The 57,671-nt window shown below is 64.7% G+C and carries 47 protein-coding genes and 2 pseudogenes (2 of these 49 cut by a window edge); 12 read left to right on the forward strand and 37 right to left on the reverse strand.

What is annotated here, in order from left to right; genetic code table 11:
* The 3 genes from acuI to DN412_RS11930 form a co-directional block, all read right to left on the reverse strand.
* Positions 1–427 carry the start of an acrylyl-CoA reductase (NADPH) gene (acuI, locus tag DN412_RS11920; protein ID WP_115015451.1) on the reverse strand. The gene continues 560 nt to the left of window position 1, outside the view, so only the first 427 of its 987 coding nucleotides appear in the window; it begins with the start codon at positions 425–427; the stop codon falls past the left edge of the window.
* Positions 428–484: 57 nt separating this feature from the next.
* A complete protein-coding gene (locus tag DN412_RS11925) occupies positions 485–1,273 on the reverse strand; it encodes an SDR family NAD(P)-dependent oxidoreductase (protein ID WP_115015453.1) in 789 nt (262 codons plus the stop codon).
* Positions 1,274–1,358: 85 nt separating this feature from the next.
* Positions 1,359–2,450, reverse strand: coding sequence for an alkene reductase (locus DN412_RS11930; protein ID WP_115015681.1), 1,092 nt, complete (start codon positions 2,448–2,450; stop codon positions 1,359–1,361).
* 294 nt (positions 2,451–2,744) lie between these two features.
* Between DN412_RS11930 and DN412_RS11940 the strand changes: the two genes are divergently transcribed.
* Positions 2,745–3,314 carry a TetR/AcrR family transcriptional regulator gene (locus DN412_RS11940; RefSeq protein ID WP_115015458.1) on the forward strand — a complete coding sequence of 190 codons (570 nt, stop codon included), beginning with the start codon at positions 2,745–2,747 and terminating at the stop codon, positions 3,312–3,314.
* Between the two features lie 132 nt (positions 3,315–3,446).
* Complete coding sequence (locus DN412_RS11945; RefSeq protein ID WP_115015461.1) at positions 3,447–4,007, forward strand: PaaI family thioesterase; 561 nt, start codon at positions 3,447–3,449, stop codon at positions 4,005–4,007.
* Positions 4,008–4,158: 151 nt separating this feature from the next.
* On the opposite strand, the gene DN412_RS45845 is transcribed toward DN412_RS11945, so the two are convergent.
* A complete protein-coding gene (locus DN412_RS45845) occupies positions 4,159–4,470 on the reverse strand; it encodes a hypothetical protein (protein WP_425267409.1) in 312 nt (103 codons plus the stop codon).
* Here DN412_RS45845 and DN412_RS45655 point away from each other — a divergent pair.
* Together DN412_RS45655 and DN412_RS45660 are read left to right on the forward strand one after the other, a co-directional pair.
* Positions 4,369–4,709 (forward strand): annotated as a pseudogene (locus tag DN412_RS45655) (thiolase family protein); the annotation flags it as partial. The gene DN412_RS45845 and the pseudogene DN412_RS45655 sit on opposite strands and share 102 nt — an antisense overlap.
* Before the next feature lie 117 nt (positions 4,710–4,826).
* Positions 4,827–5,300: a hypothetical protein gene (locus DN412_RS45660; protein ID WP_341868065.1), complete on the forward strand. Its 474-nt coding sequence runs from the start codon at positions 4,827–4,829 to the stop codon at positions 5,298–5,300.
* A gap of 468 nt (positions 5,301–5,768) precedes the next feature.
* Here the strand turns inward: DN412_RS45660 and DN412_RS11955 are convergent, their stop codons facing one another.
* The 8 genes from DN412_RS11955 to DN412_RS11990 are packed head-to-tail and all read right to left on the reverse strand — an operon-like array spanning position 5,769 to position 15,477.
* Positions 5,769–6,824 (reverse strand): alcohol dehydrogenase, encoded by a 1,056-nt coding sequence (locus DN412_RS11955; protein ID WP_115015463.1) that lies wholly within the window; start codon positions 6,822–6,824, stop codon positions 5,769–5,771.
* Between the two features lie 5 nt (positions 6,825–6,829).
* The gene (locus DN412_RS11960; protein ID WP_115015466.1) at positions 6,830–7,816 is read right to left on the reverse strand and encodes a Bug family tripartite tricarboxylate transporter substrate binding protein; all 987 of its coding nucleotides are present in this window, start codon (positions 7,814–7,816) and stop codon (positions 6,830–6,832) included.
* A gap of 42 nt (positions 7,817–7,858) precedes the next feature.
* On the reverse strand, positions 7,859–8,575 hold the full coding sequence (locus DN412_RS11965) for an SDR family NAD(P)-dependent oxidoreductase (protein WP_244222636.1): 717 nt from the start codon (positions 8,573–8,575) through the stop codon (positions 7,859–7,861).
* Positions 8,572–10,011, reverse strand: coding sequence for an NAD-dependent succinate-semialdehyde dehydrogenase (locus tag DN412_RS11970; protein ID WP_115015471.1), 1,440 nt, complete (start codon positions 10,009–10,011; stop codon positions 8,572–8,574). Before DN412_RS11970 ends, DN412_RS11965 begins: the two co-directional genes overlap by 4 nt.
* Entirely contained in the window at positions 10,012–11,709 is a 1,698-nt protein-coding gene (locus tag DN412_RS11975) for an N-acyl-D-amino-acid deacylase family protein (protein ID WP_115015473.1), read from the reverse strand.
* A 60-nt stretch (positions 11,710–11,769) separates the two neighbouring features.
* Positions 11,770–12,570 carry a 2-(1,2-epoxy-1,2-dihydrophenyl)acetyl-CoA isomerase PaaG gene (gene paaG / locus DN412_RS11980; protein ID WP_115015476.1) on the reverse strand — a complete coding sequence of 267 codons (801 nt, stop codon included), beginning with the start codon at positions 12,568–12,570 and terminating at the stop codon, positions 11,770–11,772.
* Positions 12,557–14,686 carry an acetate--CoA ligase family protein gene (locus DN412_RS11985; RefSeq protein WP_115015477.1) on the reverse strand — a complete coding sequence of 710 codons (2,130 nt, stop codon included), beginning with the start codon at positions 14,684–14,686 and terminating at the stop codon, positions 12,557–12,559. The genes paaG and DN412_RS11985 overlap by 14 nt, the downstream gene beginning before the upstream one ends.
* A complete protein-coding gene (locus DN412_RS11990) occupies positions 14,683–15,477 on the reverse strand; it encodes a citryl-CoA lyase (protein WP_244222637.1) in 795 nt (264 codons plus the stop codon). The genes DN412_RS11985 and DN412_RS11990 overlap by 4 nt, the downstream gene beginning before the upstream one ends.
* Here DN412_RS11990 and DN412_RS43770 point away from each other — a divergent pair.
* The gene (locus DN412_RS43770; protein WP_167471087.1) at positions 15,476–15,649 is read left to right on the forward strand and encodes a hypothetical protein; all 174 of its coding nucleotides are present in this window, start codon (positions 15,476–15,478) and stop codon (positions 15,647–15,649) included. The two genes, DN412_RS11990 and DN412_RS43770, sit on opposite strands and share 2 nt — an antisense overlap.
* Positions 15,649–16,434, forward strand: a complete 786-nt coding sequence (locus tag DN412_RS45850; RefSeq protein ID WP_115015483.1) for an IclR family transcriptional regulator — start codon at positions 15,649–15,651, stop codon at positions 16,432–16,434. Before DN412_RS43770 ends, DN412_RS45850 begins: the two co-directional genes overlap by 1 nt.
* 524 nt (positions 16,435–16,958) lie before the next feature.
* On the opposite strand, the gene DN412_RS44480 is transcribed toward DN412_RS45850, so the two are convergent.
* The 15 genes and pseudogenes from DN412_RS44480 to DN412_RS12065 all read right to left on the reverse strand — a co-directional run bounded on the left by DN412_RS44480 (position 16,959) and on the right by DN412_RS12065 (position 33,651).
* Positions 16,959–18,002, reverse strand: coding sequence for a transposase (locus DN412_RS44480; RefSeq protein WP_244222638.1), 1,044 nt, complete (start codon positions 18,000–18,002; stop codon positions 16,959–16,961).
* 425 nt (positions 18,003–18,427) lie between these two features.
* Positions 18,428–18,631 (reverse strand): annotated as a pseudogene (locus DN412_RS44485) (ISL3 family transposase); the annotation flags it as partial.
* Between the two features lie 81 nt (positions 18,632–18,712).
* A complete protein-coding gene (locus DN412_RS12005; RefSeq protein WP_133303045.1) occupies positions 18,713–18,910 on the reverse strand; it encodes a hypothetical protein in 198 nt (65 codons plus the stop codon).
* A 32-nt stretch (positions 18,911–18,942) separates the two neighbouring features.
* Positions 18,943–20,046 (reverse strand): CaiB/BaiF CoA transferase family protein, encoded by a 1,104-nt coding sequence (locus DN412_RS12010; RefSeq protein ID WP_115015683.1) that lies wholly within the window; start codon positions 20,044–20,046, stop codon positions 18,943–18,945.
* A gap of 72 nt (positions 20,047–20,118) precedes the next feature.
* Positions 20,119–20,259, reverse strand: coding sequence for an acyl-CoA dehydrogenase family protein (locus DN412_RS12015; RefSeq protein ID WP_115015488.1), 141 nt, complete (start codon positions 20,257–20,259; stop codon positions 20,119–20,121).
* 57 nt (positions 20,260–20,316) lie between these two features.
* Positions 20,317–21,873: a long-chain-fatty-acid--CoA ligase gene (locus tag DN412_RS12020; protein WP_115015686.1), complete on the reverse strand. Its 1,557-nt coding sequence runs from the start codon at positions 21,871–21,873 to the stop codon at positions 20,317–20,319.
* A gap of 91 nt (positions 21,874–21,964) precedes the next feature.
* Positions 21,965–22,750 (reverse strand): enoyl-CoA hydratase/isomerase family protein, encoded by a 786-nt coding sequence (locus DN412_RS12025; RefSeq protein WP_115015495.1) that lies wholly within the window; start codon positions 22,748–22,750, stop codon positions 21,965–21,967.
* 20 nt (positions 22,751–22,770) lie between these two features.
* The gene (locus DN412_RS12030) at positions 22,771–23,550 is read right to left on the reverse strand and encodes an SDR family NAD(P)-dependent oxidoreductase (protein WP_244222639.1); all 780 of its coding nucleotides are present in this window, start codon (positions 23,548–23,550) and stop codon (positions 22,771–22,773) included.
* Positions 23,551–23,563: 13 nt separating this feature from the next.
* Positions 23,564–24,814, reverse strand: a complete 1,251-nt coding sequence (locus DN412_RS12035) for a 3-hydroxyacyl-CoA dehydrogenase NAD-binding domain-containing protein (RefSeq protein WP_115015502.1) — start codon at positions 24,812–24,814, stop codon at positions 23,564–23,566.
* An 11-nt stretch (positions 24,815–24,825) separates the two neighbouring features.
* Complete coding sequence (locus tag DN412_RS12040; protein WP_115015506.1) at positions 24,826–26,001, reverse strand: acyl-CoA dehydrogenase family protein; 1,176 nt, start codon at positions 25,999–26,001, stop codon at positions 24,826–24,828.
* A gap of 63 nt (positions 26,002–26,064) precedes the next feature.
* Positions 26,065–27,222, reverse strand: a complete 1,158-nt coding sequence (locus DN412_RS12045) for an acyl-CoA dehydrogenase family protein (RefSeq protein WP_039013898.1) — start codon at positions 27,220–27,222, stop codon at positions 26,065–26,067.
* Positions 27,223–27,240: 18 nt separating this feature from the next.
* Positions 27,241–29,397 (reverse strand): 3-hydroxyacyl-CoA dehydrogenase NAD-binding domain-containing protein, encoded by a 2,157-nt coding sequence (locus DN412_RS12050; RefSeq protein WP_115015509.1) that lies wholly within the window; start codon positions 29,395–29,397, stop codon positions 27,241–27,243.
* A gap of 9 nt (positions 29,398–29,406) precedes the next feature.
* Entirely contained in the window at positions 29,407–30,612 is a 1,206-nt protein-coding gene (locus tag DN412_RS12055; RefSeq protein WP_115015512.1) for an acetyl-CoA C-acetyltransferase, read from the reverse strand.
* Between the two features lie 71 nt (positions 30,613–30,683).
* Positions 30,684–32,462 carry an acyl-CoA dehydrogenase gene (locus tag DN412_RS12060; RefSeq protein ID WP_115015516.1) on the reverse strand — a complete coding sequence of 593 codons (1,779 nt, stop codon included), beginning with the start codon at positions 32,460–32,462 and terminating at the stop codon, positions 30,684–30,686.
* A gap of 115 nt (positions 32,463–32,577) precedes the next feature.
* On the reverse strand, positions 32,578–33,651 hold the full coding sequence (locus tag DN412_RS12065) for a phosphotransferase (protein ID WP_039013902.1): 1,074 nt from the start codon (positions 33,649–33,651) through the stop codon (positions 32,578–32,580).
* Positions 33,652–33,880: 229 nt separating this feature from the next.
* On the opposite strand from DN412_RS12065, the gene DN412_RS12070 reads away from it, so the two are divergent.
* Positions 33,881–36,559, forward strand: coding sequence for a winged helix-turn-helix domain-containing protein (locus DN412_RS12070; protein ID WP_161563996.1), 2,679 nt, complete (start codon positions 33,881–33,883; stop codon positions 36,557–36,559).
* Positions 36,560–36,618: 59 nt separating this feature from the next.
* On the opposite strand, the gene DN412_RS12075 is transcribed toward DN412_RS12070, so the two are convergent.
* The 4 genes from DN412_RS12075 to DN412_RS12090 are packed head-to-tail and all read right to left on the reverse strand — an operon-like array spanning position 36,619 to position 41,434.
* Positions 36,619–37,815, reverse strand: coding sequence for an aromatic ring-hydroxylating oxygenase subunit alpha (locus DN412_RS12075; protein ID WP_115015523.1), 1,197 nt, complete (start codon positions 37,813–37,815; stop codon positions 36,619–36,621).
* Positions 37,816–37,826: 11 nt separating this feature from the next.
* The gene (locus DN412_RS12080; RefSeq protein WP_133303046.1) at positions 37,827–38,690 is read right to left on the reverse strand and encodes an enoyl-CoA hydratase/isomerase family protein; all 864 of its coding nucleotides are present in this window, start codon (positions 38,688–38,690) and stop codon (positions 37,827–37,829) included.
* Between the two features lie 11 nt (positions 38,691–38,701).
* On the reverse strand, positions 38,702–40,195 hold the full coding sequence (locus tag DN412_RS12085; protein ID WP_115015531.1) for a class I adenylate-forming enzyme family protein: 1,494 nt from the start codon (positions 40,193–40,195) through the stop codon (positions 38,702–38,704).
* A 36-nt stretch (positions 40,196–40,231) separates the two neighbouring features.
* Positions 40,232–41,434, reverse strand: a complete 1,203-nt coding sequence (locus tag DN412_RS12090; RefSeq protein WP_115015534.1) for an aromatic ring-hydroxylating oxygenase subunit alpha — start codon at positions 41,432–41,434, stop codon at positions 40,232–40,234.
* 296 nt (positions 41,435–41,730) lie between these two features.
* Here DN412_RS12090 and DN412_RS12095 point away from each other — a divergent pair, with 296 nt between their 5' ends.
* The 5 genes from DN412_RS12095 to DN412_RS12115 all read left to right on the forward strand — a co-directional run bounded on the left by DN412_RS12095 (position 41,731) and on the right by DN412_RS12115 (position 47,862).
* Positions 41,731–42,900 (forward strand): aromatic ring-hydroxylating oxygenase subunit alpha, encoded by a 1,170-nt coding sequence (locus DN412_RS12095; RefSeq protein ID WP_161563997.1) that lies wholly within the window; start codon positions 41,731–41,733, stop codon positions 42,898–42,900.
* Between the two features lie 44 nt (positions 42,901–42,944).
* On the forward strand, positions 42,945–44,165 hold the full coding sequence (locus tag DN412_RS12100) for a CaiB/BaiF CoA transferase family protein (RefSeq protein WP_115015541.1): 1,221 nt from the start codon (positions 42,945–42,947) through the stop codon (positions 44,163–44,165).
* Between the two features lie 65 nt (positions 44,166–44,230).
* Positions 44,231–45,769 carry a class I adenylate-forming enzyme family protein gene (locus DN412_RS12105; protein WP_115015544.1) on the forward strand — a complete coding sequence of 513 codons (1,539 nt, stop codon included), beginning with the start codon at positions 44,231–44,233 and terminating at the stop codon, positions 45,767–45,769.
* Positions 45,770–45,793: 24 nt separating this feature from the next.
* A complete protein-coding gene (locus DN412_RS12110) occupies positions 45,794–46,561 on the forward strand; it encodes a glucose 1-dehydrogenase (RefSeq protein ID WP_115015548.1) in 768 nt (255 codons plus the stop codon).
* Positions 46,546–47,862, forward strand: a complete 1,317-nt coding sequence (locus DN412_RS12115; protein ID WP_133303047.1) for an aromatic ring-hydroxylating oxygenase subunit alpha — start codon at positions 46,546–46,548, stop codon at positions 47,860–47,862. The genes DN412_RS12110 and DN412_RS12115 overlap by 16 nt, the downstream gene beginning before the upstream one ends.
* Before the next feature lie 61 nt (positions 47,863–47,923).
* Here the strand turns inward: DN412_RS12115 and DN412_RS12120 are convergent, their stop codons facing one another.
* The 6 genes from DN412_RS12120 to DN412_RS12145 form a co-directional block, all read right to left on the reverse strand.
* The gene (locus DN412_RS12120) at positions 47,924–48,244 is read right to left on the reverse strand and encodes a 2Fe-2S iron-sulfur cluster-binding protein (protein ID WP_039013908.1); all 321 of its coding nucleotides are present in this window, start codon (positions 48,242–48,244) and stop codon (positions 47,924–47,926) included.
* A gap of 51 nt (positions 48,245–48,295) precedes the next feature.
* Positions 48,296–49,516 (reverse strand): NAD(P)/FAD-dependent oxidoreductase, encoded by a 1,221-nt coding sequence (locus tag DN412_RS12125; protein WP_115015554.1) that lies wholly within the window; start codon positions 49,514–49,516, stop codon positions 48,296–48,298.
* Between the two features lie 41 nt (positions 49,517–49,557).
* A complete protein-coding gene (locus DN412_RS12130; protein WP_115015560.1) occupies positions 49,558–51,888 on the reverse strand; it encodes an enoyl-CoA hydratase-related protein in 2,331 nt (776 codons plus the stop codon).
* Positions 51,875–54,016 carry an acetate--CoA ligase family protein gene (locus DN412_RS12135; RefSeq protein ID WP_115015564.1) on the reverse strand — a complete coding sequence of 714 codons (2,142 nt, stop codon included), beginning with the start codon at positions 54,014–54,016 and terminating at the stop codon, positions 51,875–51,877. Before DN412_RS12135 ends, DN412_RS12130 begins: the two co-directional genes overlap by 14 nt.
* A 63-nt stretch (positions 54,017–54,079) precedes the next feature.
* Complete coding sequence (locus tag DN412_RS12140; protein ID WP_244222640.1) at positions 54,080–56,503, reverse strand: efflux RND transporter permease subunit; 2,424 nt, start codon at positions 56,501–56,503, stop codon at positions 54,080–54,082.
* Between the two features lie 41 nt (positions 56,504–56,544).
* On the reverse strand, positions 56,545–57,671 hold the 3' portion of the coding sequence (locus DN412_RS12145) for a WD40/YVTN/BNR-like repeat-containing protein (protein ID WP_115015573.1). It continues 7 nt past the right edge of the window; only the last 1,127 of its 1,134 coding nucleotides appear in the window; its start codon lies beyond the right edge, outside the window — the gene reads right to left on this strand; its stop codon occupies positions 56,545–56,547.

Genomic DNA, 57,671 nt, shown 5'->3' on the forward strand with positions numbered 1-57,671 from the left:
CGTGTTCCAGCGCCAGCACTGACAACATCGCGGTGTATCCGGCCGTACCGATGCCCATGGCGTCCTTGGTGGAGAAGGCCTCCGGGATCTTGACCAGCCATTCGCCACTCACGCGCGCCTTTTGCGCAAACCCGCCGTGGTGGGTCTGGCTCAGTCCCCAGCCGTTGGCGACCACGCGGTCACCAACGGCGATCCCGGGATAGGTGGAGGCTTCCACGATGCCGGCGAAATCGATCCCCGGGATCAGCGGAAACTGGCGAATGACCGGTCCGCGGCCGGTGACCGCCATCGCGTCCTTGTAGTTCACCGTCGAGTACTCGACCGCGACGGTGACGTTGCCCGGCATCAAATCCTCTTCATTGAAGTCGACCAAGCTGGTCGAGATCGAATCACCTGTCTTGGTGGCTAGCAGTGCTTTGAATGTCATGGGTTAAGCCTCGTTTTCGAGAATGAGCGGCAAGCGATACCGCAGGATCAGCTACCGTCAAGGCGCTGTCCGATAGCGCTCTGCGGCATGCGTCTGCCTGATCTCCGAAAGCAGGTCTTGCCGCGAGGCTTCGAGGGTGTACCAGCGTGCAGCGTCGTGCAGTGGCGGGATTGTCACGGGCTCGCGGCGATCGAAGCCGACCAGCGCCGCATCGACCAACTCGCCCACTTCCATCACCTCGGGTAGCGTATTGAGGTCTATGCCGGCACGCTCCCAGATCTCCGTGCGGGTGGCCGCAGGAAGCACAGCTTGGACATAGACGCCCTTGGGCGAAAGCTCCAGGCTCAACCCCTGAGAGAGGAACAGCACGAAGGCCTTGGTCGCGCCGTAGACCGACATGCCGTATTCCGGCGCCAGGCCCACCACGGAGCCGATATTGACGATCGCGCCTTCACCGGCCGTTGCAAGCCGCGGAGCGACCGCGCTGGCGAGCCGGACCAGCGCGGTGGTGTTGAGCGCGACGAGCCGCGCGACGTCGTCGGTCGTCTGCTCGATGAAGCTGCCGGCTTTGCTTGCTCCGGCGTTGTTGATGAGGATCCCGATGCGGGCGTCATCGCGCAGACGCGTCTCGACGTCGGCCAGCTCGCTGGATTGTGTGAGGTCGGCCTGGAGGATATCGATGGCGATGCCATGGGCTTGGCGCAGACGAGCCGCCAGGGTTTCCAGTCGCGCCTGGTCGCGGGCGACCAGCAAGAGGTCATGGCCGCGCTGTGCGAAGCGCTCGGCGTAGGTGGCGCCGATGCCGGAGGAGGCGCCTGTGATGAGGACAGTGGAACGGGTGGTCATGTGTTGTTCTCTTGAATCGTTGAAGCCATGTCGGAAAGCACGATGCGCAGCGGGGCCGCGGCTGTGCGTGGCCCCGCCAGACTGATCAGGCGCTGGCTTCGGCGAGGGTCGAGTAGTCGATGTATCCCGCGGCACCGCCGCCGTAGAGCGTGGCCGGATTGAACGCCGCCAGGGGCGCGCCAGTCTTCAGCCGCTCTACCAGGTCGGGATTGCCGATGAACTGACGCCCGAAGGCAAACAGATCGGCCTTGCCCTCGGCGAGCCGGGAGGTGGCCAGTTCCAGGTCGTAGCCGTTGTTGGCGATGTAGGTTCGCTTGAAGCGCCGGCGCAGGGAGGCGTAGTCGAACGGAGCCACGTCGCGCGGGCCGCCGGTCGCACCTTCCACGACATGGATGTACACGATGCCCAAAGCGTCGAGCTGGTCGACGAGGTAGTCGAACTGCGGCTGCGGATCGCTGCTCGAAATGCCGTTGGCCGGCGAGACCGGCGAGATGCGGATGCCGGTGCGATCTGCGCCGATCTCCTCCACCACGGCCTGCGTCACCTCCAGTAGCAGCCGCGCGCGATTCTCGATGGAACCGCCATAGGCATCCGTGCGAACGTTGGCACCATCCTTGATGAACTGGTCCAGCAGGTAGCCATTGGCACCATGGATTTCGACGCCATCGAATCCCGCGGCGATGGCGTTGGCCGCGGCCTGGCGGAAATCGTTGACGATCCCCCGCAGTTCGTCGAGTTCAAGCGCCCGCGGCTCGGACACATCCACAAAGCTGTTGTTGACGAAGGTCTTGGTTTCAGCGCGGATGGCCGAAGGCGCGACAGGCGCGGCGCCGTTGGCCTGCAGGTCGACGTGCGAGATGCGCCCGACGTGCCATAGCTGCAGGAAGATACGCCCGCCCTTGGCATGGACGGACTCGGTGACCTTGCGCCAGCCGTCGATCTGCGCCTGCGTGTAGATGCCGGGCGTATCCTGGTATCCCTGTCCCTGCCGCGAAATCTGCGTGGCCTCGGAGATCAGCAGGCCGGCCGACGCGCGCTGGCTGTAGTAGGTGGCGGCGAGCTCGCTGGGCACGAAGCCGACGCCAGCGCGGTTGCGCGTCAGCGGGGCCAGGACGACCCGGTTGGAGAGCGTCAGGGAACCGAGGGTGTAGGGCTCAAACAGAGTCTTGTCGGTCATGTCTTCTTTCTTCCACATTATTTGATGATCGTTGTTGCAGTGCACGGCAGTGCACTACTCCTCCAGGGACTGGATGGTATGCGGCGATAGGCGAATCGGTCGCCATCAACTTCAATGCAACGGGTCGATGCTGTCACATCGGTATCGCTCATGACCCAAGTCCTCACAAAAAGTTGGCGAATCCTTATGATGATGGTCGTAATCAATAACGTCAAGCTCTTTGATGATGACTGACATCAATGTATGCTAGCGGCCTGACGGTTTGTTGGTGCTAAACAAGAGAGGCATGTGGATATGAGGGTCACCAAGGCGCAGGTACAGGCGAATCGGGCGCACATCGTCGAGACCGCCTCCATTCTGTTTCGTGAGCGTGGCTATGACGGCGTGGGCGTGGCAGAGCTGATGGCAGCTGCCGGCTTCACCCATGGCGGGTTCTACAAGCATTTCGGGTCCAAGGCAGACCTGATGGCTGAAGCGGCCGCACAGGGGCTCTCACACTCAGCGGCGCAGACAGTTGGCGTAGACGTTGCCGAGTTCGTCAAACGCTACGTTTCCCGGGATCACCGAGACGCCCGCGGCGACGGCTGCACGATGGCCGCCTTGTGTGGGGATGCTGCGCGTCAGCCAGAGGCGATCAAGGCCACGTTCGCGGCCGGGATCGAAAGCCTGCTGGCGGCCCTTGATCGCGAAGGCACCACGCTGGGCGGTCTGAACCAGCGCGAGGTGCGCGCAAAGATGATCGACATGCTTGCCCATGCGATTGGCGCGGTCGTGTTGTCGCGGGCCTGTCCGGACGACTCCCCGCTGGCGGACGAGATCCTGAAAGTATCCCGCCGGGCAATCCTCGCATCACTGGCTCCGTAAGCGGCTCGGGTCAACTAATGTTGCGTTTCGGTCAGTCTCGAACTCAAGCGCGAGCTCGCGCCCTGAACAGCCTGGATACAGCCGTGATGGGAGCGAAGCTCTGCAATCATTGTTCTGGAAAAGGAGTCGTCAATGGAGGTCGATCAAGTTGTTGCCCGGTGGGCAGCTGAAGAGGAAGCAATTCGTGCTCGTTTGAGGGCGCCCGATGCTGAGCCCCGGGAACAGATCGCCGGCCGATCTGGCATGGAGGTGTTCGAAGCGATCTTTGCCGGAGAACTGCCGCCCGCCCCTATTGGCGACACACTCGACTTTGTGCCGATCCACATGGAGCCCGGCGTCGCCGTCTTTCAAGGCCGACCCCAGCGCAGGCACTACAACCCTCTAGGCATCGTCCACGGCGGCTGGTTCGCCACGTTGCTCGACTCGGCTGTGGGTTGCGCAGTGCATTCGACCTTACCCGCCGGTAAGGCTTACACCACGCTGGAGCTGAAAGTCAACATGGTGCGCGCCTTGACCGACGGGGTACGGCTGGTGCGCGCCGAGGGCAAAGTGATTCACGCGGGTCGCCAAGTCGCCACGGCCGAGGGGCGGCTCGTCGGCCCCGACGGCAAGCTGTATGCACATGCGACCACGACGTGCCTGATCTTCGATCAGCCTGCAACCACTTTGGGAAATTCTCAAGGCCAAGCCTGACATCGTGCTCTGCACCCCGGTCCGGACACCGATCGGCTCCTATGGCAGCGCGGTGAAGGACCCTCCGGCGCCCGACCTCGGCGCGGCGGCAATCCGCGAAACTCTGCGACGCTCCGCTGGCCGGCGACATCATCGATACCGTCGCGCTGGGCTAGGTGATCCAGGCAGGGGCCAGGATGAACCCAGCGCGACAGGCAGCCATCGGCAGCGGGCTGCCGGTGCAGGTGCCAGCGCTGACCGTGAACCGGGTGTGCGGATCGGGCCCGTAAGCAATTGCCAGTGCCTCACTCGAAATCGCGGCGGATACGCCTCGGTCGCGGTCGCCGGCGGCACGGAGAACATGGACCAGGCGCCCTATCTGGTGCGGGTGGGCGCTAGGTACCCGCATGGGCGCCGCGCCGATGCTCGACAGCATGCTGCGGGACAGCCTGATGCGTTCAGCGGCCAGCACTCGGGCTGGCATACCGAGGATCTCGTCCGCCAGTACGGCATTACGCGGGAGGACCAGGATCGCTGGGCCGCGCGCTCTCACCAGCGCTTCAGTGCCGCGCAGGCCGCGGGCAGTTCGACGAGAAAATCGTCGCGATCGAACTCGCCAGCCGCAAGAGGCCAGTGAGCTTTGCCAAGGACGAAGCCAATCGGCCCGACACGAAGGCCGAAGCGCTCGCCAAACTCAAGCCAGTGTTTCGCAAGGGCGGCACGATCACGGCCGGTAACGCGCCCGGGCTCAACAGCGACGCGGCAGCGGTGATCGTAGCAGAACGGGGTTTCGCGGAAAAGCTCGGGCTGCAGCCATGGGCGCGACTGATTTCCCATGGCGTGGCGCCCGTCGAGCCGGGCCTCTTCGGCCTCGGCCCGGTGCTGGCCGTCCAACTAGCGCTGGAACGCGCAAACTGGATGCGCTCGGACGTCGAGCGCATCGAGATCAACGAGGCGTTCGACGCGATCACGCCGGCCTGCCTGCGCCGACTCGAACTGCCTGAAGACATCGTCAACGTCGAGGGCGCTCCATCGCTCACGGCCATGCCATCGGGAACAGTGAACCTGGATTCTCCAGACGATAAATGGGGCCATCGCGATTTCCTTGGTCCTCTGACTTCGCAAGCCGCGCGCCTGCTTCCGATGCAGGCGCAGCCTCTCAAGAGGTCGCTGCGCCCGCTGCCAGTCAGAGAGATTCTTCCTGCGTGGCGAACGGCGCGATTTGCGGATGCCCCTGAGCATAGCGCTGGAACGCGCCGGAACCGACGAGGTAGCCGGTTTCGGCACGGTATGCACTATTGCCTTAGGCCTTGACGATGGGTTTGTGCGATTGAACGCCAAGCTTCAGCCAGTCGATGGAGGGCTCTCCAAACGAGGAGGCCTGCTGGGGTAGGATGCCTTTGCGGGTGGAGAAAGGCCGTCGTCAATGCACTGCTTGATCGCGGCCAGCGTCCCGAGGTCCAACTCATCGGCGTAATCCACGCCAAAGTGCTGCAGCCATTTTTGAACAGGGCTGCGCGCTCGCTGTCGGTGCCGGCGCCGTTCTTCTCTCGCGGCAGAGAGTCCCGGGGTTGAATCGTATCGGGCATATTGCTCTTCACTCCTCGTTCAAAACACCTTCGATATCAGCGCTGCCCAACGTTCTCAAACGCGGCGCCGTCCCGACGCCATCGCTGCTTGTTCCCTGAGCTTCAGAGCGTGTGTCCAATGCCCAAGAGGACGCCGGTTTCAGAGACCTTCGTGCCGAATCCGGCCGTACCGGTTCCCAGTCATGCCGGCCGACTACGTTTCGGACACCAAGACAGCTCTGCCCGTAATTCCCCCACGACGAAGACGACCAAGGACGTCGTTCACAGCACAACAGTCAAACTTAGATACCTGCGGCAGCACAATCATTCCGTCCTGCGCAAGTTGAACCAGGGCGCGGAGTTCCCTCAGATTTCCGACATAGCTGCCTTGGATGCACGCCGCCTTAATCGGAATGAGCGGCAAAGGCCATTCTGCGCTGCCCCCAAATAATCCGACGATAACGATTCGTCCGCGCTTACCCAAGCAATCGAGTGAAACGCGGGCGCTCTCCGTACTGCCGACGCAGTCAATGACCAACTGGGCCGGCCCGCCAAGTGCCCGTGTGATGTCCTGAACAGTGGAATCGGCACGGCCGTTGACGGCGGCGATCGCTCCCGCGGCACGCGCGGCCTGCAGCTTGCCTTCGTCAACGTCCACCACAACTGCGCCGCGCGCGTCCAAGCTCTTCAGCAAGGCGATGGCCATCAGGCCCAAGCCCCCCGCTCCTAGTACGAGCACGGGAGAGTCCTTAATAGCGTCGCCCAGCTTCGCGATCGCGCTGAAAGCCGTCAGACCAGAACAGGCCAGCGGCGCAATCGATGGAGCATCCAGGTTGCCAATGTCGATGAGGTAGCGAGGATGAGGAACGAGAATGTGATCTGCATATCCGCCATTACGATGCACTCCGAGGAATCGCGGTTGAGCGCAAAGGTTCTCGTCGCCTTCGAGGCAGACAGGGCAATCTCCACAGCCGATCCAGGGGTACACAAGGTAGTTTCCTGACAATTGGAGCTTGGCATCTGGGCCAGCAGCTACTGGCGTGCCAACAGTCTCGTGGCCGGGAGTGAGGGGCAATTGCATGCCCCGATCTTTGAAGTCCAACAACCTTCCAGCTCCAAGGTCGAAACCTCCATCCTGGACGTGGAGGTCGGTATGGCACACGCCTGCTGCGACAACGCGGAGCAATACCTCGGAGCCAACGGGCTTCGGCAACTGCTTGGCGATAAGCGCGAGCGGCTTCCGAAACGAGACGAGCTGATGGGCATTCATCTCGATCAATCCAGACGGATGTTGCCCTCACGCGCCATGCGAGTCCAATGATCGCCGTCGGCACGCATGGACTTTGCGAACGCATCAGGACCTACGCTCGTGGGAATCATGCCGAGCGACTCGATGCGGGACGCGACCTCAGGGATGCGCATAATCCGCGTGAGTTCTGCAACATACTTTCGAACGATGTCTTGAGGGGTGTTTGCCGGCAGAAACACTCCGAACCAGCCCACAGACTCGAATCCCTCGAAGCCGAGTTCCTTAAACGTCGGAACATCAGGAAGCGACTTCAGCCGGCGATCGCCGGTAACCGCTAGGACGCGCAGGGCCCCGCTGCTGACAAACGGCTGGGCCGATCCGATGTCAACGATACCCGAAGTGATCTGGTCTCCAAGTAGGGCCTGAATTTCCGGTGCGCTGCCCTTGAACGGAACGTGTACAAGTTCCATCCCCGCGCGCCGGCTAATCACCGTCCCTTGCATGTGGGCAGACGTCCCGTTGCCATTGCTGCCAAAGCTGTACTTGCCCTGTGCCTCCTTTGCTTTCGCGACAAACTCCTGAAAAGTCTTCACCTTTAGAGAAGTGGGAATGGCAAACAGATTCGGAGACTTGGCGACCTGCATTACCGGTTGAAGGTCACGGTACACGTCGTAAGGCAGTTTGCTATAGAGTGCAGGCGCCTGAACCATGAACGTATAGCCCATCAATGCCGTGTATCCGTCAGGACTGGCTTTTGATCCCGCCTCGATTCCGATGATCCCACTCGCGCCAGCGCGGTTCTCAACTACGATGGGCTGCTTCCAGGACTCAGCCATGTACTTCGAGAGCAGGCGCGCGAGGGTATCGGCTGCACCGCCTGCAGAAGCCGGCACGATCATTCGGATAGGCTTGTTTGGAAAAACCTCAGCAAAAGCTGCAGTCGGGGCAGAATAGGCCACAGCCAACATGGCGGCATTGGCCACGTGCTTCATGAGATTCAGCTTCTTTATCATTTTGTCTCCTAACGTATCTTTGTTGGGGCCATCCGAATGACGTCAAACTGTCCCGGTCACAGGCAACGAAACACCATGAATAGGACTCGCGGCATCTGATGCAAGAAAAAGCATGACTGCCGCAAGCGCCTGTGGATGAACCCACCGGGCTGGGTCGGCGCCGGGCATTGCCTTCCGGTTCTCCGGCGTATCCAGGATGCTGGGCAACACGCAGTTGACATTGATGTTGCTGTCGCGTAACTCGGCAGACATGGCCTCTGTCAAGCGGATCACTGCGGACTTCGCCGCCGTGTAAGGCCCCATACCTGCGATGCCTCGAAGCGCGCTCGATGCGCCAACGTTCACAATGCTGCCTCGCTTACGTTCCAGCATTAAGGGAACGACCGCATGTGAAGCCTCCATCATTGTCCGAACATTGAGGCTGAAGAGATGTTCCCATTCAGCACGGTCCGTTTCATGAACGAGGGGCCCACAACTGAATCCACCTGCCGCATTGCAAAGAACGTCAATCTGGCCGTACCGTTCCAGGCAGGCGTCGATCACTGCCTGAACCTGTCCCCTGTCCGTCAGGTCGGCGGCCCACGCAGCATGCGACCTACTATCGTCCCCGTAGGCCTCCTCGAGCTTCATGACATCTACGTCCAGCAGCGCGAGGCTGTAACCCGCTGCTGCAAACGTTTCAGCAATCGCCCGACCGAGGTTCCCGGCAGCACCGGTAATCACCGCCACCCGCGGCATCGTTGCTTCTCTTGTGCTCATGCTTGCACCACTAGCTTCTTGACCAGGTACGAATCGAGTCCTTCGATTCCACCTTCGGAGCCGGACCCACTTTCTTTGACACCACCGAATGGCGTTTCCGGCGTCGAGACTGAAAACGTGTTGATGCCTAGCATGCCGACCTCGAGTACGTCGCTGAGATCATTTGCGCGCCGCAAGGACTCCGTAAAGGCGTACCCCGCGAGGCCATAGGGCAATGCGTTGGCCCGATGCACCACCTCATCGAAATCCCGGAACGAAGTAATGCCGGCGATAGGTCCGAACGGCTCTTCGCTCATCAACCGTGCCTCATCTGGCAGATGACCAACCACTGTGGGGGCAAAGAAGTTCCCTGCCCCCGCGCCAGCATTGCCACCAGTCACGATGGTTGCATCACGCTCACGTGCATCCTCTACAAAGCTGTGCATTGCCGTCGTTCGCCGAGGATTCGCGAGCGGCCCCATCTGAGAGGACGGCAGCAGCCCGTTGCCTACAGCAATTTCGCCTGTCAAGGCAGCAAATCTACGGAGAAACGGGGCGTAGATCTTGTCATGGACAAAGAAGCGAGTCGGCGAGATGCAAACCTGGCCAGCATTCCGGAACTTCGCGGCCACGCACGCCTGAACGGTTCGCTCCACGTCGCAGTCGGCGAACACGATGACAGGTGCATGTCCCCCCAGCTCCATCGTCACGCGCTTCGTGCCATCTGCCGCGAGCTTTGTGAGCTCCTTTCCGATGGCAGTTGAGCCGGTGAAAGACACCTTGCGGATCGTCGGTGAGCTAATGAGATGGCGAGAGACTTCCGCAGGCGCCCCAAATACAAGATTGAGCACACCAGGTGGCAGTCCCGCATCATGCAGCGCCTTGACCAACTCCACACAGGTACCAGGCGTTTCCTCAGCAGCCTTGATGATAATCGAACAACCGGCTGCCAACGCACCCCCGATCTTGCGGGCAGGCGTTACCGCTGGAACGTTCCACGGAGTGAAGGCTGCAACAGGGCCTACCGGCTCCTGCAATACCGTAAAACGAATACCGGGCGTGCGAGATGGAACTACACGCCCATAGGCGCGCATTCCCTCCTCGGCATACCAGTCGAGAATGTCGGCGGAAAGCATGACTTCAATGCGTGATTCCGCAATGATCTTTCCCTGCTCCAGTGTCAGAACTTCGGCGATAGTCTCGCTCCGTTCCCTCAGGAGGTTCGCGGCCCTTCGCAGGATGTTGCTTCGCGCGTGCGCCGTCATACGGCGCCAAACCATAAAGCCGCGAGAAGCCGAGTCAAGGGCAGCATCCAGGTCGTCGGCGGTCGCCAAAGGAAGAATAGCCAACTCTTCGTCTGTCGCGGGGTTATACACCGGCTGGCCTGACCGCTCTTCCGCAGTCACCCATCGACCATCGATGTACAGCCCCAAAGCGGTATAGCGTGGGGCTTCCATTTAGGCGCCCCAGGAATCAAAGTTCCGGATGACTTCACCGGCACGTTCACTTCCCTTTACTACGCCCGACGCGTCAGCAACCTTGCTGCCGTTCACCCATACGCCAGCCACACCAATCGAGTCCGTATGCAGCCGTGAGTTTCCACCGGGCAAATCGGCGACTTTGTAGCGGGCGCTGCGGCCTACAGTCTTTGGATCGAACAGCAGCAAATCGGCGAAGTAGCCCTCACGAACCAACCCGCGCTTTGGGATGCGGAAGATCTTGGCAGGCTTCTCTGTGAGTTCATGGATTGCCTTTGTCAGCGGCAAGACCTTCTTGTCTCGCGACCAGTAACCCATGAAATGCAAGCCGAACCCGGCGTCACAGATGAAGGTCAGGTGGGCTCCAGCATCCGACAGCGCTACAGAGGCGGATGGATGCACGACGAGCTTTGCGATAGCGTCTTCATCAGAGTTCAGCAGCATGGCTGTGAACTCCGTCTTCAGTTCCTCGGCGAGTCCCAGATCCAACAGCCATTCCAACGGATGGACACCCGCTGCAGCGGCAAGCTCTGCGACGTTGTGGTGTTCGTATCGCTGGTGCTTAGGGTCTTGTACCTTCAGCACCTCGATCTTGTGCCATTCGCCGTTGAACAGTCGGCGCACGCCCGCTGGAGGATCTTCGATTTCATTGCGCACCGCCTCGCGGAATTTCGGGTCGCTGAGCAGCGTCTTGAGCTCGGCGCCTTGCAGCTTCATCGCAGGTTTCCAGGCCATGATGCCCTCGAACGGATAGGCACCGGCCAGCGTAAAGTCGTACGTGATGGGTGTGCAAGCAACCTGCCCCCACATGTCTCGTCCGCGAGTTCTGGCCTCACTAATCTGGGCCAGATCATCAAAGACTAGGTTAGGCAGCGTAGAGTTGTGGAGCAGCGCCGCAATCATCATCGGCGCCCCGGTGTCGGCGGAGACGCTTTCCAGAAACGGGACATCGGCGAATCCACCTTTAGTGATCATGAACACGCCGCGACCATCTTCGGCCATTGCCTCAATCAACGTCTTGAACTCATGCTTGTCGGCCATCCGAGAGGGCATCGGGATACCACCCCAACCGTGGTGCTGAGGGGAGTACGAGGTCGAGAATCCCACCGCACCAGACTTCATGGCGTCGCGAACGATCTCGGCCATGCGGTCCACCTCCTCAGGCGTGGCCTCGCGCTTGGAGGCATCGTCGCCCAGCACGTAGTTGCGAAGTGCAGAGTGACCAACGAACGCGCCCACGTTAATGGCAGTGCCGCGCTCCTCAATCATCCGCAGATAGCCAGGAAAGTCTTCGAAATCCCATTGAACGCCACTCTTCAGCACATCTAAAGACATGCCCTCGACCTGCGTCAGATTCTTCATCAGCAGCTCGCGGTCGTTAGGGCGGCACGGCGCGATCGTGAAGCCACAGTTGCCGATCAGTACCGTGGTCACGCCCAGTGCCGACGACGGTTTCAGCATTGGATCCCACGTGATCTGCGCATCGTAGTGGGTGTGCGAGTCGATGATCCCCGGCATGAGCGCCATGCCGGTACCGTCCACTTCTTCTTTGGCACTGCCGCAGATATCCTGGCCGACGGCGGCAATCTTTCCGTCTTTGACGGCTACATCCATGCGCTCCCGCGGAGCCTCACCGGAACCATCGTAGAGCGATACGTTGCGGATGATCAGATCCATTGCTGTCCCCTATTTGTAGTGAGTTGAATAGCTGGCGTTAGCCGGCGACATGTTGAAGTGCTAGTTGCCCTGGAACGACGGCGCGCGCTTTTCGAGGAACGCGGAGACGCCCTCTCGGTAGTCTCGGGTCTGCCCAAGCTCCCGCATGGAATCTCGTTCCAGATCCAGTTGCTCATTCAGGTCATTTGACAGGCTTACGTGAATGACGCGCTTGATATGCGCGTGCGCGAGCGGCGGCCCGTCCTTCAGTTGATCAACCACGGCGGCTACGGCGCTGGCGAACGCGGCATCTGGAACAGCCTTCCAGATGAGCCCCCAGCTCTGGGCCTGGACTGCAGAGAGCCGGTCCCCAAGCAGAGACAAGCCCATCGCACGAGCCTCACCGACCAGTCGTGGCAAGAGGTACGTTCCCCCCGTGTCGGGAAGTAGATTTAGTTTCACAAAGGGCTGGAGGAAGAATGCTGATTCGGCCGCCATAACGATGTCGCAGGCAAGAGCCATGTTTGCTCCGGCACCGGCAGCCACGCCGTTGACTGCGGCGATAACGGGAATTGGTAGCGCTCGCAGTCTGCGGACGAGAGGACCGTAGAGGCGATCCACGGTGTGACCTAGATCTACTTCACCATCCCCGGACATTTGCCCCTCGGACAAATCTTGTCCTGCGCAGAACGCCCGACCGGCGCCTGTAAGCACCAGTACTTTGGCGTTGCTCCGGCCTTCCTCGAGATAAGTAAGGACGTCCGCGAGATCTGCATGCATCGCCTCCGTGAAGCTGTTCAGTCGAGCGGGCCGATTAAGCGTTACCCGTGCACATCTGTCGGTGACCTCAAACAGGAGATTGTCGTAGTCAGTTTTTGTCATTGCGACCCTCGGTACTGTTCATTACGACAAGTGCGTCCGCAGCAAATGCACCTTCTCCCCTAGCCAGGACCAGAACAGGATTGAGTTCAATGCTCTGCAGGTTTGGCCCTACGGCAACGGCCAGGGAAGAGAGTTGGACGAGAGTCGATGCCAGCGCATCGATGTCGCGAGGCGGCTTTCCTCGCGCCCCCTCAAGCAGCGGAATGCCCCGTATGCTTCGCACCATCTCCACAGCCGTCGGATAATCGACCGGACACCGATGCAGCACGACGTCCGTCATCACTTCGACGAGGATGCCGCCCAATCCGAACATCAGTACCGGCCCGAACAACGGATCACGATGAACGCCGACGATGCATTCCATGGCGTCATTAACTTGGCGAGCCACGAGCACGCCATCGATATGAGCGCCGGGCGCGAAGGAAGCCGCCCGCTCGATCAGCAAGTCGACCCCAGCGCGAACGTCGTCGCTGTCTTCGATGTTGAGGAGAACCCCACCAATTTCCGACTTGTGCGCGATATCCGGGGACAGAATCTTCAGAACGACGGGATAGCCCATGCGCTCGGCTGCTGCCACAGCGGACTCCGTGTCGACGGCGACCTCCTCAAGCACGCACTTGACGCCCGCATCCGTCAGCCACCGCTTCGCCTCGGCCTCATTGAGCGTGGCACGCGGTAGCGCGGGCGACGTTCCATGTGCTTTGCCTGTCTTGAGCAGTGGTTTGGCAAACGCATCGCCAAACTTGCCCATCGCCTCTATAGCGACGACAGCCCGCGTCGGGTCACTGAACACGGTGATTCCCGCTGCTTCATATCTATCCGTACACTCGCTCGAGCCGATTACCGACATCGCGAAGAGACGATCGGGGTAGCGCTCCTGAACCTGAGAAAGCTGGCGCAGCAATTCCGGGGCGACCGAAGCCGTACCGCCGGCCTGGGTAAAGAAGTTCAGAATGGACTTGTAGCCGCCTTGTCCAACAATCGCTTCCGCGAACTTGCCAACTACCGGCAGGTCGTTCAGCACTTGTGCTGTGCAGTCCACCGGGTTCCGTACCGAGGCGAAGGGAATCAACGCTTTGAGCTGCCGTTGCGCAGACGTGGGCATCTCTGGCAAAGGCAGCCCAAGATCTTCGCAAGTATCACTAATGAGAACGCCAGCGCCACCGCTAATAGAGAGTACGCCCAAGGTATTGCTCGCCGGATAGATACGGCGCGTTGCAAGGTGCGCGATGTCGAGGAACTCTTCTGCCGACCTCGCACGAACCACGCCGTATTCGGCCAAGACCGCATTAAGGACGGAGTCGTCCCCAGCGATGGCCGAAGTGTGAGACTGCGCGGCGGAGCTGCCCACAGCGCTACGCCCGGTCTTCATCAGGACCACAGGCTTTCGTGCCGCGTGGGCGGCTTCAAGCGCGGCAAGAAAGGACGCAGCGTCTCTCAAGCCCTCGGCGTAAACCGCGATGACGTCAGTCTCCGGGTCTTGCACGAGCCATTGCATCGCCTCACCCAGCGTCACGTCGCTTTCGTTGCCCGTCGTAATGCATACGGGCACGCCGATACGACGCTCACGGGCCGAAGTAAAAATGTGCGCTGCGAACGCACCAGATTGGCTAGCGATGCCAATCCTCCCTGCCAGTGGCCATCCACTTTCGAAAGATGTGGAGAAGGTGGGGTAATAACCAATGCGCTCGTTATAGAGCCCCATGGTATTGGGGCCCAGCAGCCGCATGCCATGACTCTTTGCAAGCGCGAGAAGGTCCTGCTGAGCGCGCATGCCCTCTGGGCCTACTTCCGCAAAGCCTGAGCTGAATACCACGGCGGAACGGACGCGGCGCTTGCCGAGCGTATCAATTACGCTCGGGACGTGCGCCGCCGGCACGGCGACAATGGCCGTGTCAGGGGCGTAGGGCAGAGCCTCCACGCTCTCGTAGGCCGTCAGGCCTTGAACAGTGCTGCGTCCGGGATTGACGGGAAGTATATCGCCTGAGAACCCCCGCTGCCGCATGTAGGCAACGGGCCTGCCCCCAATCCTCCGAGGATCGTCCGAAGCGCCAATGACTGCAACGGAGGATGCCGCTACAAGGCCATCAAGCGCCATGTTGGTGACGGCAGTCATGCTACTGCATCCTCGTTCGCACGACGCACCGGACCATCGTATTCGATCTGGTCCAGGGTGATCTGGCGCCAGCCCGGCTCACGGACCGATTCTTCGAACGCATGCGCGAACAGTCCGGCAGTACGCGGCACCACGATGAACGAGCGAGCCAGTCGCCAATCGAATCCGAGATCCGAGATAATTGCGCCAATTGCGGCATCAATATTAACTAGCAGCGGGCGACCCGTCTTTGCGACCAGCGCGCTCTCCAGAGCACGTGTCATTTTGATGTGGTTACCGGCGAGGCCATACTCCTCCGCCAGCCCGAAGAGCACCTTGCCTCGAGGGTCACCCGACGGATGCTGCGGGTGACCGAATCCGTCCAGCCGCTTGTGCGTACGGACGAACTTCTGCGCTACTTCATCGTAGTCCCGGCCGGACTGCTCTGCTTCGAGCACCAGCTCCTGGATATAGCGAGAGAATTCCTGCCCGGCACCGCCATGTACGTCGCCAAACATCATCGCGCCGGCTGCCACCGAGCATTGGATGGGCACGCCTGCGGCCTGCACGAACCGAGTAACCGTAGACGAGGGCGAGATGCCGTGTTCCGCGGAACAGATGAAGATAGCATTGATGATCTTCGATTCATTGCCCTTCGGGAGCTCGCCCTTGTAAAGCAGATAGACCAGGGCGCCAAAGTCGATTTTTCCGACCAAGTCCTTCAGGACGTCGTAGCCACGAATCATCATGCCCTCATCGGTGGCCTCTGCGATGGCGGTGCGCCAGTACTTCATCTTGGTGGGCTCGGTCATGTCAGTCTCCTTGCTGGTCAGCGTTAGTTTGCAACTCGGTGGGATGCTCGGCATCACGGAGAGAACAGTACAACTGCCTATTGCAGGCGCCGACGCCCACGTACACAATGTGGACGTTTTTCCGAAGCTGCCCTCGGCCTACAAGGGCATTCCAATGGTGAAAAGTGCCTGATGAGTGACTCAAAAGACGACTCTGGGAGGGGTACGCAGAGCCTGGATCGAGCGATCGGATTACTGAAGGAGGTGGCGGCGCATAGTCGCCGCGGACTGAGAATTACCGACTTGGTGATGACGAGCGGTATGGAGCGACCAACCGCTCACCGAATGCTCCAATCGTTGGTAAAGCATGGGTTGATAAGCCGGCTCAAGGGCTCCAAGCGATATGTGCTGGGAGACTACTGCCGCGAACTCGCCGCAGCGTTCGCAGATCGCTCTGATCTTCGGTCCATCTGCGAGCCCGTGCTTCGGGGCATTTCTGAAGAGACAGGGAATAGCTCGTTCCTCATCGTGCGCATGGGGATGGACTCTCTATGTGTCGCGCGATCGATCGGAAGTTATCCAATTCAGGTGTTGGCCATGAAGGTTGGCAACCGACAGCCTCTTGGTGTCGGCGCCGGAGGCTTGGCGATCCTTGCAACCTTACCCAAGGACGAACGAGAGGAGTGCATCAGAAAGAACGCGCATCGTTTGTCCGGCTATGGCGCGCTCACGGTTTCAACGCTGCAGGCGATCACCCTCGCGACCATAAAGAGAGGCCACGCGGTTATCGGACACTACAGCGTCCCTGGAGTCATTGCAGTCGGCGTTGCATTGCGCAATAGCAGTGGCGCCGTTGTTGGCGCTATCACCACCGCATCTTTGGACAGCCGCATGTCTCGCGCAGAGCAACAGCGTTCGTTGCTTTGCGTTGAGCGGCATGTGCAGGCCGTACAGCAGCAGCTCGATACGCTTTCGTGAAGAGAAGTAATCGTGAGTCTTCCGCAATTTGTGTGACCGCCATGAGCAAAGGCTTCGGTGATGTCGTAGCGTGGGACGATCGTTGTTCTCCGCCGCTGTTGAAGATCGTCATTCGTGCGAGCCACGCTCAATATTCATGCGACCGTAGCATTTTTACGCTCAGCATTCGTGCGACTGTATCTTTCCTATGCGAAACAAGGTCCCGGTGGGGCGTTGCGTGCGCTCTTCGAAGCAGTTGATTAAAATTACCAAGGTAATAGAGATTCCAGTACCGTGAACTGTAGTAATCGCTCGCAGTACGTTTTCGTAGTAATGTTGGGTCTTCCGCAATTTGTGTGACGACGGCGAACTGGCGTGGAGGCTCCTGTCGCGTGGAACGGCCGTCGTCTCCATCGCCCCCACCACCATTCTTCTGCTTTTTCGTGAACCAGGGCGAGCCTCGTCGGCCTCGCCCTGGCCCCACGAGCTCATTCCTCTGCGATGGCGAACGGTCTAGCGGGTCCAGTAGGACAAGGCGGGCCGATTCAGCTTGGCTTCAAGACCCGCAGCCGCAGAAGCTCGATGTTCGCGCGCCCATACATCTGACGCTTGAGGAACTTGAGCCGGTTGACGTGACCCTCGGTCTGGCCATTGCTCCATGGCAGCTTGAAGGCCGCACGCACAGCCGGTAAGTCGGCGCGCAGGCTTTGCGCGAACCTGCGCATTTCCGCAGCGTCGCAGCGCGACAGACGCTTCAACCATCGATCGAACTGCCGCGGACTTCGCCGGTGCATAAGCCCGAGAAACTCGCGCGCGAGGCTGCGGACCTCGCCCACCACGGGCTCGATCTTGCACAGCGCCTGCACGAAGCGCTCGTGGTCCGCGTTCCTGGGCTCCGCGACCGCGAGCTTCCTCCATCCTATAAGCCATCCGAACACGCGCCGGGCCGACGGGCACGGCATCGTGCGCACGGGTGCCTGGAAAAGAGGCTTCTTGCCCTGCGGAAAAAGGAGGCGAATCACGCAATTCCGAACGGCGGCGCGACTGCCCGTGTATCCTCGCTGCTTGAGTTCCCGCCAGATCAGTTCAGGAAAGCGACAGCCCTGTGCGATTCGTTCCTCGATATCGCTGAGATAAGGATCTAAAGGCGTCGGACCCCGCGCCCTGGGTGCGCGCTCGGGGAATGCCCCCGCGGTGATGAAGTTGCGCACGGTTCGATGGTCGATTGAGAGCTCTTGCCCGATTCCTTTCATCGTGCCGCCTTGGGCGTGTAGCGCCATAACCCGCTCGTACAGCTCCACCCGCGAGGCGCGTCGCTGATCGCTCAGACGCTGCCATGACCACAGTGAGTTGCGGCTCAGCTCCCGCTGCCGGCCCAGGGTCACGCCACGGACCTCGACTTGCTGCGCGGCTTGGCGCAGTTGCGGTCCGAGTCGGCACAGCAGTCTCTCGACGTTGTCGCGCAGGTTGCAAAGTAGATGCCAGCGATCCGAGACTTGCGTGGCTGCCGGCAGCGCGATGTCGACCGCCTCGGAGTAGGCCCCGGCCCGGTCCCTGGCGACGATCTCGATCGATGGGTGCGCACGCATCCACGCGCACGCATCCACGCGGCCACCGCAGTTCCTTCCCTGCCAGCGAACACTTCGATTGGCTCACGTCGCTCCAGGTCGACGATGATCGTTCCATATTGGTGACCGCGCGCGATCGCCCAGTCATCGATGCCGACGACCCGCGGTCGTGGTTTGCGCTTGCGCTCAGGAGCTCTGCGCAATTCCCGCAGCACGGTGTCGGCACTGGTGCGCAAGCCCAAGGCCTCAGCAAGCCGGGCGGCAGCCTCACCACCGAGGGCGTGGCCCAGCGCGTGCAACGCCCGAGCCTGCGATCGCGTACGACGTTGATACCGCCCGGCCAGGGCGTGGACGTTCTCGGCAAACGTACGACGGGGGCAATTGGCGTTCGTACACTTGAAGCGACGCACTTCAATAGCGAGAACGACCCGCTGCTCGAGCATTGGACGTTCTTCCAGCTTGCGCACATAGCGGCCGTGGATTCGGTGACTCCAACTATGGCAGGCAGGACAAGGTGCCGCGCGAACCGTACTGCAGGCTTCGACAGTGATGGTCTCCCCGCACGCGTCGCTAGAGACAAAGCGCTTACCCACACGAGCGAGAATACGATCGATCCCACCGAGAACTTGGCTCATGGTAACAACGAACATGGGGCCAAATCGGCCTGAAATCAAGCCCTCGACGCGGCCGTCACACAAAGTGCGGGAGACCCAGAATTGCTTCGTTCTACGTCATCGCTCCCTGATTTCTTGAGCCTCCTCGCGCAACAGCCAGTCAGGAACCCTTTCGGCAACGGGATATTTTCCGCCCACCGCAAAATCCACTTCTGCGATGAGCTCGCAGTCTTCGCCCAGGCGAATCGTCAGAACAGGGAATATCCGGGGCGCAGGTGGCAACTCGACCTTGCGGACAGACAGTACATCGCCCATGCCGAAGTACATAATCAGCCCGGCAACCCCGCTTAGGCTCGCTTCCAGACCTGTCCGGCTTGCAGTGCGGCCAGCACCGAATCAGTATGCTCGCCCCTCAGGGGCACCGGCCCTGGCTCGCACAATTGGCCGTCGAAGCGCGGCGCAGGCGACGCCTGCAACTCGCCGTCACGCTCGAAGTAGACGCCGCGCGCGAGGTTATGCGGATGCCTAGCCGCCTCTTGGGGGCTCAACACCGGACCGAAACAGGCGTCAGTCCCTTCAAGCACTCTGCACCATTCGGCACGCGTACGGCCAGCGAAGATATCGGCAAAGTGGCGGCGCATCTCCGGCCAGCGCTCCCGGTCCCACTGGCGGGCAAACTGCGGTACGTCTTCCAGGCCGAGTTTTTCGAGCAGCAACGCATAAAACTGCGGTTCGATGGCACCCACCGTGATGAACTGGCCATCCGCGCAGCGATAAGTCGCGTAGAAATGCGAACTGTCGTGCACGTTCTCGCCGCGCGCGCCAACCACCAGGCCCGCCTTGCGGGTAGACAGGAGCAGCGACATCAGGTGCGCGGAACCGTCCACGATCGCCGCGTCCACCACCGTGCCCCGCCCGGTTTCGCGGGCCTTAAGGATGCCGGCCAGGATCCCCACCGCCAGGTAAAGCGCGCCGCCACCTATATCGCCAATGGCGGTGATGGCCGCGGACGGCGGTTCGGCGGGGGAGCCATTGTAGTAAAGCGCACCGGACAGGGAAATGTAGTTGTTGTCATGGCCCGCCGACTGGGCCATCGGTCCAGACTGGCCCCAGCCGGTCATGCGCCCATAGACCAGGCGGGGGTTGCATGCCAGCAGTTCGTCCGGACCCAGCCGCAAGCGCTCCATTACGCCGGGCCGCATGCCTTCGATCAGCACATCGGCATCCTCCACCAGTTTCAAGACCAGCTCCCGACCCACGTCGGTCTTCAGGTCTGCTACCACTGAGCGCTTGCCGCGGTTAAGTACGAAGCCTTCGGCGGGCTTGTCGCTGCTTGCGGCATCGCCTCGCTCGACGGCGATCACATCGGCGCCGAGATCGGCCAGATGCATGGCGCAGAACGGACCAGGTCCAATCCCACAGATTTCCACAACCCTGATACCTGAGAGCATGATGATTTCAGTCTCCATTTCCTGTTATTCCGGACCTACGGGCCAGCTAGCGCCCGTTCTTCCGCTTTCTCACTATGAGCGCACGATCAGCTCCCGACGGATTTCATTAGCGCCACCGTAGATGCGTTGCACGCGCGCGCCGACATATGCTCGCAATGGGTGTTCCAGCAAGTATCCGTATCCGCCAAGAATCCGCACGCACCTGTCGATCACCTCTCACTGCCGCTTGGATTGAAGCCTAGCCAACCATGCTGCCGTCAGCGTTGATCCTCAGCCTATTTGCCTCGCGCGTCCTTCCCAGAACGGCTTCCGCAATTCGATCTTGAGGACCTTCCCGGTTCCGGAAAGCGGCAGTGCGTCGCGAAACTCAATACTCCATGGACTCTTGTAGCCCGCGATCTCGATCTTGCAGTGCGCTATAAGTTCTGTCTCGCTGACGGACTCGCCCGGCTTACACACGACCACTGCGTGGACCGACTCGCCCCACTTCTCGTTCGGGATGCCAATCACGGCACAGGCTGCCACTGCAGGATGCTTCGCCAGCGTATTCTCCACCTCGGCCGAATAGACGTTTTCACCACCGGTGACGATCATGTCCTTGACGCGATCGACGATGTAGAGGAAGCCGTCATCGTCCATCCATGCTGCGTCGCCGGTATGCATCCAGCCATCGCGCACGGCGATGGCGGATTGCTCGGAATTGTTCCAGTAACCGGCCATGACGGTCGGGCCGCGCACGGTCACCTCTCCCACGGTGCCGCGTGGCACCTCCCTCCCGTCGCCGTCGACGATACGCACCTCCGCCACCGGCACCGGCAGACCCGCTGAACGTAGCTTGCCGGCCTCACGCCCGTGCCCGGCGTGGCACCACGCTGGCAGGCAACTGACCACAGGCGACAGTTCCGTCATGCCGTACAACTGCGCGAAACGCGCCTGGGGCATGGCCGCGAGGGCCCGGTCGAGCAGCGGGCTGTCGATCGGCGCCGCACCATAGAGCACCAGCGACAGGCTCGACAGGTCGTGCGCACCGAACTCCGGAGCGTCGAGCAGACGCTGGATCATGGTCGGCACGAGGAAGATCTCGCTGCCCCGCTCTTCCGAGATGGCTCGAAGCACCGCCGCCTCATCGAAGCCCGGCAGGATGACCTGCTTGCACAGCCGCAACATCAGTTGCAACGTGAGGCCGATGCCGCCCACGTGGAACATCGGCGCTGCCTGGATGCCGACCGCGCGCTCGGGGCGGGTGGCGGCCGCCACGGCGGCGAGCGCGTCGATCGCAAGGTTGGCGTGGGTCAGCATCACGCCCTTCGGCGTGCCCGTGGTGCCGCCGGTATACAGGATCGCCGCCAGGTCAGCGCCGCCCCGCTGTGCGTCTCTGACCGGGTCCGTCTCGGCGAGCAGCCACTCGTAGCCAAGCATGCCGGACGGCACTGGACCGTCGCCCACATGGATCAGCGTTTGCAGCGACTTCGATTGCGCGCGCAGATCCCTGGCGATCCTCGCGAAGGCATCGTCGACCAGGAGGATGCGAGTGCCGCAATCGTCCAGCGACCACGCCATCTCGCGCGCCGTCCAGCGGACGTTGACGGGGTTCACCACGCCCCCGCCCCACCACGCGCCATACAGGTACTCGACATAGCGATCAGAATTCTGCGCGAGCATGCCGACGCGGTCGCCGGGACGCATGCCGAGGCGCTGCAACGCGCCGGCCAGTCGCGCAACGCGGTCGCAAAGAATCGCGAACGTGGAACGCCGTTGCCCCGAGACCAGCGCCTCCGCCTGCGGGCACTGGCGCACGGCCTTGTGCAGGGGCTGGGTCAGGGACATGCCGATGCCGGCTGGCTCAATCCGGGAAGCCATATGTGTCGATCCTTTGATCCGCTTTGAAGTCACATCGCGTGGCAGGCGCCGAGCCTGCTCACCGTCCCAGGAATACGGCCGGCCGCCGCTCCGCAAAGGCGGCGCATCCCTCGCGGAAATCGGCGGAGGCGGCGAGCAAGGACTGCGTATCCGCCTCCCACGCGAGCATGGTGTCAAGCGACATCGGTACGCGCGAGAGCACTGCCTTGGTGGTGGCAATCGTAGCCGGGGGCGCCTTGGCCAGCCGCAAGGCCCGTTCCCGCGCCTGTTCCAGGACCTGCCCCGCTTCGGTCAGTACGTCGACCAGTCCGAGTGCCCTGGCCTGTGTGGCGGGGATCGGATCGCACAGCATCAGGATTTCACGGGCCGCGCCCATACTCACACGCTGAGGCAGCGACCACAGCAGTCCATAGTCCGGCGTCAGCCCGAGACGGCCGAAGGCTGCGCAGAAGGTGGCATTGGCGTCGGCGAACACGAAGTCCGACGCCATCGCGAGCGAAAAGCCCGCCCCAAACGCAGCACCCTGCACGGCAGCCACCACGGGCAGGCGGCCGCCGATCATTGTGCGCACCACCTGCTGGCCGATCTGCATGTTGCGGCGCATAACGAGGCCCGAGACATCCAGTCCGCCCACGTCGCCGCCGGAGCAGAAATGCGCGCCGCCGGTGAGCAGCACGGCGCGGCAGGCGTCGTTGTCCTGCAGGGCGGCCAGCGCACGGGCGAGTCCTTCGTAGAGTTCGGGTGTCAGCGCGTTGCGCTTTGACGGCACGTGCATGGTCAGCGTGGCCACGCCATCGGCCAGTTCAACCTTCAGGGCGGGGGAGTCCAGTTCCTCGATCAGCATGTTTTGTTCTCCTGTCACCGTCAGAGGCCGCTCACCAGATGCCCGCCATCGACGGCCAGCACCGCCCCCGTCATGTAGGCCCCGGCCTTCGATGCGAGGAGCCAGAGCGGACCGAGCAGGTCGTCCGGCGTGCCGAAGCGGCGTTGCGGCACGCGGCCCATCAGCTTCTGGCCGGCATCGCTGGCGAGGAACGCCTCGTTCAACTCGGTGCTGATGTAGCCGGGCGCCAGCGCATTCACGCGGATGCGGTGCTTCGCCAGCTCCAGCGCCAGAGATCGCGTCAGATGGATCAGCCCGGCTTTCGAGGCACAGTACGGCGCCACACCGCCCGCCACCCGTACCCCGGTGATCGACGCGACATTGACGATGGAACCCGGCCTTCCGGCGGCGACCATGCGGCGCGCAGCCTCCGTCGCCACGAGCCAGGCACCCTTCAGGTTGGTGTCGATCGCCGCGTCCCAAGTGTGCTCGTCGTGCTCCAGCAGCGGACGGGTCACCGCGACACCCGCGTTGTTCACGATCAGATCGACGGTGCCGATCTCCGACTCCATCGCGTCGAACGCTTCGCGCACGCTGTCCGCATGCGTGACGTCCATTTCGACAGCCAGTGCCCGTCCGCCGGCATCCCCGATCTTGCCGACCAGGGCCGTCAGCCGGTCGAGACGCCGCGCCCCGACCGCGACCGTCGCCCCGCGAGCCGCGAGGAACCGGGCGAAATGCCGCCCGAGTCCGCTTGAAGCGCCGGTTACCAGCGCCACTCGCCCTTGCAGCGAGAACTGTTCGTCGAATTCCCTGCTCACCCTTGTCTCCCCGTTATTCGAAGTAGCGGCCATTTCGTTCGGCCAGTAAGACCATGCCAGCGGTCGGCCTGTACAAGTCGCCCAAGTCCGCCAGGCGCTCGCAAGCCGCCAGCACCTCCCGGGCACCGAGCGCGTCGGCGTGGTGCAGTGCACCGCCAATCTGGCGCGGGAAGCCGAGCCCGAGGACCAGGCTCATGTCAATGTCCGCAGCGGACGCCGCAACCCCTGACTCAAGGCAATGTGCCGCCTCAATTACCATCGGCAGCATCATTCGGGCGACAATTTCCTCCGCGTCCATGGCGCGGGTCCCACCGGGCTGGATCATGGCAAGGAGCGCATGGGTGTCGTCCGCTGGCGACTTCACCGGCCTGCCCTTGTCATCCCGGACATAACGGTAGAAGCCGACCCCGCTCTTCTGCCCCAGCCGGCCAGCTCGCGCCATCAACGCGACCGCATGCTCGCCGTCAATCTTCAGGCGCGACGCGTAGCCTTTGCCGATGACGTCGATGACATGCGACGCCGTGTCCATCCCCACTACGTCCTGCAGATATGCCGGCCCCATTGGCCAGCCGTATGCCTCCATCGCCTTGTCGATGGCGACGAAGTCGACGCCGTCCCGCACCAGGCGCAGAAACGCCAGGATATAGGCGGTCAGGATGCGATTGACGAGGAATCCCGGACAATCGGCCACGACTACCGGCGTCTTGCCCAAGCGGCGCGCGTAGTCGACTACGGTGGCGACAGCCGCCGCCGAGGTTCGCTCCCCCCGAATCACCTCCACCAACGGCATGGACGGCACCGGGTTGAAGAAGTGCATCCCGACAAAGTTCTCCGGCCGCTTCAGGTTCGCCGCCAAATCGGTGATCGACAGCGACGAAGTATTCGAGGCCAGGACGGCATGCGCCGGCACCAGTGCCTCCACCTCGGCCAGGACACCACGCTTGATGCCGAGGCTCTCGACCACGGCTTCCACCACGACATCGACCGTCCCGAAGCCGCCGTAGTCGAGCGTCGGGACGATGGACGACAGCACGGCCTGTGCCGCCTCGCCGGTCATCTTGCCGCCGCTGACTTGCTTGCCCAGCAGTCGGCCAGCCTCACGCATGCCCAAGTCGAGCGACGCGGCAGTGATATCCTTCATCACGACCGGCGTGCCGCGCAACGCGCTCTGGTAGGCGATCCCGCCGCCCATGATGCCGGCGCCGAGCACGGCCGCACGGCGCACCGTAGAGGCTGCCGCCTCCTGCCCGTTCTCTTTCCACATCTTTTCGCTCCTTACTCTGAACCGCCGCCGGCATGGCGGAGAATCTGTTTCGCAATGCTCCAGCGATGCACTTCCGAAGGACCGTCGTAGATCCGGAATGCGCGCATGTCGGAGAAGATCCGCGCCACGATCGTTTCGTGCGTTACGCCTTGCCCGCCGAGAATCTGCACGCAGCGGTCCACCACGCGCCACTCGGCCTCAGAGCAGATCACCTTGGCCAGGCTGGATTCGCGGCGTCCCTTCCCGCCCTGGTCGAGTACCCAGGCGCAATGCCAGATCGTCAGGCGCGCCGTATGCAGGTCCATCTCGTTGTCGGCCAGCATGAAGCCCACGCCCTCGTGGCTGCCGAGCGGCTTGCCGAACGCGTGGCGACGCGCGGCGTAATCCGAGGCAATGTCGTGCGCGCGGCGCGCCTGCCCCAGCCAGCGCATGCAGTGTGTCAGCCTTGCCGGCGCGAGGCGGATTTGCGCGTAGCGAAAGCCTTGCCCGACCTCGCCCAGCACGTCGGTGGCGGGAATCCGCAGGTTCTCGAAGCGAATCACGCCGTGACCGCCTGTGAAGCACGCATCCAGCGCGTCCATCGTCCGCTCGTGGATAAAGCCGGGGCGGTCCGTGTCGCAGAGGAACATGGTGGCGCGGCCGTCCTCCATGCGCGCCATGATGATCGCGTACGAGGCGCCGTCCGCGCCGGTGATGAACCACTTGCTGCCGTTGATCACGTAGCCGTCGCCATCGCGCACGGCCGTCGTCTGGAGCATGGCGGGATCGGAGCCCGCCCCCGGGGCCGGTTCCGTCATGCAGAAGCACGAGCGGATCTTTCCCTCGATTTGCGGCTGCAGCCAGCGCGCCTTCTGCGACGGGGTCGCGACGGCTTCCATCAGGTGAATGTTGCCCTCGTCCGGCGCCGCGATGTTGAGCGCCGTGGGGCCGAGAGTAGAGTAGCCCGCCTCCTCGAACACGATCGCCTTGGCCAGGTGCGACAGCCCCAACCCGCCCGACTCGACGGAAGCATGGGGCGTCAGCAGGCCGGCATCGCGTGCCCTGGCAACGAGTTCAAGGCGCAGCGATTCACTTGGCCCGTGGGCCGTCTGCCGGGGATCGCGCTCCAGCGGAATCACCTGCTCGGCAATGAAGCGCCGCGTACGCAACTGCAGCGCCTTCAGATCATCGGAAATTTCGAAGTTCATGTCAGCTCTCCAGAGCAGTCAGGTCCCGACCATCGACCATCGACCATCCAGGTTGGGCGATCGTCATGCCTTCTTCCTATCGTCCAGGCCAAGGCTGCGCCCGATGATTTCCTTCATGATCTCGTTCGCGCCGGCGAAGATGCGCGAGACCCGTGCGTCGGTGTACATCCTGGCGATCCGGTACTCCTCCATGTAGCCGGCGCCGCCGTGCAACTGCACGCAGGCGTCGATCACACGGTTCTCAAGTTCGGTCGCCAGCAGCTTCGCTTCCGACGCGACCACCGCCGTCAGTTCGCCGGCATTGGCCTCCATCACACAGTGGTCGACGAACGCCTGCGCCGCGTCAAGCTGCGCGCGCATGGTGGCCATCTCGAAGCGCACGTGCTGGAACGTGCCGACCGGCTTGCCGAACGCCATCCGTTGCCTGACGTAGTCGAGCGTCAGGTCGAACGCCACCTGCGCATGCGCGATCGAGCCGATGGCGACTTGCAGGCGCTCCTCGGCCAGCAGCTCCGACATGTAAAAGAAGCCCCTGGCCGGATCGCCGAGCACGTTCTCCTTCGGGATCCTGACGTTGTCAAAGAAGAGTTCCGCCGTGTCCTGCGCATGCAGCCCGATCTTCTTCAGCTTCCGCCCTCGCGTGAAGCCGGGCATGCCGGCCTCGACGACGAACAGGCCGATGGCGTGCCGGCTCCCGGGGTCAGTGCGGGCGGCAACGATGACGAGGTCCGCCTGCGTCCCGTTGGAGATATAGGTCTTCGCGCCATTGAGCAGCCAGTGGTCGCCCATGTCCTTTGCGCTGGACTTCATGCCCGCGAGGTCGCTGCCGGCATCCGGTTCCGTCATGGCGATGGCGAGGATCTTCTCCCCCCGAATGGCCGGCGGCAGGAAGCGCGCCTTCTGCGCCTCCGATGCGAATGCGCCCAGGTACGGCGCGACCACGCGCGAGTGCAGGTTGATGTAGAAGCCAATGTCGCCGTGGCGGACGTTCTCCTCGTACAGGACCTGCTCGTACCGCAGGTCCTTCAGGCCCGGCCCGCCATAGGCCTCCGGCGCCCACATCAGCAGGTAGCCCTGTTCGCCGGCCTTGAGGAAGGCGCTGCGGTCCACGAAGCCCTGTTCGCGCCAGCGCGCGGTATGCGGGCCGATTTCTCCCTGGAAGAAGCGGGCCACACTGTCGCGGAAGGCATGGTGATCCGGCTCAAAATGCGTGCGTCTCATGGCGTTCCTCGCAAGGGCTTACTGCACGGGACGGGGGTGGAACCTGTCGTTCGCGCCGGCGCGGCGCCGCAGCCAACCGGAAGGACGGAAGCGCGCGCCGTGCCGGTCGGCCAGCCGGTCGCATTCGGCGACGAATGCTTCAAGGCCCATCGTCTCGATCAGCGACAGCGTGCCCCCTGTCCACGACGGAAAGCCGATGCCGAGCACGGCGCCGACGTCGGCGTCAGCAGCGCTCGTCACGACACCCTCTTCCAAGCAGCGCGCGGCTTCGAGCGCCTGGATGCAGAGCAGGCGGCTTCTGACGTCTTCCACGCTCGGCTGGACGACCTGCACCGGATAGAGATCGGACAGCCCGGTCCACAGGCGCTTTCTGCTGTCGTCCGGATAGCTGTAAAAGCCCTTCCCGGCCTTGCGCCCCAGGCGGCCCAGGGTGTTGAACTTCTCGATGACGGGTTGCGCATGTTGCCGCAACGAGGACGCCGGCAGGCCATCGGCGACGGCCTGGTCGATTACGCGCTTCTGCAAGTCGAGTGACACTTCGTCGGTGACGGCAAGTGGGCCGGTTGACATGCCCGCCTGCTTAGCCGCGTTCTCGATCAGCGCCGGCGCGATGCCTTCGGCCAGCATCGCCATGCCTTCGTCGATATAGGCGCAGAACACCCGGCTGGTGTAGAAGCCCGGGCTGTCGTTGACGACGATCGGCGTCTTACGCAGTTGCCGGACGAAATCGAGCGCGTGCGCGAGCGTTGCAGGTGCCGTTTCCTTGCCGACGATGACCTCGACGAGCGGCATCCGGTCGACCGGCGAAAAGAAGTGGATGCCGATGAACTGCGCCGGCCGGGCGCTTTCGCTTGCCAGTCCGGTGATCGGCAGCGTCGACGTATTGCTCGCAAAGACCGCGGACGGCGACAGTACCGCCTCCGCCTTGCGGATGACATCGGCCTTCACTTCCCGCTGTTCGAAGACGGCCTCGACAACCAGATCGCAGCCGTCCAGCAACGCGAAAGCGTCGGTTGCCCGGACGCGTGCGGCGATCTCTTCCGCAGAGACATCGGTGAGGCGGCCCTTCGTCACCTCCCTGGCCAGCAGTCCGGTGCAACGGGCCTTGCCCTTCTCGGCGGCAGCCAGGTCCACATCGATCAGCACGACCTCGATGCCCGCCACGGCGGCCGCATGTGCGATGCCGCTGCCCATCATGCCAGCGCCGACCACGCCGAGCTTGCACACGGGCTTCGGGGGAATCCCGGCGGGCCGCGCCGCACCCTTCTCGGCCGCCAGCTTGTTGACGAATAGCGTGCGCATCAGGTTTCTCGCCACGGGGCCGGAGAGCAGGGTGGCGAAGTAGTTCACCTCGACGCGAAGCGCGGCATCAATCGGCAGTTGCGTGCCTTCGTAGACGCAAGACAGGATGGCCGCAGGCGCGGGGTAGTTGCCGCTGTGCCGGCCATGCGAGGCCGCCACGCCCACGCCGAACGTCGTCATCGCGTGCGGCGCCAACGGGCCGGCGCCGCCGGGTACGCGGAAGCCCTTGACGTCCCACGGCTGGCAAGCGCCGGGATTGGCGAGGACCCACGCGCGGGCCGTAGCGTAGAGCTGATCCGCCGGGACGATGGCATCCACCATACCGATCCGCAGGGCCTCCGCCGGTTTGACGTGGCGGCCCTCCAGCAGCAGCGGCAGGGCGCGCTCGATGCCGATCAGCCGGGGCAGGCGCTGCGTCCCGCCCCCGCCCGGCAGCAGTCCGACCGTGACCTCCGGCAGGCCGACCACCGCCCTGGGATCATCCACCAGCACGCGATAGTGACAAGCCAGGCATAGCTCATAGCCACCGCCTAGCGCCACGCCGTTGATGGCGGCGGCGACGGGCTTGCCGCAGGTCTCCAGGTCGCGCAGGATCTTCGACGCTTGCAGCACCGAATCGCGCGCCATCTCCGCCGTGACGTTGCGGTCGTATGCCGTGACGAAGTCCTTCAGGTCCGCGCCGGCAACGAAGCCGCCGCGCTTGCCGGACGTGATGACCGCGCCGCGAATTCCGCCCTGCTGGCGCACGCGCTGCACAACCTCGGCCAAGTCCGCGACCAGATCTGGCACGAAAACATTCATCGGGCGATCGGGCACGTTGATGCTGACGCGCGCGACGCCTTCGGCGTCGACTTCGAAATCAATGGTATTCATGGTGATGGCTCAGATGCGTTCGATAATGGTGACCGTGGCCTGGCCCGCGGCCGCGCACAGCGTGACGAGGCCGGTGGTCAGGTCGCGGCGTTCCAGTTCGTCGAGCAGCGTGCCCAGTAGGATCGCGCCCGTTGCCCCCAGCGGATGGCCGAGCGCGATCGCTCCGCCATTCACGTTGACGCGGTCATGGGGAATGTCGAAGGTCTTCATGTAGGCCATCGGCACGACGGCGAAGGCTTCGTTGATCTCGAACAGGTCGATGTCCGCGATGCCCATGCCCAGCCGGTCCAGCAGCTTCGATGTGGCCGGCATGGGCCCACCGAGGCTCAGCAGCGGCTCCGACGCGGCCGATACATAGCCGCGAATCCGCGCGCGAGGCCTGATCCCACTGTGCTCGCCGAACTCGCGCGTGCCCAGCAGCACCGCGCAAGCGCCGTCGACGATCCCGCTGGAATTGCCGCTGGTATGGATATGCTCGATCGCCTCGACGTACGGATAGCACTGCTGCACGACGGCGTTGTAGCCCGCCTCGCCCAAGCTGGTGAAGGACGGCTTGAGCCGGGCGAGGTCTTCGATCGTCGTGCCCGGACGCACGGCCTCGTCCTGCGCGAGAACGGACTCGCCCAGCAGGTCGCGCACCGCGACGACCGATCGTTCGAAATAGCCGGATGCGCGCGCGTGCGCGGCGCGTCGCTGGCTTTCGACGGCAAACGCATCCACGTCGCTGCGGGAGAAACCCCACAACGTTGCCATCAGGTCTGCCGCGACGCCGTTCGGGATATAGGGATAGCGATGGCCGATCCGGGGGTCTGTATAGTTGGCGCCGCCGTCGGACCCCATCGCCACCCGTGACATCGACTCCACGCCGCCGCCGACCACCGCCTGCGCCTGTCCGGCACGGATCAGGCTTACGCCCTGATTGACGGCATCCAGCGCAGAGGTACAGAAGCGGTTCACCTGATAGCCGGGCAGGTGTTCGCCATACCCCGCATTGAGGATGGCCGCGCGCGTCATGTCCGCGCCCTGCTCCCCGACAGGCGTGACGATACCCAGTCCCACATCCTCCAGCTCGCGGGTATCAAGCCGGGTGCGCGTCTTCAGCGCCGCAAGCACCTGGCTGGCCAGTTCCACCGGCGTGATGGCATGCATCGCGCCGTCCGCACGCCCACGGCCGCGTGGCGTGCGGACGTGATCATAAATATAGGCTTCGGTCATGGTGATCTCGATGAGTACGTGAGTACGCGGCGCGGGTGTTCGTCCCGTTCACGGGACGGACGCGGGCGCCCTTAGGAAAAGAGGATGGCGTCGTCCCGCACCGCGAAGTCGCCATCACAGGCACGGATGGCGGCCAGGCATGCGTCGGCTTCGGGCAGGAGGCGGTTGAAATAGAAAGCCGCGACGACGTGTCGGGCCTGGAAAAAGGGATCTCCCGCAACGGCCCGCGCGGCGCACGTGGCAGCGGAACGGGCGAAGAGGTAGGCGAAGGCCAGATGGCCGATGATGCGCAGGTAGTCCGTGGCCACCGCGCCGACCAGATGGGGATCGCTTGCCGCGCGTGCGGAAAGCACCCGGCTCAACACCTCGACGTCCGCCGCGAGGCTGCCTAGCCTTTGTCTCATGGGCGCGGGCGCCGTTTGCCCGCCGGGCGATGCCAGCCACGCGGCGATCAGGTCGAGGAATACACGCAAGCGGCGCCCGTCGTCGGCAATGACCTTGCGGCCCAGCAGGTCGATGGCCTGGATGCCGTTGGAGCCTTCATAGATCTGCATGATGCGCGCGTCGCGCACAAGCTGTTCGACGCCGGTCTCGACCATGTAGCCGTAGCCGCCATGCACCTGTATCGCGAGGTTCGCGCAGGCCGATGCGTTGTCCGTCAGGAATGCCTTGGCGACTGGCGTGAGCAGCGCCACCAGGTCTTCGGCGCGCTGACGGGCGTGCGGGTCCTCGTGGTGCGCTTCCACGTCGAGCTGAAGCCCGAGCCAGTATGCGAGCATGCGCCCGCCTTCCACCCACGCCTTCTGCGTGAGCAGCATCCGGCGGACTTCCGCGTGGGCGATGATCGGTGCGGCTTCAGTGGCAATGTTCGCGGCCCTGCCCTGCCGACGCTGGCGCGCGTAGGCGATGGCCGCCTGGCTGGCCGCTTCCGCGATGCCAACGGCCTGCACCCCAACGCCAAGCCGGGCGGCGTTCATCATCACGAAGGCATTCGAGAGACCGCAGTGGGGCGCTCCGACCAACCAGCCGACCGCGCCGTCGAACTGCATCGCGCAGGTGGCGCTGCCGCAAATGCCCATCTTGTGCTCGATGCCGGTGACGCTGACGGCATTGCGCACGCCAGGCCGTCCGGCCGCATCGGGGATGAACTTCGGCACGACGAACAGCGACACCCCGCGGCTTCCCGCCGGCGCACCGGGCAGGCGTGCCAGGACCAGATGGACGATGTTCTCCGCGAGGTCGTGATCCCCGCCGGAAATGAACAGCTTGGCACCGCCGAGTCGCCACGTGCCGTCGCCGGCCGCTTCGGCGCGGCAGCGCACCGTGCCGAGATCCGAGCCGCTCTGCGGTTCGGTCAGGCACATCGTCGCGGTCCACTCGCCCGACACCAGCTTCGGCAGATAGAGGCGGCGCAACGCTTCGCTGCCGTAGTGGCGCAGGGTGTGATACGCGCCATGCGCCAGCGCCGGATACATGCTCCACGCGGGACAGGTGGCGTTCAGGAACTCGTAGAGAACATTGTTCAGCAGCGACGGCAAGGCCTGCCCGCCATCTTCCGCGCGGCAGGCCAGGGCCGGCCAGCCTTGCTCGACGAAGGCGCGATACGCCGCCGCGTAGCCGTGAGGCGTCCGGACTTCACCGGCTTCGAGCACGCATCCTTCGCGGTCGCCGCGCGCGTTCAACGGCGCGACAACATCCTCGGCGTAGCGCGCCGCCGCGCCAATGACCTGCTCGCAGGTGTCCGCGCCGAGCCCGCGATAGGCCGGCAGGCCGGATAGCTCGCGGTCCACATCAAGCAGTTCGCGAAGGATGAATCGAATCTCGCCCAGGGGCGCGACGAAGGAGCGCATCTCTGTGTCTGCCGCGTGGTCGCGGACCAATGGTTCGATGAGGTGAGATGCATTCTCGGGGCTTACCGATTCCCGGTAATCGTCTTATCCGACGTTTTGACGCGCGATCGATGCGTCAGCGATTTGCCTGGCGCGCACGCTCCAGCCCGAGTTCCGCCAGCGCCGCCACCTGCAGACCATTGCGGATCGAATCGTCCGACGCCGCCATGCCGTCGAGCGCCCGCTTCAGCACTCCCTGCAGGATGGCTGCCATGCGGAAGAGGTTGTAGGCGAGGTAAAAATTCCAGTCGCCCGTCACCGTGAGGCCCGTCGAGGCGAGGTAGCTGTCGCGGTATGCGTGCATGTCCGGAATGCCGAGAGCGGCGAGGTCCAGGCCGCCGAGTCCGCGAAAAACGTCGGGCGGAATGTCCCAGTACATGCAGAGGTAACTGAAGTCGGCCAGCGGATGCCCGAGCGTCGACAGTTCCCAGTCGAGGATGCCGAGGACGACAGGCTCGGTCGGATGGAAGATCAGGTTGTCGATGCGGAAATCGCCGTGGACGATGGACACCGGCGGCGCGTCTTCCGGCGGGATGTGCGAGGGAAGCCACTCCATCAGTTCGTCCATCGCGGCGATCCGGGCGGTTTCGCTGCTGCGGTACTGCTTCGACCAGCGCTCGATCTGCCGCTGGAAGTAGTTGCCGGGCTTTCCGAAATCCGACAGCCCCGCCTCCCCGGGTTTCACCCGATGCAGGGCCGCCAGTGCATCATGCATCGCGTGATAGATGGCGGCACGCTCCGCCGGCGCCATCCCCGGCAGCGACGGATCCCAGAACACGCGCCCCTGCAGGCACTCCATGACATAAAAGGCACGTCCGATAACCGCCTCGTCCTCGCAGAGCGCGTAGACCTTGGCCACCGGCACGTCCGTGCCGGCCAGCGCGCGCTGTATGCGGAATTCGCGTTCGATAGCATGCGCCGACGGCAACAGCCGCGCCTTCGGTGCCGGCTTGCTGCGCAGCACATAGGTGCCGGACGGCGAGGTCAGGCGGTACGTCGGATTCGACTGCCCGCCCTGGAACCGGGAGACGCTGACGGGACCGCGGAAACCGCTGACGTTCTCCTCCAGCCAGCGCTCCAGCCGGGCGGCATCGAGATGGAATGTCCCCTGGGCAGCCTCACCGGGGCGCGAGCCGTTGTGCAGAGTCATGATTCACGGATGGATTGGACACGAGCGGCAATCGTATCCGCGAAGTGGAGGGCGAAAGCGGCTCTGGTGCGATGTCCAGCGCAATATCGTCGTTTTCGACGAGTCAGCGGAGCCGCCGGGGGAACACTGCCCGATCGCTGCGCGCTACAATCACTACGCCCCCTGGCCCTGCTCTCCGCCTCCCGGAGCATGCCAGCGAGGCCATAACTATGATTACGAGACGTCCCCGATGCGCCCCTCCCCTGGCCCATTCGCTACCAATTCCGCCGCCAATTTCGCAGCCAAGCTCGAACAGCCTCCCGTCACGCCCGATCAGGTCGCGCGCCCTGCCCTGTCCAGCCTGATCTGCAATGCCAGCATCGCCAAGCTGGTGCTGCTGCGCGCGCCGGCGGGCTTCGGCAAGACGACGGTGATGAACCAGGCTCGGGCCTGCCTGGAGCAATCGGGAATCGAAACCGCCTGGCTCACCCTCGACCAGCAGGACAACAGCCCCGAGCGCCTGCTCAGGGGGCTGTCGATGGCGGCGGCGAATCTTTGGCCGGACCGCCGGGGCGCGACGACGCCGCTCGAAACGATCGAGATGCTTGCGTCCCACCCATCGCCGCTCGTGCTGTTTCTCGATGAATTCGAGGTGATCCACGATCCGGACGTGCTCAAGCTGCTGCGCGAGATCATCGACCGCCTGCCCCGGCGCAGCCAGATCGTCGTCGGTTCGCGCAGCGTTCCCAACCTGGGCCTCGGACGCCTGCGCGCCCGTGGCCAGCTTCTGGAGATCGACGCCGAGCAACTGCGCTTCACGCTGGACGAGACCCGGGAGTTCATCAAACAGCATCGGCTCGACTCGCTGCCGGCGGAGGACGTATTGCGCCTGCACGCCAAGACCGAGGGCTGGGTGACGGCCCTGTGGCTAGCGTCGATTACCCTCGCGCAGCACGGCGACGAAGGCAAGTTCATCGAACATTTCTCGGGGTCGAGCCAGGCGGTGGCCGATTTTCTCGCCGAGGACGTGCTGTCGCGCCAGGCGCCGGAGGTCCGCCAGTTCCTGCTGCGCACCAGCATCCTGAAGCAACTGAATCCGGCCCTGTGCCAGTCCCTCTGCCCGGCGCACAACAGCGCGGAGATGCTCGAACATCTCGCCTCCACCAGCCTATTCCTGACTCCGATCCCGGGCGAGCAGCATGCCTATCGCTATCACCATCTCTTCGCGGACTACCTGCGCTCGCAACTGGCGCTGGAACTGCCGAACGAAGTGGCGCGGCTGCACCTTACCGCGTCGGGCTGGTACGAGTCACACGGCCGGCCGGGGCCTGCCATCGACCATGCCATCGATGGCGGCGACCATCCCTACGCGCTCAGCCTGTTGTCGCAGCACGCACCCGATTTCCTGAAGCAGGGCCGCCTGCGGCTGCTTGCGCGCTGGTTCTCGCAGGTTCCGGAGCATCTGGTCGCGGAGCATCCGCTGCTGCTGGTCACCTGGGCATGGGCCATCTGCTTTACGCGCGGTCCGCGCGATGCGTGGGAACTGCTCAAGCGGTCCGGCTGCCTCCACAGCGGCGACGAGACGGTAGCGTTCAACGTGAAAGTGCTGAGCATCTTCCTGCTCACCATGACCGACCGCTTCGACGAGGCCTTTGCCGCCTGCAAGGAGATCGTCCCGAGCCTGCCCACGGGCCTCCCGTTCGCGGACTCGGTGCTGATCAACTGCATGTCGCACCTCGCCGCGACGCTAGGCGATCAGGAGGAATCGCAGCGCCTGACGGCCCTGACCCGCAGCGCCTATCCGGACAGCGCCTTCAACCGGATGTACTCCGACTGCCTCGAAGGCGTACTCGACCTGCAGCAGGGTCGGCTGCGCCATGCAATGGCGCGCTTTCGCATGGCAGTTGGCCCCGACCAGCCCGGCGGTGCCACACACAGCAACGTCAATGCCTGGGCCGCGGTACTGCTCGCGGACACCATGTACGAGACGAACCAGTTCGACCAGACTGAGCACCTGCTCAATATCCACCTGCCGCTGGCGCGCGACCTTGGCCTGCCGGAGCGCCTGATTAGCTGTCACCTGATCCTCGCCCGCATCGCCTTCTGCCGTGGCGACATCGACCAGGCCTTCCAGCACCTGATCCAGCTCGAATACATCGGCCAGAACCGGCAGTTGCCGCGCCTCATCGCCACGGCGCGGCTGGAACGGTCGCGGCTCCTGCTGCTGCAGGGCAACAGCCTCGGTTCGCGCGTCGAACTGGAGCGTGCCAACGACCAGGCGGTCTGGACGTGGGTTCGCAAGCACCGGCAGGTCGTCCACGACCTCGACTACATTGAACTGGCCCAGATGCGCTGGGAGATGACCTTTGGCGATGCCGCCGCCGTGGCGCGGCGCCTGCTCGACGCGTTCCGCGAAGCCCGCCAGCGCGGCTTGGGCCGGCGCGCGTTCAAGCTGGAAGTGCTGCGCGCGCTGGCCACTGCGAAGTCGGGAGACCTGGGCACCGCCACCACGCTGATGTCGAAAATCCTGCTGCTGGCTTGCCAGGAAGGTTACGTGCGCCTGATCCTCGACGAAGGCACTGCGGCGGCGCAGTTGATCCAGCGTGTCTACGCGACCGTCTCCGGCAGCGACGGCCCGCGCAGGGATCCCATCTTCGTCGACTACCTCCAGCGCTTGCTCAAGATCTGCGGCCCGGTGGAGGCCGACGAAGATGCCAGTGGTCCGCAGATCGTCGAGGCCCTTTCGCGCAAGGAGGTGCGTGTACTGCAACTGGTCGCGGAAGGCTATTCGAACAGCGCAATGGCCGAGAAGCTGTTCGTCTCCGACAGCACGATCCGTACCCACCTGCGCAATATCAGCGCGAAGCTCCAGGCGCAGAACCGCACGCAGGCCGTGGCAATCGCACGGCGTCTTAAGCTCATGCCCTGATCCGGGCGCCGTTACGCCGAGCCTTGTGCTGTCGCCCTGCCCGGTGGACGGCCTCCCGCTCAACCCTTGTCAAAGTGGCGCTCGAGGATGCGGTAGAACACGGGAATCTGGGTCTCCAGCCCGCCATAAATGAGTTCCTTGATCGCGCCGGACGCGAGCCCCACCTGCGAGATGCAGGCCGCTCGGAAGTCCTCGTTCCCGAACACGTTGACGATCATCTTGTAGGACTTGCTGAATAGTTCCTTCGCCTTGTCGTTGTCGGCCGCGTCACGTGTCAGCATGAAGTATTCGACCGTCGACTTCCCGGCGGCCACGGGCTTGATGATCATCACGCTGACGTAGTACGGACTGGTCACCACGACGACGTTGGGAAACGCCACGTAGGTGATCGTCACGGTCTTGTGGATGCTCTCGCCAGGTGCGTCCAGCATCGACGGCTCGAAGTTCGCCTTGCCCGATACCTGCCGGATGTGATCGCCGAGCTGGCTCGGGACCGTCGGGACATCGGCAAACAGCGGGCCGACGGTGGCGGCGTGCAGGCGCTGGACGTGGTAGCCCTCCAGGAATGGCTCGATGACCAGCTTCCAGTTGGCATCCAGATGGAAGGTCTTGTGGCCGTACAGGTGCAGCCGGGGCAAATTCAGCGCCTCGAAATCGGCCAGCAGTTCGTCGTTCAGTTTGGAGAAGTCGGGCGAGGCGGCGGCGTCGAGCATCACCCAGATCAGGCCGCCGGCTTCCCGGCTCGCGAGCGGGGCGAGTCCGTGGTCTTCCTTGCACAGCCCGGCGAACACTTCCTGGCGCGGCACGCCGACCAGCCTGCCGTCCAGGCTGAATGTCCACGCGTGGTACGGGCAACTGACCCGCGCGGCCTTGAACGCATCCGTGCGCTCAACCACTTTCGAGCCCTTGTGCTGGCAAGCATTGAGGAACGCCCTGACTTCGCCCCCGCCATCGCGGCTCAACAGGATGGGCAGGCCATACGCCTCCAGCGCCAGGAACATGTTGTTCTCCGGCAACTGGACCGACAGCGCGACCGGCATCCCGAACCGCTTGACGATCGACGACTGCTCCAACGCGAAGTGCACCGGGTCGACGAAGATCTCCACGGGCCGGCGTTCCATCACGCTCACATGCGTGGCCTGGTCGTGTGCCGGGATGCGGCGGATGGCCTCGATCTGGCTCGGGCTCAGCGACTCGATTGCCTGGACAGTCCTGCCATGCGACTGCGCGGTGACTTCAGCGGCTTGCTGGTTCATGCTGGTTTTCCTCAAGACTTTTGGACGACAGTGTTCAGGTCGGGAAACGGCTGGTGGCCGGCATTGAAATCCTCCATGCGCTGCAGCGCGTGCGGACTGCGCAGCAGTTCCGCGAAGGCGCCGCGCTCCAGCGTCATCCCGGCGCCTTCGTCGGCCTCCCGCGCCGCCTGGTTCAGCCTGACGAGATGGGCCAGCGCGCCCGGCGCCCGTCGCGCCAGTTGGCGCGCGACGGCGCGCGCATGGGCCACGGCATCCGGCACGAGGGCATGAACGAGACCGATCCGCGTCGCTTCCGCCGGTTCGACACACGTCCCCCGCAGCAGCATCTCCAGCGCCCTGGCATGCCCCACCGCCCATCCCAGCCGCTGCGTACCGCCGCCGCCGGGAATCAGGCCCAGTTCGACTTCGGGCAGGCCGAGGCGGTAGTCGCCGTTCTGCGCATACCGCAGGTGGCAGGCCAGCGCCAGTTCCAGGCCGCCGCCCATGCACCAGCCGTTGATCGCCGCGACCGAGATCCGCTCCGGGCTGGCGAGGCGGGCCGTGCAGCGATGGAACCCCGACTCCGTCGGCGGTGCCTGGGGGCTGAAACGGAGATCGCGCTCGACAAGCGTGCGGCCGCGCCGCGCCAGCACGCCAACGTCATAGTGCCGCACGAACACGCCGGGATCGTGCCCCGTCACGATGACGATGCGGATGTCGGCCTGCGCGTCGATCAGGTCGAACGCTTCGAGAAATTCCCGCTCGCTCTGTGCATCGAAATAGCCGTGCGGCGGATTGAACAGCGCAAGCGTCGCGCTCGATTCGTCGCGGGACAGTTCGACGCGCGTTCCACGGAACAGGCTGGCAGGTGTGGGTTGTGTCATGTCAGTCGGCACAGGATCGATGCTCAACGCACGCGCGGCAGCGTCGCGACCATGTCGCGGTACTTCTCGCGCAGCGCCACCTTCGACAGCTTTCCGGTCGCCAGGCGCGGCAGCGGTTCGTCCGACAGCACCAGGTAGCGCGGCACCTTGTAGGCGGCCAGCCGCTCGTTGCAGTGGGCGATGATCTCCTCCACGCTGATCGCGCGGCTCGCATGGACCACGGCCAGCGGCGTCTCGCCGAACTTCTCGTCCGGCGCGGCGATGACCACCGCTTCCTCGATGTCGTGGAACTGAAGAATGACGCTCTCGACTTCGGCAGCCGAGATGTTCAGACCGCCGGAGATGATGATGTCCTTCTTGCGGTCGACGAAGGTCAGCAGTCCGTCCTCGTCGAGCACGCCGATGTCGCCGGTGTACAGCCAGCCATCGCGGATCACCGCCGCCGTGGCCTCGGGATTGTTCCAGTACCCCAGCATCATGCCCGGGCCGCGCAGCACGATCTCGCCGGGCTGGCCGGGCGGGCAGAACTTGCCGTCGTCACCCATGATCCGCAGGTCGGTGAAGATGCCACCGCGTCCGCATTTCTCCGGCGAGTCCACCGCGCGGTCGGCCGGCATGACCGTCGCATAGCCGCCGATCTCCGTTTGGCCGTACATCTGGCGGATGATGACGCCCTTCTGCTTCCACGTATCGAGCAACGCGCGGCTAACCGCCGCGCCGCCCACCGTCACCAGGCGCAGGCTGCTCAGGTCGGCCTCGGCAAACCCGGGGCAGGCGGTGATGCGCTCGGGGAAGATCGGCGCGCCGCAGAACACGTTGATCCGGTCCTGCTGGATGAGGTCCAGCGCGCGCTGGGCATCGAAGGCCGGCTCCAGGTAGAAGGTCGACCCGGCGGTCATGTATGTGACGAGCTGGACGAAGCCGGCGGAGGTGCTGAGCGGCGCACAGGTCAGCGCACGTGCACCCGGCGCGATGCAGCCGGGGAGATGCAGCACGAACTCGGCGACGGCGTTCGCCATCGACCGGTGCGAGTAGGCCACGCCTTTCGGCCTGGCCGTCGACCCGCTGGTGGTGATGATCGCGACCGGGGCGTCGGGCAGGAGGTCCGGCAAGGCGGCGTCGCCGCGCATCTGCGCAACCTCCGCAATGTCCACCACGGCGACATCCCTGCTAGCCAGCTTGGCGCGGTTCGCCGCGTCCGCGAACGCGCGGGCCGGCGTGGTGTCCGCGAAGACCTCGCCAATCTCGTGCGCGGTCAGGCGCGTGCTGACGGGCAGCACGATGGCACCCGCCCGTATCGCCCCAAGGATGAGCGCACAGTAGTCGATGGAATTCCCCGCGCAGATGGCGACACGGTCGCCCGGCCGGACGCCCATCTCCACCAGCCTCGCTGCGATGCGGTCGCCGCGGTTGTCATACGTGCGATAGGAGATTGTCTCGCCCAGCACATGGATCGCGACTGTATCCGGCGTGTTCCTGGCCCACCAGGAAATTGCGCTGCTGAAAGTCAGACTCATGCTCGTTTAGCTCCGCGAAGAATGATCGGTCATTGCCTACGCGCCCGCCGCCGCGAGGCGGCGCTCGACGAACTCGTAGAACAGCGGAATGTTGGTCTCCATTCCCCCATAGGTCAGTTCCCGGATTGCCCCCGATTCGATGCCGCACTGGGAGATACAGGCCGCGTGATAGTCCTCGTTGCCGAACACGTCGAGGATCAGTTCGAACGAGCGCGCGTAGAGTTCCTTCGCCTTGTCGTTGTCCGGCGGCGTGCGCGTCAGCATGAAATACTCCACCGTGGATTTCGCCGGGCCGTTCGGCTTGACGATCTTCACGCTGATGTAGTGCGGGCTGGTAATCACCACGGTATTGGGGAACACCATGTAGGCGAAGGTCACGGACTTGTGGATGTTCTCGCCCGGCTTGTCGAGCACCGACGGCTCGAAATCCGCCTTCCCCGACACCTGGCGGATATGCTCGCCGAGCACGTCGACCACATTCGGCAGGTCCGCGAACATCCCCGCCACCGAGTTGGCGTGCAGCCGCTGGATGTGATACGGCTCCAGGAACGGTTCGAGCACGAGCTTCCAGTTCGCATCGAGTTCGAAGGTCTTGTGGCCGTATAAGTGCAGGCGCGGCAGGTTCAGCGCCTCGAAGTCGCTCACGAGGTCGTCGTGGATATGGCTGAAATCCGGCTCCACGTTGCGATCCAGCACGACCCAGATCAGGCCACCGGCTTCCTTGCACGCGAGTTCCGCGAGCGGGTGGTCTTCCTTGCGCAGGCCGGCGAACACTTCCTGGCGCGGCACGCCGACGAGCTTGCCGGTCGCGCTGAAGGTCCAGGCGTGGTACGGGCAACTGACGCGGCCGGCCTTGAATGCGTCGCTGCGCTCCACCAGCAGGGAGCCCTTGTGCTGGCAGACGTTCAAGAACGCCTTGACCTCGCCCGTGGCGGTACGGCTCAGCAGGATCGGCAGGCCGTAGGCGTTGAGCGCCAGGAACATGTTCGGCTCAGGCAGTTGCACCGACAGGCCGACCGGCACCGGCAGCCGCCGGAAGATCGCGCGTTGCTCCTGCTCGTAGTGCGACGGGTCGGTAAAGATGCCGGCCGGGCGCCGCGCGATGGTGGATTCCACCTCGTTCCTGTCATGGGGAGGAATGCGGCGTATGGCCGCGATCGCGCTCGGACCGAGCGACTCCAGCGTCGGCCTCAACACCCGGATGGCATCCGTGCCCAGCGTGTTGTCCACGTCATTCATCTCTGACTCCTTCCTGAATCTCGCTGCAAAGTTGCTGTGGTTTCGGTTGCGTCGCCTGCCCGGCAGTCCCGTCTGCATTCTATGGACCCGCCTCGCTGCAAAAAATCGTCGTTTTCGACATTTCTCGAATCGCGCCGCGTGGTCCGTCGGCCCCCCCCGAAATCGTCTCTTACGACGACGACCCCCTTTGCCCCGGCCCTCTACGCTTCCGTCGTGCCATCTTGCGGAAGCAGATTCTCCGAACACTCCTTCGCAAGATGAACCGACCTACCGAACATTTCCAGCCAAGGAGCAATATGTCCAACCTGAAACAGGACATTAGCGTCAATGCGGCCGTCGCTGAGACGATGATCTCGCATCTGATGAACGAGACCACGGACCTGGCCGACCGCGACATCCACGTACCCGTCGAGCATTTCGTGAGTCCGCTGCGCGCCCAGGCCGAGATTGACCTCATGAAGACGCTGCCGTTGCTGGTGGCGCACCGCAGCGAGCTGCCGAATCCCGGCGACTTCATCACCCGTGACGTCTTCGGCACGCCGCTGCTGCTCTCGCGCCAGAACGACGGCTCGGTGCAGGCCTTCCTCAATATGTGCAGCCACCGAGGCGGCCGCGTGGAAACGGGCGAATCCGGCAACCGGCGCGTGTTCACCTGCCGCTATCACGGCTGGTCGTACGACGCGAATGGCGGCGGGCTGCGGGTTGTCCCCTACCAGACGTCGTTCGACCCGATCAACTTCAGCACGCACGGTCTGGACCGGATCAAGACCGAGGAAGTACACGGCCTGATCTTCGTCGACTTCTCGAACAACCAGGCACGCCCTGTTGCCGACTACCTCGGACCCGAGGTGGAAGCGCAGATCGCGCCGTGGTACCTGGAGGATTCGACGATCCTGATCGAGAAGTCCTATACGCTCGACATCAACTGGAAGCTGCTGATGGACGGCGCCATCGATGTGCTCCATCCGCAATTCCTCCACCCGGGCGGCGTGGCCGAACTGGTCGAGACGAATGTCGGCGTGTTCCGCAGCTACGGGCGACACGGCCAGCACTTCAGCTCGCGCAAGAAGCTGCGGGAACTGGCGAAGAACGGCGACGCGAGAAACCTCGGCACCAAGTACATCGCCTCCAACCTGGTCATCTATCCGAACACGATGATGATCGCGGCGCCGGAGCACGTCGAATTCTGGACCGTCTGGCCCACCGAGAATCCGGCGAAGGCCACCGTGCAGATCCGCTTCCTCGTGCGCAAGAACATCCTCACGCCCGAGATCGAGCGCCGCGTGCGCAAGAGCTGGGACATCCTGGAGAACGCCGCCTCGACCGAAGACTGGCCGATGGAGGAATGGATCCAGCAGAACGCCACGGCGCGCCCCACCGGCACCTTCCGGTATGGCCGCAGCGAGTTGTCGGCCCAGCACCTGCACCGCCAGCTTGCCCGCGATCTCGATGGCAAGGAACTCTGAGCGCCCCACCGGGCTTCACCACATCACGGCAAGACGGAGTCTTCATGTCAGGATATGACTTTCTCAACGGCGTCCGCGTGCTCGAAGTCGCGCACCTGGGCCCTTCGAGCCTTGGCGGCTATCTGGCCGACATGGGCGCCGAGGTCATCAAGATCGAAGGGGTCGATGGCGACCCCGTGCGCCACAGCAGTTCGCCGGCGATCGGCTCGCCCGACGGCGTCAGCTTCCTGCACCTGCGCTGGAATCGTGGCAAGAAGAGCGTCGGCCTGAGCCTCAAGAGCCCGGGCGGCGCGGAACTGTTCCGCAAGCTGGCGGCGAAGTCGGATGTCGTGATCGAAGGCATGCGGGCCGGCGTGCTGGACCGGCTGGGGTTGGGCTACGAGGACCTGCGCGCCGTTGCGCCGCACCTCGTGTTCTGTTCACTGTCCGGGCTGGGCCGCGACGGTCCCTACCACACGCTCGGCTCGCACGGGCCGTCCTTCGATGCCTTTGGCGCCCTGTCCTCCACCAACCCGCATTCGCTGACGGCAGCAGAACGCGAAACTTCCAACTTCGCGCCCGTCGGCATGCATGCGATGGGCCTCAACGCCGCGCTTGGAACGCTGGCCGCCGTGTTGCGGGCCAAGCGTACCGGCCACGGCGCGCTGATCGAGGTCACGGGTGCCGAGTCAGCGGCCCACTGGCTTCCGGAAGGCGTCAACACGGTGCTCAATGAGGGCGTGCTGCATGAACGCCCTGGCTTCTACAACAGCGCCGGTCGCATGGCGCTGTGGTCGCGCCTGTGCGCCTACGAGACGCGCGACGGCCAGAAGCTCTTCTTCCAGGGGATGTACGAGAAGTTCTGGCAACGCTTCTGCGCGCTGGTCGACCGGCACGACCTGCAGGCCCGCTACGAGTCAGGCAAGGATCCCGCCGACGTCGACGAGGAGATCCACGGCGAACTCGCGAAAATCTTCCTGACGCGGGACTTCGACGACTGGATGCAGTGCTTCCTGGAACACGACATCCCCGGCGGTCCGGCCAACTCGCCACGGACGCTGGCCTCCGACCCCCACTTCCTGGCGCGCCACAATACCTACGAGATGGAACATCCCGGCGTCGGCACCCTGACGCTGACGGGCACGCCGGTCAAGACGCCGGGCCAGCCGTTCGCGCCATCGGCCGCGCCGGCCCAGTGGGAACATACCGACGACGTGCTGGGGAACCTGCTGGGGATCGGCGCGGACGAGGTGAAGCGTCTGCGTCAGGCCAATACGGTCTTCTAGCCACGCCACCCTCACGGGGTGAACTACGAACAACACGTCGTCATGGAACGACATGGAGGAGAGACATGAATCTGGCTCGCTACGCCGACTACTGGGCGCGAATGCGCGGCGAATCGCTCGCGGCGGTCTTCAAGGAGCACCGGTTGTCCTGGGCCGACCTCAATACGCAGGCCAACGCAGTCGCCGCCGCCTTGCAGCAGGCGGGGATCGGCAAGGGCGATCGCGTCGGCTGCCTGCTGAACAACTGCATGGAATGGGTGGTCACGTTCGTGGCCGTGCTGCGGGCCGGTGCCATCCTGGTGCCGCTGAACCCGCGCTACGGCAACGGCGAGTTGTGCGAGATCGCCGCCCAGACCGACTGCACCGCCCTCGTGTCGGTTGCCGAGCACGTCGGCCGCATCAATCCGAAGGTGGCTGGCCGCGTGGCTGACAGCGGCGACATCCACATCTTCCCCATGAAGAGCGACGCGGCGCCCATTTCACTGCGCGAGGCCGTCGCGGCCGGTGGCATTCCGGTGCCGGTCGAAACGGCTGCCGACGATGTCGCCGTCATCACCTTCACGTCCGGCTCCACGGGACTGCCGAAGGGCGCGATGCTGACCCACCGCTCCATCGAGGCGCACGCGTCGAGCGTGTTCAAGGTATTCGGCTGGACCAACGACGAACGCGTGCTGCTGCTCGCGCCGTTCGCGTTCACGGGCGGACTCATTTGCGTCTACACCCCGGCCTACATCATCGGCGGCGCCATCTTCATCGAGGAAACCCTCGACGCCGAGCGCGCCCTGGCCATCATCTCGCAGGAGAAGATCACCGGCCTGACGGGCGTGCCTATCCTGTGGGAGCGCATGGCCGCCTCGCCGGATTTCGCCGCCGCCAACCTCGGCTCGCTGAAGACCGCAACCACGGGCGGCGCCCCGGTCGCCGAGGCCTTGCTGAAGCAGTACACCGACAAGGGCGTCTGCGTGCGCCAGACGTACGGCTGCACCGAGGCCGGCGGCTGGATCGCCGTGCCCAATCCGCGCGACGCGATCGCCAAGCCTTGGTCGTGCGGCTGGGCCAGTCCGACGCTGGAGTATCGCGTGGTCGACGCCAACGGCCGCGCCTGCGCCGTCGGCGAAGCGGGCGAAATCCTGCTGCGCGGCGAGCAGATGTTCCGCGGCTACTGGGCCAATCCCGAGGCAACCGCCGAGGCGTGGACCAATGGCTGGTATCGCACCGGCGACCTGGGCAAGCTCGACGAAGCGGGCTGCCTCCAGATCGCGGACCGCAAGAAGAACATGGTGATCTCGGGCGGCGTGAACGTCTATCCCGCCGAGGTCGAGCGTGCGATGAGCGGGCTGGACGGCGTCGCAGAGGTGGTCGCCTTCGGCATGCCCGATGCGACCTGGGGCGAGCGGGTGGTGGCCGTCGTCCACGGACAGGAAGTACTGGATCCCCAGAGCATCCTGAAGGCCTGCCGGACCGCGCTGGGCGCATACAAGACGCCAAAGGAGATCATCATCAGCAGCAAGCCCCTGCCGCGCACGAGCACCGGGAAGGTCCCGCGCAACAACCTGCCCCAATTCTATGAAACGCTGCACGGAGAGACCCGTGCCGTCGCCTGACCTCCACCGTATCGGGAATCGACCATGAGACTGAAGGACAAGGTCGCCATCGTGACCGGCGCCAGTTCCGGGCTGGGACAGGCGATGGCGCTGCGCTTCGCGCGTGAAGGCGCCCGGGTGCTGGCCGTGGCCCGGCGCGCCGACAAGCTCGAGGAGATCGCCGCCAGGGCAGCCGACTATCCGGGGGGCGTGGTGCCCTTCCGGGGCGACATGCGAGACAAGGACGACATCCGCCGGATGGTGGCGGTCGCCGTGGAACGCTTCGGCAGGCTCGACGTGCTGGTGAACAACGCCGGCATCAACGACGATTTTTCTGCCGTCGCCGACATGAAAGAGGAACTCTGGCACGACGTCTTCGCCCTCAACCTCGACGCGGCGTTCCTCGCCTGCAAGTTCGCCGTCCCGCACCTGATCGAACGCCGCGGCAACATCATCAACATCGCCTCCATTGGCGGCACCGAGTACGGCCGCTCCGGCGTGGCGTACACCGCCTCCAAGCATGCGCTTGTCGCGATGACCAAGCACACGGCCTTCAACTACGCCCCCACCGGCCTGCGCTGCAACGTGATCTGCCCCGGCCCCGTGGAAACGCCCATGGTCCAGGCGGCGATGGAGCAGGCCGCCAGCATGAACCGCGACGGTGCCCGGCGCGCCAACTCAGGCATGAAGAACCTTGTCCGCATCGGCGAGCCGGAGGAGATCTCGAACATCGCCTGCTTCCTCGCGTCCGACGAGGCCAGCCTGCTCAACGGCGCGGTTGTCGTGGCCGATGCCGGGTGGACGTCGTACTGAGCGACGGCTCCGGCTTTTTCCTGCAATACCCGAAGGCGCAGCCGCGCCTTCGTCCTCTCCCGCAACACCAGGCGCCCCGCGCCCCGGCCATCGGAGCGATGCCCGGGTTCCTCATCCACGGCGCCATCCCCACACCCGAGGAGCCAAGCATGTATTTCAGTCCCGAACGGAACCAGTGGTTCACCGAGCGGCTTTTCGCCCACGTGCGCGCGGGCACCACCGACCAAGCGGCGGGCATGATGGAGTACGACCTGTCCATGTATGCCGATCCGAATATTGCCCGACAGGAACGCGAGCGCATCTTCCGCCGCCTCCCGATGATGACCCTGCTGAGCTCGCAGCTACCGGAGGCCGGCGACTTCGTGACGGTGCGGCTGAACGAGACCAACGTGCTCGTGACGCGACAGCCGGATGGCAGCGTGATGGCCTTCGTCAACGCCTGCCGGCACCGTGGTGCCACCGTCGTCACGCAGGAGAGCGGCAAGCGCCGCCTGTTCAGTTGCCCGTATCACGGCTGGAGTTATGCCCCCGACGGGAAGCTGAAGGCGATCTCCTTTCGCGAGACCTTCGGCCAGCTCGATGCGCCGCGTGATCTCGTCAGGCTTCCGGTGGAGGAGCGCCACGGCTTCATCTGGATCGTGGAAGACCCAGCCGGCAGCATCGACATTGCCGCGCATCTCGGTCCCGGCATGGACCGGCTGCTCGCCGACTACCACCTGGAGCAGTTCTTCTGCTACCGCACGCACGAGCTGGAATTCCCACAGAACTGGAAAGTGATGCTGGAGGGCGTGCTCGACGGCTACCATGTGTCGTTCGTGCACGGCGACACGATCAAGCCGTACTTCTACCTCAACATGATGGTGATCGACGACTTTGGGCATCACCACGTCACGGGCACCCCGCGCCGCACAATCGACACCATTCTTGACCAGCCGCCCGGCAGCAAGCCGCTGGACGATTACGCGGTCTTCGGCAACCTGGTGTCGCCCAACACGACCTTCGTGCTCCATCCGCACCACATCGAGCACTGGACGCTCTATCAGGACACGAAGGACCCGGGCCGGTGCCGCGTCCAGCTACGCATCCTGACCCGCACCCGCGGGCACGACGAGCGGGGCGAGGCGATCATGGCGAAGAACTGGAGGATTGCCGAAGCCGCGATCGTCAACGAGGATGTACCGGTGGGCAACAGCATCCAGTCCTCGGCGGGCCATCCTTTCGGCAGCCCGGTGCTCCTTGGCCTCAACGAAGTGGGCAACCAGGTGTTCCATCGGGCCTGGCGCCACTATATGGGTGTGTGAGACGCCCTTGAGCGCCCTGAGGTGCGACGGCAGGCGCGCTGCCGCCGTCGCACTGGCTGGTTCAGTACTGCGAGACCGGCAGGCGGACCACCAGCCCGTCGAGCGCCTCCGTCACCTTGACCTGGCAGCCGAGCCGGCTGTTCGGCGCAGGGTCCACCACGCATTCGAGCATGTCCTTCTCCATGGAACTGGCCGGTCCCACCTTGTCGATCCACGCGTCGTCAATGTAGCAATGGCAGGTGGCGCAGGCGCCGGTTCCGCCGCACTCGCCAATGATGCCCGTGACCCCGTGATTGACGGCCTCCTGCATCAGGCTCAGGCCCGGCTTGGCCGCCACCTGCGTGGCCGTGCTGTCGTGGGCAATGAAAGTAATCGAGGGCATGAAATATCCTGTTTCGGTCCTGTTTCTTCTGTTCTCGCTGCCGTGGTGGCCTCAGAAGCAGTCCTTGATGTCGATCGATTCGTCGGCAATGCGCGCCATGTCGGCCGAGCGGCCTTCCGCCAGGAAGCGCTTCGTCACCATGAATTCCTTCGCGCGGTTGATGCAGTCGGCCGCGATCAGCCTGCCTTCCCGGAAATAGAAGGCGGAGAAGCTCCGGCCTTCGCTGGCGCTGCCGCGCAGCACGACCTGGTCGTAGCCCGTGCACAGACCTGCGATCTGAAGCTTGAGTTCGTACTGGTCGGACCAGAACCACGGCAACGCGCGGTAGGGCAAGCCTTTGCCGCACAGGGCCAGGGCGGCGGTGCGCGCTTGGTCCGTGGCGTTCTGGACGGATTCCAGCCGCAGCCGGCGGCCGTAGATGGGGTTGTGGTGGTTGCTGCAATCGCCTACGGCGAAGATGTCGCGATCGCTGGTCGTGCCGAATTCGTCGACGAGGATGCCGTCGTCGACCCGCAATCCGGCCGCCTCGGCCAGTTCCGTGACCGGCACCACGCCGACACCGATGATGACCGCATCGGCGGGAATAGTCCGGCCGTCGCGGAGGCGCACGGCCTGCACGGCTTTGACACCCTCGATACCGGCCACCACGGCTTGCGTGACGATCTCGACGCCCTCCTCCGCATGCACGCGGGCATAGAAAGCCGACACCTCCGGCGCCGTCACCCGCTGCAGCAGGCGCGGCATGGCCTCCAGCACCGTCACCTGCATGCCCGCGGTGCGCAGCGACGCCGCCGCCTCCAGGCCGATATAGCCGCCGCCGATCATCACGACGCGCTTGCCCGCGCCGATGGACTGCCGGATACCGCCCACATCCCCGACGGTCCGCAGGCAGTACACGCCGGGCAAGGACGCCCCCGGCACGTCCAGCTTGCGGGCGCGCGCGCCGGTCGCCAGCACGAGCTTGTCCCAGGACAGGCTCGTGCCGTCATCCAATTCCACGCGCTTGCGGCCGCGATCCAGCGAGGCGACCCGCACCCCCAGGACGGTCTCGACCCGGTTCTGCACATAGAACGCCTCCGACCGGATCAGCAACTCGTCGCGGGACTTGTCGCCGCACAGGAAGCCCTTCGACAGAGGCGGCCGGTGGTAAGGCAGGATCGGCTCATCGCTGACGAGCGTGATCGCGCCGCTCCAGCCTTCCTGTCGCAGGCTCGCCACCATCTGCGCCGCGGCGTGACCGCCGCCGACGACTACGCAATGATCTCCACTCATGTTCCGTGCCTCGTATTTTTTCTCTGTGCTGCTGTCCGGGCCTACTCGCCCTTCCACTGCGGCGCGCGCTTCTGCGCAAACGCCAGCGGACCCTCGCGCACGTCGTCCGACCGGAACAGGCCGGCCACCGCCGGATAGCGGTTCTGCCGGATGTAGGCATCCGCCATCGTCGGCTCCGCCAGGCCTTTGTTGACGATCTCCACGGACGCGCGTATCGACATCGGGCTGCAGGCCATGATCTCTGCCGCAAGGCGCCGGGCCGCCTCCATCAAGCCGCCCGGCGAGGTGACCTGGTTGACGAAGCCGAGCGACAGCCCCTCCTGCGCGCCCACGCGCCGGCCGGTCAGGATCATCCCCATCGCCTGCTTCAGCGGAATCTGCTGCGGCAGCCGGAGCAGCCCGCCCGCCAGCGCGGCAAGGCCGACCTTCGGTTCCGGCAGGGCGAACACCGCATTGTCGGCGGCGACGATCAGGTCGCACGCCAGCGCGATCTCGAAGCCGCCGCCCATCGCCACGCCGTTCACTGCCGCGATCACCGGCTTGGTGCGGCCGAAGCGGGCAGTCAGGCCGGCAAAGCCGGTCAGGGGCGGCTCGATGCTTTCGCCGCGCGCCATCGCGGTAGCGGTGAACTTGAGATCGTTGCCGGCGCAGAAGGCACGGTCGCCCGCGCCGGTGATGATCGCCACCCATTGCGACGGGTCGCGGTCGAACGCGTCGAACACCTCGGCCAGTTCCGCGTTGGCGGCCGGGTGCAGGCAGTTCATGGACTCGGGACGGTTGATCATGACGATCGTCAGGTGGCCTTCGCGCGTCACGCTGCAATACCGGTGCGGCAGTTGCCGGCGATCGCGCGGTTCGGCGCCGGCTTCCCAGACGGGCAGGCCGAAGGTGTCGATCCGCACGTGCCCCATGCTGCCAACGGCGGTGCGCGCGGTGGAGAGCAGCAGTTCCATCGAGGCACCATCGTCCGTCATGACTTTCGCCATCACGCGCTGGTTGGCGGGCGTGCGTCCGATCACGATGCCATTGAGCGGCTTGCCATCCCGCGCGTACTGCACGGTATAGGTCTCGACGGTGGCCGGGCCCTGGTAGTCCTCCACCAGCGCCGGCACCTCGCCGCGCGTGCGATCCGCCTCGTCCTGCACGGAATACTCCAGCGCCAGCGGGGCGGCCGGCGGCTGCATGCTGACAACCAGCGTGTGATGCTTGTTGACATAGCCGCCCTGCCCGTACAGCAGGCCGACCTCGCCCGGCGCCGCGCGCAACGCGCGCACCATCGCGCAGATGGCGTGGCCCATGTAGTTGTTCAGGGGGCCACCGAAGAAGGTCAGGCCGCCGGTCACCGTCGGCACATGTCCGGCGGGATCGAGGCCCAGCGTGCGCAGCGCCATTTTTGGCACGACCGGGAAGCAGCTATACAGTTCCAGCTTGTCGAAGCGGCGCGCATCGCCGCCGACGAACTCCGTCGCCCGACGCAGCACCGCCGCCTGCGCGGTGCTGTGCGCGTAACCGTCGCGCAGCAAATAGTCTTCCGGCTCGCACGCATGCGCGCCGCCCCAGATATGCACCATGCGGTCTTCCGGCACCCCGGCGGCACGCGCCGCCGCAAGGCTCGTGACGATGACCGCCGCCGCCTGGTTGACCTGTGGATTGGCCACCATCAGCTTCGGATAGGGCCAGTTGATCAGGCGGTTCTGCTCGCTGACCTCCGCGATGGCCTGCGCGTCCGGCGCCTTGCCGATCCACGCGGACGGATTCGTGGCCGCCACGCCGGCGTACTGCGCCCACAGGCGGGCCGACTCGGCCTGCGCCTGCTGCGGCGACTGGCCCCATGCCGCCTGCACTGCCATCTCGTACAGCGGGTAGACCTGCGCCGGGTCCATCACGCGCAGGCGCTTCGCCACGCGACTCATCGCGAACCGGCTGGAGGGGAACTCCACCGCATCGTCCTTCGAGACCAGCGGGCTCCAGTCCAGCTTTACCTTGTCCTTGCGGGCCCGGGCGCGGGCATGCATCGCCTCGCCCCCGACGATGGCGGCCACCGCCTGCTCGCCCCGCGCGATGCGCACGGCGGCTTCGTGGACCAGGCGGGTCGGCGTCTCGCCGCCAATGCTGGCGTTGACCTTGCGCGCCGGGTCGATGCCGAGGCGCTGGCAAAGCTGCGTGACGGGGTCGGCATAGCGCCAGCTCACGAAACCGACGACTTCGATGGATTCGACGCGGGACAGCAGCGCGCCGCCACTGTCGGCCTCGGCGGCGCGCAAGGCTTCCGCCATCAGCGCCAGCGGCTCCTGCGACTGCGCGGGATCGGCGGGCCGGTCGACGAACTCGCCGACGCCGACGATCACGGGAATGTGCTCAGGCTTGTTCATTGACAGTGCTCCATTCGGTCAGGCCGTCCAGCGCTTCGATCCGGACGCCATCGGCCAGCAAGGGGTTGATCTCGAGCGATACGAGGTCCGGGCCGAGGGCGAGGGCCGCCTGGCCGATGTCCACCACGACGCGCGCCAGCGCCTGGCGGTCCACGGCGGCGGCGCCACGGAAGCCGTCTAGCAGCGCGCGGCCGCGCAGTTCGTCGAACATCGCCAGCGCATCCTGCTCGCTGATGGGCAGCAGGCGCATGCTGGTGTCCTTGAGCGCCTCGACAAAGACGCCGCCGAGACCGACGACGATGGCCGGGCCCCATTGCGGGTCGTGCAGCGTACCGACGAACAGTTCCACGCCCGTGGTCCGCATGGGCGAGACGATCACGCCGCTGATACGCGCCTCCGGACGAGCCGCGCTGACGGAGGCCATGATCCGGTCGTATGCCGTGCGCACGGCATCGTTGCCGCGCACGTTGAGCACCACGCCGCCGACTTCGGTCTTGTGCGCGATGTCGGGCGACAGGATTTTGAGCGCGACCGGCTCGCCGAGGGAGGCAGCCACGCGCACGGCCTCGTCAGCGGAATCGACGATGCTCGCCGGCACGACCGGCACCCCCTGGGCGGCCAGGTAATCCAGCACCTGCCGCTCGGTGGCGGGACGGCCGCCGGCAACCTGCGCCGACGCCGCGACGACGGCCGCCCTGGTCTGGCGCGCTTCCCATTCCCCCCGGCGCAGCAGGTGCCCGATCGCGCTCAGGCAGTGGCGCACGCCTCCGCCCGAATACACGACGCCGCACTCCTCGGTCAACGCCCGCGCATCGGCATTCACCGCCGAGAACGTGCTGCTCATCATCAGGCACGGCTTGCCGGTGGTCTTGAAGCCCTCGCCGACATGCTTGATGAACATCCGCGCCGCACCGCGCTTGTCCTCCTTGAGCGGCGCCTCGAACATGAAGCCCAGGATGCCGACCGACGCGTCACCGGCCAGCGTCGCCAGCGTGCGCGAAATCAGTTCGGGCTGGAGCATGGCGGCGCCCGTCAGGTCGAGCGGGTTCGCGGGTGTCGCGAGCGCGGGCAGCGTCTCGCGCAGCGCACCGGTGGTTTGCTCCGCGAGTTGGGGAATCGGGATGCCGCCGGCTTCCGCCTGGTCCGTCACGATTTCGCACAGGCCGCCCGACATCGCCGACACCGCCAATCCCTTGCCCCGCACAGGACCGAGCCGTGCGAACAGGTCCGCCGTCACGACCAGTTCCTCCATCGAATGCACGCGCGAGATGCCGACCTGGCGGCACATCGCGTCGAAGACGCGGTCGTCGCCCACCAGCGAGCCGGTATGCGCCTGCGCGGCGCGGGCGGCGGCCTCGCTGCTGCCGACCTTCAGCACCACAACCTGCTTGCCGGCGGCGCCGGCGGCCTTCACGGCATCGATGAAGCGCGCCGGGTTGCGCACCGATTCCAGGAACAGCGCGATCGCCTTCGGTTCCGGCAGCCGCGCCAGGTATTCGATGGCGTCGGCCACGTCGATATCCGCCTCGTTGCCGGTGGAAATCATGTGCGTCAGGCCAACGCGCTGCTGGTAGGCGAACTGCTCCAGTTGGCTCGCCACCGACCCGCTTTGCGAGACGAGCGCGACATTGGGATTCGCCATTGGCCGGCGCAGCGGCGTGGTCCAGATCGGCGTGCTCGCCACGAAATTGGCGAAACCGAGGCAGTTGGGCCCAAGGATGCGGATGCCTGCCGCACGTGCGGCGTCCGCCATCCTGCGCTGCCGGTCGGCGCCGGATTCGCCCACCTCGGCAAAGCCGGCCGACAGGATGACCGAGCCACACACGCCGGCCTGCTCGAGATCGTCGAAGACCTCGGCCATCTTCGATTCCGGCACCATCAGCAGCGCGGCGTCGATTTCCTCGCCGGTGGCGGCGCAGCTTGTCGCTGCCGGCGCACCGAAGAAGGTGCCGCCCTTGGGGTTGATGAAATGAAGCTTGCCTGAAAAGCCGAAGCGCATCAGGTTGTCGTATGCGGCCGTCGACCAGATAGACCGTTCAGTCGCGCCGACCAGCGCGATCGAGCGCGGGTTGAACAGCCGTTCGAGCGAGGCTTTGGTTTGGGGGCGGGGTGCTGTAGCGTTTTGCACTTTATGGCTCTCTGTTGCGGATACGGGCGGGCACGCCGGTGCTCACCGGCGGTCATTTGGCGGTCAATTGGCTTCTAGGGGCTTGAGCGCAGCGCCTGCCTGCGCCCTGGCCGGAACTTTCTTCAGCAGGAAGTGCGAAAGGCTCGGGATCAGGACCAGGGCGCCGACCATGTTCCACAGGAACATGAAGGTCAGCAGGATGCCCATGTCGGCCTGGAACTTGATGGGAGAGAACGCCCACGCACCCACGCCCGCGGCCAGCGTGATGCCGACCAGCGCGACGACCTTGCCCGTGAAGCGCACGGCGCCACGATAGGCTTCCGCCAGGTCCGCGCCCTGACGCATCAGCGTCAGTTGCGCGCTGACGAGGTAGAGGGCGTAGTCCATGCCGATGCCCACGCCCAGCGCGATCACCGGCAGCGTGGCCACCTTCACGCCCATGCCGAGCTTGACCATCAAGGCCTCGCACAGGATGGAGGTCAGGATCAGCGGCAGGATCGTCACGACCGTGGCGCGCCAGCTACGGAAGGTAATCATGCAAAGCACGATCACCGACAGGTAGACGAGGACGATCATGGTCCGATTGGCCTGCTTCACGACGATGTTCGTGATCGCCTCGATGCCCGCCGAACCGGCCGCCGGCAGGAAGCGCACGTCGGCGCGGTCGTGGGTGGCGGCAAACTGCTCGGTGGCTTCCAGCACGCGGCCGAGGGTGTCAGCGCGGTGATCCGTCAGGTAGGCCACTACCGGAGTCACCGAGCAGCTTGAATTGACCACATCAGGATTGGCGTCCTGCGCGCGCAGCACCGCCGTGTTGACGAGGTTCTGGTTATGGCTGACCGAAATCCACTTCGGCGCCGCCTCGTTCAGCCCGGCCGAGACGTTGGCGACGGCGTCGGCCAGCGACGTAGTCGTCTGCACGCCTTCCACGTCGCGCAGGGTGGCGTCCAGGCGGTCAATGTCCATCAGTACCTGCGGCTTCAGGCAGCCGTCCCGCTCGGACTTGACGATGACCGCGAACTGGTCGGACGACAGCCCATAGTGCGAAGTGATGTAGGCGTTGTCGAGGTTGTAGCGCGAGTTCGCGCGCAGTTCCGGCGCCCCCGGGTCAAGGTCGCCGATCTGCAGGTGCAGGCTGACGACGAAGCCGCCCAGGGCCAGCGCTGCCGCAGCCAGCACCGTCGGCAGGGCCCAGCGGCGTTCGGTGAAGCGGTCGAGCAGGTCCCACAGCTTGCCGAGGCCGCGCCCGGAATCCGTCGCCTCGTCGCTGCGCAGGCTGTGCTGCGCCGCCCGGCCGCTCACGCCCATGTACGACAGTAGCGTCGGCACTAGGATCAGGTTGGTGAACACAAGCATGGCCACGCCCAGGCTGGCGGTGACGGCAAGGTCGCGGATGACCGGGATGTCGATCACTGCCAGCACAGCGAAGCCCACCACGTCGGCCATCAGCGCGGTGAAGCCGGCGAGGAAGAGGCGGCGGAACGTGTAGCGGGCGGCCACGTACTTGTCCATGCCGCGGCCCACGTCCTGCATGATGCCGTTCATCTTCTGCGCGCCGTGCGAGACACCGATGGCGAACACGAGGAAGGGCACCAGCATCGAATACGGGTCCAGCTCGTAGCCGAACAGCCGCACCAGCCCGAGTTGCCACACCACCGCCACGACGGAGCACGACAGCACCAGCACCGTGCTGCGGACGCAGCGGGTATAAGCGTAGATCAGTCCGGCTGCGATCGCCGCCGTGAAGGCGAAGTACAGCATCACCTCGCGCAGGCCCTCGATCAGGTCGCCAGCCAGCTTGCCGAAGCCGACCACGTGGATCTTGATCTTGCCGGGCTTGCCGGGGACGAGGCTAGCCGACTTGGCGCGCAGTTGGCTCTCGATATCGCGGCCGAGCCGGCCGTAGTCGATGCGTTCGCCGGTATCCGCGTAGCGATCCAGCAGCGGCACTACGATCATGCTGGAGCGCAGGTCGTTCGCAACCAGGGTGCCGACCAGGTTGGCGCGGCCGACGTTGGTCCGCAGGTCGGCAATGGATTGCGGCGAGCCGTTGTAGTTCGCCGGCAGGACCGCGCCGCCCCGATAGCCTTCCTCGGTGACCTCGACCCAGCGCACGCCCGATGTCCAGATCGACTTCATGAAGGGGCGATTGACGCCCGGCAGGAGGAACAGCGTGTCGTTGACCGCGCGCATCGCTTCGAGGTACTCGCGGTCGTAGATGTCGCCCTCGGTGTTCTCGACCACCACCCGCAGGTTGTTGCCCAGCCCGCGCAACTCGCCGCGGTTCTCCAGGTAGTTGCGGATGTAGGTATGGGTCTGCGGGAGGAGCTTGTCGAAGCTCGCGTTGACTTCCAGTTTCGCGGCCAGGAAGCCGAGGACGACCGTGATCAGCACCGCCAATGCCAGGACCCAAGGGCGGTGATTGAAGACCAGGCGTTCCAGGACGTTGCCGGATTTGGGATCGAATGCGGAAGTCGCTTCCGTCATCGGTGCATCCGTTCCATTCTGCTGTACATGCATGGGCGACCTCATTCCGATTTGATGCTGTTGCCAGCGGACATCGCGCCCGCCACCGTGGCGACCGGCTGGCCGGCCGCACCCGGCGCGACCACGCGCACGCCATGCGCGCCGGTCAGCAGCAGTTGCCCGTCGCGGGTTTTGCTCACGCCGAAGACTGGCACCGGGCTGCCTTGTGCAAGACGGTTCATCTTGTTTGTGGCGGCGCCCGCTTCCAGCAGTTCGCCGGCCGCGCTGGTCAGGATCAGGCGGCCGCCGGCCAGGAAAATCCCGCCGGTCAGGTTGCTTTGCGTGCCGGTGTCCAGGCGCTCCCAGCTTTTGCCGGCATCGCGGCTGCGCAGGGCATTGCCCCGGAGACCGAACACGGCAACGTCGTCGCCATTGCCCGCAATGCCGAAGAAGGTGCCCGGATAGGGCGTGGCCACGCGCTCGAAGCGCCCGGTGGCCGGGTCCTGCTTCAGGACCAGTCCCTGCTCGCCGGCTATCCAGAGCGTGCCGGCGGCGCTGGCGAGGCCGTAGAGATGCATGTTCTGCGGGTTGTCGATCTGTTCGCCGATCGGGTGCCAGTTGCGGCCGCCGTCGTCGGTGCGCAATGCCAGGTTGTACGCGCCGATGGCGATACCGTGCGTGGCGTCGGTGAAGCGCACGTCGAACAGCGGACGGCCCGGGCCGTCGGCCTTGAAGAGTTCCGCTTCCTGCAGGTCGCGGCGCGCGCGTTCGTCGCCGGCGTCCGCCGCCGGCTTGCTGTGCTTGATGAGCAGGTCCGGCAGGGTGCGGCCGTCGAGTTGCCGCTCCCAGGTCAGACCGCCGTCGTGCGTGTGAAGCACCACACCGGCATGCCCGACCGCCCAACCCTGCGTGGCCGTCGGGAAATTCACGGCCAGGAGGTCCGTCGACACAGGCACCTTCGCCTGCTTCCAGTGGGCGCCGTTGTCATCGGAGGTCAGCACGACACCCCGCCTGCCGACCACGACCAGCCGGCCGTCCGGGGTGCGCGTGGCACCCACCAGCATGGCACGCTCGGCATTGACGCTCATCCGCGCCGGCTGGTCCAGCGGGTCCAGGAAGACGTTTGGCGCGGCGCTTGCCAGTTGAGCGCCGAGGAGCGTGGCCGCGGCAAGACCTATCCTTATCGCTG

It is taken from the genome of Cupriavidus lacunae, from assembly GCF_003353055.1.
Classification (GTDB): Bacteria; Pseudomonadota; Gammaproteobacteria; order Burkholderiales; family Burkholderiaceae; genus Cupriavidus; species Cupriavidus lacunae.

Bases quoted from the DNA above. Each gene is read 5' to 3' on its own strand.
- DN412_RS12100 (WP_115015541.1), top strand. From the start codon at position 42,945: ATGTCAGGATATGACTTTCTCAACGGCGTCCGCGTGCTCGAAGTCGCG.
- DN412_RS12065 (WP_039013902.1), bottom strand. From the start codon at position 33,651: ATGACTCTGCACAACGGCTCGCGCCCCGGTGAGGCTGCCCAGGGGACA.
- DN412_RS12120 (WP_039013908.1), bottom strand. From the start codon at position 48,244: ATGCCCTCGATTACTTTCATTGCCCACGACAGCACGGCCACGCAGGTG.
- paaG (WP_115015476.1), bottom strand. From the start codon at position 12,570: ATGACAAAAACTGACTACGACAATCTCCTGTTTGAGGTCACCGACAGA.
- DN412_RS12040 (WP_115015506.1), bottom strand. From the start codon at position 26,001: ATGAACTTCGAAATTTCCGATGATCTGAAGGCGCTGCAGTTGCGTACG.
- DN412_RS12055 (WP_115015512.1), bottom strand. From the start codon at position 30,612: ATGACCGAAGCCTATATTTATGATCACGTCCGCACGCCACGCGGCCGT.
- DN412_RS12125 (WP_115015554.1), bottom strand. From the start codon at position 49,516: ATGAGTGGAGATCATTGCGTAGTCGTCGGCGGCGGTCACGCCGCGGCG.
- DN412_RS12050 (WP_115015509.1), bottom strand. From the start codon at position 29,397: ATGAATACCATTGATTTCGAAGTCGACGCCGAAGGCGTCGCGCGCGTC.
- DN412_RS11985 (WP_115015477.1), bottom strand. From the start codon at position 14,686: ATGACTGCCGTCACCAACATGGCGCTTGATGGCCTTGTAGCGGCATCC.
- DN412_RS44480 (WP_244222638.1), bottom strand. From the start codon at position 18,002: ATGCGTGCGCACCCATCGATCGAGATCGTCGCCAGGGACCGGGCCGGG.
- DN412_RS12085 (WP_115015531.1), bottom strand. From the start codon at position 40,195: ATGAGTCTGACTTTCAGCAGCGCAATTTCCTGGTGGGCCAGGAACACG.
- DN412_RS11945 (WP_115015461.1), top strand. From the start codon at position 3,447: ATGGAGGTCGATCAAGTTGTTGCCCGGTGGGCAGCTGAAGAGGAAGCA.
- DN412_RS11990 (WP_244222637.1), bottom strand. From the start codon at position 15,477: ATGACCGAGCCCACCAAGATGAAGTACTGGCGCACCGCCATCGCAGAG.
- DN412_RS11930 (WP_115015681.1), bottom strand. From the start codon at position 2,450: ATGACCGACAAGACTCTGTTTGAGCCCTACACCCTCGGTTCCCTGACG.
- DN412_RS11970 (WP_115015471.1), bottom strand. From the start codon at position 10,011: ATGGAAGCCCCACGCTATACCGCTTTGGGGCTGTACATCGATGGTCGA.
- DN412_RS11940 (WP_115015458.1), top strand. From the start codon at position 2,745: ATGAGGGTCACCAAGGCGCAGGTACAGGCGAATCGGGCGCACATCGTC.
- DN412_RS11975 (WP_115015473.1), bottom strand. From the start codon at position 11,709: ATGGATCTGATCATCCGCAACGTATCGCTCTACGATGGTTCCGGTGAG.
- DN412_RS12090 (WP_115015534.1), bottom strand. From the start codon at position 41,434: ATGAATGACGTGGACAACACGCTGGGCACGGATGCCATCCGGGTGTTG.
- DN412_RS12095 (WP_161563997.1), top strand. From the start codon at position 41,731: ATGTCCAACCTGAAACAGGACATTAGCGTCAATGCGGCCGTCGCTGAG.
- DN412_RS11965 (WP_244222636.1), bottom strand. From the start codon at position 8,575: ATGAGCACAAGAGAAGCAACGATGCCGCGGGTGGCGGTGATTACCGGT.
- DN412_RS12035 (WP_115015502.1), bottom strand. From the start codon at position 24,814: ATGTGGAAAGAGAACGGGCAGGAGGCGGCAGCCTCTACGGTGCGCCGT.
- DN412_RS12130 (WP_115015560.1), bottom strand. From the start codon at position 51,888: ATGAACAAGCCTGAGCACATTCCCGTGATCGTCGGCGTCGGCGAGTTC.
- DN412_RS12140 (WP_244222640.1), bottom strand. From the start codon at position 56,503: ATGACGGAAGCGACTTCCGCATTCGATCCCAAATCCGGCAACGTCCTG.
- DN412_RS12075 (WP_115015523.1), bottom strand. From the start codon at position 37,815: ATGAACCAGCAAGCCGCTGAAGTCACCGCGCAGTCGCATGGCAGGACT.
- DN412_RS45845 (WP_425267409.1), bottom strand. From the start codon at position 4,470: ATGCCAGCCCGAGTGCTGGCCGCTGAACGCATCAGGCTGTCCCGCAGC.
- DN412_RS12105 (WP_115015544.1), top strand. From the start codon at position 44,231: ATGAATCTGGCTCGCTACGCCGACTACTGGGCGCGAATGCGCGGCGAA.
- DN412_RS12005 (WP_133303045.1), bottom strand. From the start codon at position 18,910: ATGGGCGATGTACTGTCTGTCCGCAAGGTCGAGTTGCCACCTGCGCCC.
- DN412_RS12025 (WP_115015495.1), bottom strand. From the start codon at position 22,750: ATGCTGATCGAGGAACTGGACTCCCCCGCCCTGAAGGTTGAACTGGCC.
- DN412_RS12070 (WP_161563996.1), top strand. From the start codon at position 33,881: ATGCGCCCCTCCCCTGGCCCATTCGCTACCAATTCCGCCGCCAATTTC.
- DN412_RS11955 (WP_115015463.1), bottom strand. From the start codon at position 6,824: ATGAATGCCCATCAGCTCGTCTCGTTTCGGAAGCCGCTCGCGCTTATC.
- DN412_RS12110 (WP_115015548.1), top strand. From the start codon at position 45,794: ATGAGACTGAAGGACAAGGTCGCCATCGTGACCGGCGCCAGTTCCGGG.
- DN412_RS12010 (WP_115015683.1), bottom strand. From the start codon at position 20,046: ATGCTCTCAGGTATCAGGGTTGTGGAAATCTGTGGGATTGGACCTGGT.
- DN412_RS11960 (WP_115015466.1), bottom strand. From the start codon at position 7,816: ATGATAAAGAAGCTGAATCTCATGAAGCACGTGGCCAATGCCGCCATG.
- DN412_RS12045 (WP_039013898.1), bottom strand. From the start codon at position 27,222: ATGAGACGCACGCATTTTGAGCCGGATCACCATGCCTTCCGCGACAGT.
- DN412_RS45850 (WP_115015483.1), top strand. From the start codon at position 15,649: ATGAGTGACTCAAAAGACGACTCTGGGAGGGGTACGCAGAGCCTGGAT.
- DN412_RS12060 (WP_115015516.1), bottom strand. From the start codon at position 32,462: ATGCGCTCCTTCGTCGCGCCCCTGGGCGAGATTCGATTCATCCTTCGC.
- DN412_RS12020 (WP_115015686.1), bottom strand. From the start codon at position 21,873: ATGTCCCTGACCCAGCCCCTGCACAAGGCCGTGCGCCAGTGCCCGCAG.
- DN412_RS43770 (WP_167471087.1), top strand. From the start codon at position 15,476: ATGTCAGTCTCCTTGCTGGTCAGCGTTAGTTTGCAACTCGGTGGGATG.
- DN412_RS11925 (WP_115015453.1), bottom strand. From the start codon at position 1,273: ATGACCACCCGTTCCACTGTCCTCATCACAGGCGCCTCCTCCGGCATC.